The sequence below is a fragment of the Candidatus Hydrogenedentota bacterium genome (assembly GCA_012730045.1).
In the GTDB taxonomy this organism is placed as follows: domain Bacteria; phylum Hydrogenedentota; class Hydrogenedentia; order Hydrogenedentales; family CAITNO01; genus JAAYBR01.
On sequence record JAAYBR010000025.1, the window covers coordinates 1 to 51,377 of the forward strand.

Genomic DNA, 51,377 nt, shown 5'->3' on the forward strand with positions numbered 1-51,377 from the left:
GCCCGCGGACAGGAGGAATACGAACGGCAGTACCAGGAGCGGTTGCTCAAAAATCTCGCAAGACAAGCCACAAGAATGGGTTGCCAGCTCATTGTGGAAAACTCCGGAGAAGTACTTTCTTAGCAGGAGGCCCACGTCAGGCACGTCACTGCGAGGAGACCGCCGCCTGACCCGTCACTGCGAGGAGGCCGCCCCGGCCGACGCGGCAGCCTCGTTCCCGGACGCCCCCCGGCGGGCGCCATGAACACGCCCCGCTCAGCCCCCCATGTTGCGTCCCCGGCGGGCTTGGGGTATGCTGGGACGATGACCCCCGCGCATGACACCGCCGCCCCCCCGGACGCACCGCCCCGCGTGCTGCTGCTCGCGGAAAGCCCCTATTTCGGCGGCATCACCGCGCATCTGCTCACGCTGCATGCAGCGCTGGAGGCCCGCTGGCCGGGCGTTTCGGTGCTGGCCTCCCTGTCCGGCCGCCGGGAGGACCGCGCCCTCTGCGACCAGGCCGCCGCGCGCGGGCTGGAAGCTGTGGAAATCCCGATGTCCGGCCCCTGGGACATCCGCGTCCTTCCCCGCCTGCGCGCCCTGGCGCGGGCGCGCGGCGTCGCCGTGGTCCACACGCACAACTACCGCGCCTCCCTTCTTGCGGCGGCCGCCCTGCCGGGCCTGCCCCTGGTCGTGACGTGCCACGGGATCGCCGCAGGCCCCGCGCGCGTGCGCCGGTGGCAGGCCCTGGAGCGCGTGCTCGCCATGCGGCGCGCGCGCCGCGTGGTCGCCTGCGCCGCCGCCGTGCGCGACGCCCTCCTCGCGCGCGGCGTGGCCCCGGAGAAACTCCGCGTCGTGCGCAACGCCGCCCCCGCGCCCCGGGCCGTGGCGGTGGCGGAGCTGGACGCCCTCCGGGCGCGCCACGGTCTGGCGGAGTGCGGGTTGACGGCGCTCTATGCCGGGCGCCTCGTGGAAGGCAAGGGCCTGGAGACCCTGCTGGACGCCCTGCCCCGGGCGCGCGGCTGGGCCGCCGTGCTGCTCGGGGACGGCCCCCTGCGGCCCGCGCTGGAGGCGCAGGCCCGCCGGCTCAAGGTGCCCGCCGTCTTCCCCGGACAATGCGACGACACCGCCCCGTGGTACGCCCTGGCCGACGCCGTCGTGCTGCCCTCCCGGGGCGAGGCCCTGCCCATGACTCTGGTCGAGGCCGCCGCCGCAGGCCGACCCACCGTGGCCTCCAACGTGGGCGGCGTCCCCGAAATCCTCCAGGACGGCACCACGGGCCTCCTTACCCCCCCTGGCGACCCCGAGGCCCTCGCCGCCGCCCTCCGCGGCCTCGAAGACCCCGTCGCCCGCGGCCGCATGGGCACCGCCGCCCGGGACCGCTGGCGCGGGCATTTCACCCCGGAAATCCTCGCCGGCACCCTGGCCGCCGTCTACCGGGAGGCGGCGGGCGGACCGGCCTGCGGTTAACCAAAGAGGCCGGTCCGCGCAAAGAGGTGGCACGGGCTCCAGCCCGTGATTGGGGGCATGGATGCGGCCCAAAACCACGGGCTGGAAGCCCGTGCCACCTCCCTGCGCATGCCCGGCGGCTCTCAAGAGCGCCGCACCGCCCTATGAACCCCTCCAAGCCAGTGGCAAAGAAACGCGCGCGTCCGCCGGCGGGGGTCGCCGGAAGACGCGCGCGGCGTGTCTCTCCGAGAAAGGCCGTCAGGCCTTCTTGGTGTACTTCTCGAGGATGGCGGGGACCTGGTCCGGGGTCATGCCGCCGTAGACCTTGTCCTCGACCACGACCACGGGGGCGAGGCCGCAGGTGCCGACACAGCGGGTGGCGTTGAGGGAGAACAGGCCGTCCTTGGTGGTCTCGCCGAAGTGGATGCCGAGCTCCTCCTGGAGGCGGTCGGCGACGCGCTCGGCGCCCTTGACGTAGCACGCGGTGCCGAGGCAGACGCTGATCATGAACTTTCCGCGGGGCTCGAGGCGGAAGAAGTGGTAGAAGGTGGCGACGCCGGTAACCTTGGAGGCGGGCACCTGGAGGAGCTGGGCGACGGCGTCCATCTGCTCGCGGCCGAGGTGGCCGTAGTGCCCCTGGACGCGGTGCAGGACGCGGATCAGCTGGCTCTCGGGGTGCGCGTCGGCGGCGCACTCCTCGATGAAGGCGACGATCTCGGGGGTGAGGGCGGCCTTGGCGTTCTCGCGCACGGCCTCGCGGTTGTCGTTGCAGCCGCAGCAGCATTCATGGTGGCTCATCAGCGGATTCCTCTCGGCAGTCTGGGCTGGTAGTGGGTGTGGAGCAGGCGGTGGGCCGTCTCGCCCCCGGGCTCGCCCAGGAACTCGTCGTACAGCGCCTTGATGGCGGGGTTGTGGTTGGAGCTCCGCACATCCTTGTTCAGGTCGATGGTGTAGAGCGCCTTGGCCCGCTTGGCCAGGAGCTTCGGGTCGAGGATGGTGTAGCCGCGCGGCGGGTAGGGCTGGCCGCCGCCGCCGATGCAGCCGCCGGGGCAGGCCATGACCTCGATGATGTGGAAGACCTCCTCGCCCGAAACCACCTTGTCCAGGAGCTTCTTGGCGTTCTGCAGGCCGTTGGACACGCCCACGCGCAGCGTGAGGTCGTTGTTCACCTTCAGCTCGCGGACGCGCAGGCCCTCGACGGCGCGCACCTCCACGAACTCCATCTGCGCGGGCGGCTCGCCGTTGATGACCTCGGCCGCCATGCGCAGGGCGGCCTCGAGCACGCCGCCGGTGGTGCCGAAGATGTCGGCCGCGCCGGACGACGCGCCGAGGGGCGAGTCGAACTCGCCGTCCTCAAGCTCCGCCAGGTCAATGCCGTAGCTCTTGATCATGAAGATCAGCTCGCGGGTCGTGAGCGAGGCGTCGGTCTCCTGCCCGCCGTCGGGGGTGGCAAACTCGGGGCGCTGGGCCTCGAACTTCTTGGCCGTGCAGGGCATGATCGCGACGACGAAGACGTCCTTCGGGTCTATGCCCTCCTTCTTCGCGTAGTAGGACTTGATGAGGGAGGACATCATGGACATGGGGGAGCGGCAGGAGCTGGCGTTCGGGATCAGCTCGGGGTAGAAGCGCTCCATGAAGTTGACCCAGCCCGGGGAGCAGCTTGTCAGCAGGGGCAGCCGGTCGTTGTTCTTGAAGCGGTTCAGGAACTCCGTGGCCTCCTCGATGATCGTGAGGTCGGCGGTGAAGTTGGTGTCGAAGACGCGGTCGAAGCCGAGGCGGCGCAGGGCCGTCACCAGCTTGCCCGTGGCCGGGGTGCCCGGCGCCATGCCGAAGCCCTCGCCGACGGTCGCGCGGATGGCCGGGGCCGTCTGCACCACGACATGCTTGGTGGGGTCGCCCAGGGCCTTCCAGACGCGGTCGGAGTCGCTGTGGCCGACAAAGGCCGCCGTCGGGCAGGCGTTGATGCACTGGCCGCACTGGATGCACACCGAGTCGTCCATCTTGTCGCCGTGGGCCGGGGCCACGTGGGTCGTGAAGCCGCGCCCCTGCTGGCTGAGGTTGTGGACGCCCTGGACCTCGGCGCACACGCGCACGCAGCGGCCGCAGAGGATGCACTTCTCGGCGTCGCGCACGATGGACACGCTGGACTTCTCGATGGGGAAGCGCTTGCGCTCGCCGTCGAAAAGCCGCTCGCGCACGCCCAGCGTGTAGGCCAGGTTCTGCAGCTCGCAGTTGCCGTCGCGCACGCAGGTGAGGCAGGCGCGGGGGTGGTTGTCCAGCAGCAGCTCCAGGATGTCGCGCCGGGCCTGCCGGATCGCGGGGCTGTTGGTCTGGATCTCCATGCCCTCCCACACCTGCACGCTGCACGAGGCCATGTAGAAGGGCACGCCCTTCACCTCGACCACGCACACGCGGCAGGAGCCCTGGATGCTGAGCTTGGGGTGGTGGCACAGGCGGGGAATCTTCACCCCGAGCTTCTGCTCGGCCGCCTGCATGATCGTCGTCCCCTTGGGCACCGTCACCGGGACGCCGTCTATCGTCAGGTTGATCATCTGCTGCTGGCTCATACAGTCACCTTATGGGTTGTCCGCGTTGTTGGGGTCAGGCCCGCGCCACCGCGTCGAAGCGGCACACCTCGAAGCACCGCCCGCACTTGATGCAGGCGTCCTGCCCGATCACGTGCGGCTCCTTGCGCGCGCCGCTGATGCACCCGGCGGGGCAGTTTCGGGCGCACATCGTGCAGCCCACGCACTTCTCCGCGTTGATCTCGTAGCGCACCAGCGCCTTGCACTTGCGCGCGGCGCAGGTGCGGTCGTTCACATGCGCGTCGTACTCGTGGCGGAAGTGGCGCAGCGTGCTGAGCACGGGGTTCGGCGCGGCGCGCCCCAGCCCGCACAGCGACGTGCTGCGCACCAGGTTCGCCAGGCGCTCCAGCTTCTCCACGTCCTCCTGCGCCGCCTTGCCCTGCGTGATCTTCTCCAGAATCTCCAGCATGCGCTTCGTGCCCTCGCGGCACGGCGTGCACTTGCCGCACGACTCGTCCTGGCAGAACGTGATGAAGAACTTCGCCACGTCCACCATGCAGTCGTCCTCGTCGAGGACGATCATGCCGCCGCTGCCCATGATGGAGCCCATCTTGCCCAGCGTGTCGAAGTCAATCGGCGTGTCCAGGTACTCCTCGGGGATGATGCCCCCCGCCGGGCCGCCCGTCTGCACGCCCTTGAGCTTCTTGCCGTTGGGCACGCCGCCGCCGATGTCAAACACCACCTCGCGCAGCGTGGTGCCCATGGGCACCTCCACCAGGCCCGTGTGGCGCACCTTGCCCGCCAGGGCGAACACCTTGGTGCCGCCGCTCTTCTCGGAGCCGACGCGGCGGAACCACTCGCCGCCGTACACGAGGATGGCCGGCACGTTCGCGAAGGTCTCGACGTTGTTAATGACTGTCGGCTGGCCCCAGAGCCCGCTCTCGGCGGGGAACGGCGGGCGGATGCGGGGCTGGCCGCGCTCGCCCTCGATGGAGTGGATGAGCGCCGTCTCCTCGCCGCACACGAACGCGCCCGCGCCCAGCCGGATCTCCAGATCCAGGCTGAAGCCCGAGCCCAGGATGTTCTTGCCCAGCAGCCCGTGCTTCCGGCACTCCGCCAGCGCGTGCTCAATGCGCTTGATCGCCAGCGGGTACTCGGCCCGCACATAGAAGAAGCCGCGCGTCGCGCCGACCGCGTAGCCGCCGAGGATCATGCCCTCGATCACGCTGTACGGGTCCGACTCCAGCATGCTGCGGTCCATGAACGCGCCCGGGTCGCCCTCGTCCGCGTTGCAGATGATGTAGCACGTGTTCTTCACATGCTGCCGCGTCAGCTTCCACTTCTGGCCCGTCGGGAACCCGCCGCCCCCGCGGCCGCGCAGCTGCGACAGCAGCACCTCGTTGATCACCCACTCCGGGTCCTCCTTGGCCAGCGCCGTCGCCAGCGCCTGGAACCCGCTGTAGTGCATGTACTCGTCAAGGCTCTCCGGGTCCACCACGCCCGCGTTCCGCAGGGCGATCCGGTTCTGCCGGTTGAAGAACGACACGTCGCCGTACAGGTCAAAGAAGCGCTGGCTGATCGGCTTCGCGTCGCTCAGGAGCTCCGCCACGGGCTCGCCGCCCGCCAGGTGCCCCTTCACGATCCGCGCCACGTCGTCCGCCGAACGCACGTTGTAGATCGTCTCGCCGGGGCGCACCATCACGCTGGTCACGCCCTCCGGCCGCGGCGTCGAGCAGAAGCCCAGGCAGCCCACCGGGATGACCCGCACCTTGTCCGTGCCGAGGCCCGCATCCTCCAGCGCCCGCAGGAACGCCTTTTCCGTGCTGCCGCCCACGATGGCGCCGCAATGCTTGTCGTCGCACACCAGCACCTCGTAGTCCGCGCGGACCTCCGCCTTCTCCAGCAGCCGGTCCTCCAGCGGATTCCCGCCCTGCACGTGCTGCGTGAAAATCGTGTGCGCCGTGTCGCGGTCCACCTGCTGGTAGATCACCGGCATCTGGCCCGGCACGAACACCGTCACGATGGGCTCGCGGCTGCACCGGCCCGTGCAGCCCGTCTTGCGCAGAAGGATGTCCGTGCGGCCGCTCGTGAGGATGCTCCGCTCGAACTCCTGCCACACCTCCCCCGCCCCCGCCGCGTTCTCGCACGTGGCCGAGCCGACTTGGATGCGGACCGCCTTGGCCGGCACGGCTTTCGCAAGCCGCTTCTCCGCTTTTGCGTGCAGTTCCTGATAGGCTTTCGTGACTTTTTCTTTCATGGAGAACCCCGATGTGTTTGCCCGGTCCACTGCCGGAATGCGACACTCTTGGAGGCTGTGTTGAACTTCCGGCAGGAAAAAGGCATGATCTTCTCCGCCGGAAAGGTCTCAGCTGGCGACATTCTATGCGTAGGGGCTTTCCCGGCTTCAATAGATTCTTTTGGAATGCATGCCTAATATTTGGTAATGTGGCTGAATTTCTGGACTTTCCGGCCCCGTAGAGCGCCTTTTTGGGGATGGGAAAGCGGATATTTTGGCCAAAAGGGCGGGTTTTCCCCGAGATTTTGGAAAAATCCGGGGATTCAAACCGCATAAAGGAACTTTTTTGTGAGTGATCCGGAACGGGCAGATCGGGCCATCCCCCCCCGCAGGGCACCCCTTGCCCGCCGTCCCGCCGCCCCGATCCTCCACACCCTGCTGGAGGCCCACCGCATCTCCCACAAGGTCCGTATCCTGTGCTACGGGTGCGGCCAGGGCGCGGACGTGCAGTGGTTCCTGCTGCGCCGGTTCAAAGTGCATGGCTACGACCCCCACCCGCCTTTTGGCTACAGCGACAAGCCGGAGGGCCACTACGAGTTTGTGTTCTTTAATTATCTGATGACCCGGCTGAAGACGCCGGAGGCGCGGCGGCGGACCCTGGCCGAGGCTTTCCAGCATGTGAAGCCCGGGGGGGCGCTGGTGGTCACCAGCCGGATACTGGCGCAGGTGTGGGCCGCCGGGGGCGATGAGGGGGTCCGGAGTCATGCCCGGGATCTTCTGGCGGACTGCGACACGGCGGAGATGGAGGTGTTTCCCCCCGATGCGGGCGACCAGTCCATTGCGGTGCTGGTGCGGCGCAGCGGGGTCTACCGTCCCGCTTCGCCGTGGGTCTGGGTGGACGCCCGGGAGGATTTCGAGGCCCTCTGCCCCCTGTTGGAGCGGGAGCGGATCATGGGCCTGGATGTCGAGACCACGCTGGAGGAGCCGCGCACCCTGTGCACGGTGCAGATTGCGGTGCCGGGGCGCACCTATGTTCTGGACGCCTTGAAACTGGCGCCGCTGGACCCGCTGCGCCCGGTCATGGAAAACCCGGACGTCCTCAAGATCATCCACAACGCCGACTTCGAGCGGGAAATGCTCGCCAGACACGCCATCAAACTCGACGGGGTCTATGACACCCTTGCGGCCTCCCGCAAGAAGCACCGCAAGGGCGGCGTCTCGGGGCACAAACTGGGCGACGTCTGCGAGCGGGAGCTGGGCATCTATCTGGACAAGGCCCTGCAGCTCTCCGACTGGACGGTTCGCCCGCTCAGCCCGGATCAGCTAAACTATGCGGCGGTGGACGCCGAGGTCATGCTCCTCCTCCACCGCGTCTTTGAACCGCCGCTGCCGCAGAACCTGGAACTGTTCTGAGGGAGGCACATCATGCGACGCAAAGAACGACTGCCGGAGGCCGTGCTGTTGCTGGCCGCGCTGCTCCTCGCGGCGGCGGTCCCCGCCCAGATTCCCGGACTGCCCTCCCTCCCGGAGACGGCCGGCGCCGAAACGGCGCAGGAAGCCCCGCCGGAGGTTCTGGTGGAGACCCTCCAGACGCAGGCAACCGAGGCGGAGCAGCGGCTTGCCGAGGCGCTTTCCCTGGCCGAAAACCCGGAGGCCCTGCCCCCCGGCATTTCCGCCGAGCTGGCGGAGGCCCGGGTTCAGGCGGCGCGCAACGCCCTTAAAGCCCTTCAGGCCCGCCTCCAGCAGGTCCGCGACCTGGAAACGGAGCGCGCGGCGGCCGCGGCGGCCCGCGAAAGCCTGGAATCCTTTGTCAAGCTCGACGAGCCCCCGCCCTATGCCATGGCTTTCCTGGACACCCTGCGCGGGCAGGTGGACGCGAAACAGAGCGAGATAGACGCCGAGCGCCTCGGGCGCGACGTGGTCCGGGGCATGGCGGAGCGGGAGACGGCCAACCTGGAACGGCTCAAGATGCTGGCCAACCAGGCGGCCGAGGCCGCCAAAGCCGCCGCCTCCGAGGAGGACAAGGCCCGCACGCTGTTCGCCCTGGACACGGCCCGCCGCAGCCAGCGCGCGGCGGAAACGGGTGTGGAGGCCCTCCGCGCCGCCGTTGCCGTGGCCGACCAGCGGCTGGCGCGGCTGGACACGGAACTGGAACTGGGCCGGCGCCGCGCCGCAGCCGCGGCCGCGCAGACCCTGTTCACCCAAAAGGAGCTGGAGGAAATTGAGCAGGCCGCCAAACAGGCGCGGGCCGCCCTGGAGGAGGAGCTTGCCGGGGCGCAGCGGGAGCTGGACCGGCGGACCGCCCGGGACGGCGAGCTGGCCCGGCGCGCCGGGCAGGAAGGCCCCGCGGACCCGGCCCTCGCCGCCCAGCGGGAGACCGCCCGCGTCCGGGTGGAAGCCGCCCAGGGCCTGGTCAATTCCCTGGGCAGCATGCTGGAGATGGAGGCCGACACCCTCGAGGTGTGGCGTCTGCGCTTTGAGGTGGCCCACCCCGGCGCGGGGGGCGAGCGCCGCCCGGTGACGGAACTGGAACGGGAGATGGACGCCTACCGCTCCCGGTATGACGGCATCCAGGCCATTTTTGAGCAGCGGCTCAATGCGGTCCGGGCCCAGACCCTTTCCCTCGACAAGGAGGTCCAGGCGCTGCCGGAGGAGGCGCGCGCAGAGTTTCGCCTCCGGCGGGAGGCCCTGGCCGAGCGAGAGACGGGCCTGCTCCGGCTGGCGGCGCGGGGGGAGGCCCTCTCCCGCCTGATCCGGTCGGGGCGGCTGGACATTCGGGGCCGGCTTGAGGCCCTCTCCGGACTCGACCGGGCGGCCCAGGGCGTTTCGGACCTTTGGCGCAACACCCTCAACTTCTTCGACCGGGAACTGTTCACCATCGGCGACGAGTCCATCACGCCCCGCAAGCTGATCATCGCCGTGGTCATTCTGGTGTTCGGGCTCCTGTTCACCCGGCTGTTCCTGAACCGGATCACCGGATTCGCCATCACCCGCCTCAAGCTGCGCCCGGGCGGCCGCTACGTGGTGGAGACCATCACCCGGTACCTGCTCCTCATCATCGTCTTCTACGCCGTTCTCAAGTACCTCAACATCTCCCTGACCGTCTTAACCTTCATCGGCGGCGCGGCGGCCATCGGCGTCGGTTTCGGCGCCCAGACCCTCGTGAGCAACTTCCTGAGCAGCCTCATCCTCATGGGTGAGCAGCCCATCCGCGTCGGCGACATCGTCGAGGTCGGCGGGCTCACGGGCCGCATCGTCCACATGGGCGCGCGCGCCTGCATGGTCCGCACCTTCTCCGGCGTCGAGGTCCTCGTGCCCAACAGCAAGTTCCTCGAGGACAACGTGGTCAACTGGACCCTTTCGGACCAGAAGATGCGCTTCGACGTGACGGTCGGCGTCGCCTTCGGCTCCGACATTCGCCGGGTCAAGGACATCCTGGAGGATATCGCGGGCCGCCACGGGCAGATCCTCAAGGATCCCGAGCCGGTCGTGGTGTTCCAGGATTTCGGCGACAACGCCCTGGTCTTCGCCGTCTACTTCTGGCTCGACCTGGAGAAGAGCGACTCCCGCGTGGTCCGCAGCGACATCCGCTTCATGGTCGAGCGCGCCTTCGCCAAGGAAGACATCGCCATCGCCTTCCCGCAGCGGGATGTGCACATGAACATGGCCGGACCCGTCGAGGTCCGCCTCGCCCGGGAGCAGGACGCCGGGCCCGCCAAAGACTGAGGAGGCACCCATGGACATGGACCGAAGAACCTTTATCGCGGGCACCGCCGCCGCCGCCGCGGGCACCCTCGCCCGCCGCGCGCGCGCCCAAAGCCCCAACGGCCGCCTGGGTGTCGGCGTTATCGGCTGCGGCGGGCGCTCGGAAACCCATATCGCCACCCTCCTCGAAATGGAGAAAACCGACAAGACCGTGGAGATCGTCGCCCTCTGCGACGTCTACCGGCCGCGTCTGGAGAAGAAGGCCGCGATGGTCGGCCGGCCGGTCCGCCTCTACCGGGACTACCGGGAGCTGCTCGCGGACCCCGCCGTGGACCTGGTCACCATCGCCACGCCGGACCACCACCACGGGGAGCAGGCCATCGCCGCCCTGGAGGCGGGAAAGCACGTCTACTGCGAGAAGCCCCTCACCCACTGGCGGCAGTGGGACCTGACCCGCCGTTTCTTCGAGGCCGCGGCGAAGTCCCCCGCCGCCTTCCAGCTCGGCGCGCAGCGCATGTCCGACTCCGCCTTCCGCCAGATGAAACAGCTCGTGAAGGACGGGATCATCGGGAAGCCGATCCACGCGGAGTGCGGCATCTTCCGCACCGGAGACTTCGGCGAACGCGGCATGCCCATGGACGACCCGGAGGCCAAGCCCGGCCCCGACCTCGACTGGGACGCCTTCCTCGGCGACGCCCCCAAGCGGCCCTTCGACGCGAGCCGCTTCTTCCGCTGGCGCATGTACGAGGACTATGCGGGCGGCCCCGTCACGGACCTCTACCCCCATGTGCTCACGCAGGTCATAGACATCCTCGGCGTCACCCACCCGTCCCACGCCGTCGCCACGGGCGGCAAATACCGCTACCAGGAGCGCGAGGTGCCCGACACCTTTAACATGCTGGTCGAGTATCCCGGGAACATTTCCATCGCGGTGCTGGGCACCCAGGGCAGCAACTACCAGGGCACCGGCGGCCGCGACGACATCCGCATCCCCGTCATCCGCGGCTGGGACGGCGCCCTGACCATCCAGGAAAACGACATCGTGTTCATCCCCGACACCCCGGGGGGCGGGCGGAAGGAGGAGCGGTTCCCCATCGAGCGCGGGTACAACGTGCTCTACCTCATGCGCAACCTCGTCGAATGCGCCCTGACCGGCGCGCGCACCCTCGACAGCGGCCCCGCCCTCGCCTACCACACCCAGACGGCTCTCCTCATGGGCATGACCGCCTACCGCGAGAGGCGGACGGCCTTTTTCGACCCGGAGAAGCAGGAAATCACCACATGACCAAACCCGCCGCCCTCCTGCTGCTCGCTGCGACGCTCCTGCTTGGCCCGGTGACCGCCTTCGGCGCGGCGCTGGAAGACGTCGCCGCCGCGTCCGCCGGGACGTACGCGGGCATTTTCCAGAAGTTCGCCGCCTATGACACCGTGGTGGAGCCCGACAAGAACGCCCCGGAATGGTGGGCCGGCGCGCCGTCCGTGGTCCACGACCCCGACACGGGCTTCTGGATGGCCTGCCGCATGCGGGCCGGCGAGGGGCCTCGGGGCCTGCGCGGCTATGAGGTGCGCATCCTCCGCAGCGATGACGGGATCCATTTCACCCCCGTCCTGAACATCCGCCGCGAGGACGTCCCCATCCCCGGATTCGAGCGGCCCGCCCTCGTCCGCGACCCCCAAACCGGCAAATTCCGCCTCTACGGCTGCGGCCCCTGGAAGGACGGCCCCTGGTCCATTATCAAATGGGATGACGCCGGCCGGCCCGACCAGATCGTGGTCACCTCCGCCAAACCGGTCATCGTCCCGCCGGAGAAGGAATACGAGCGCGACATCGTGCCGAAGGGGTTCAAAGACCCGGTCATCCTCTTCGCGGAGGGGGCCTGGCACTGCTACGTCATCGGCTACATCCGGGAAAATGAGCGGATTTTCCACTTCAGCAGCCCCGACGGCGAGAACTGGAAGCCTGTGGGCGATTTCCGCAGCCCCGTAATGGACCTCACGGGCTGGCACGACTTCTTTGTGCGGCCCGCCAGCGTCGTGCCCGTCGGCGTGGGCTATCTCTTTGTCTACGAGGGGTCAAAGACAAGCTGGCATGACCCTGTCTACAACATCGCCACCGGCTTGGGGTTCACCTTCGACCTGCACCAAATCACCGACCTGACCCCCGACACCCCCCTCGCCCTCAGCACCACCCCCAGCGGGGATTTCGCCACCCTGCGCTACTCCCACTGGCTCAACCGCGACAACGAGTTATGGGTCTACGCCGAGGCGGCCCGCCCCAACGAAAGCCACGAAATCCGCCTGTTTCGACTGAAAAAGTAGCCCGCCCACCGGTCCGGCCACCGCCGGCTTCCGAGGGGTTCACGCAAAACACCCCATTCGCCCCTTTCCTCCCTCGCACCCTGCCGAACGCCGGGAAAAGGGGAGGAGCCCCGTCTTTTTTTGGAGAGCCGGCCCAAAAACTCTGGACATTTGGGGAAATACATGCTACCATGGGAGCCGCGTAAAGTGGCGAGGTGTATGCGTTTTGCCCGCCTTCGGGACGGTGGCGACACTGTTTTTCCGGGAGGCGGTGGAGTCTAAAGCCTTTTTTGGGAACATGTTGGCTCCGGACCCCGCTCCGGGGCAGGCACGGTCGGTGGTTGCAGAGAAAACGGCGCAATGGGGCGCACTAGGCGAGGGTAAACGCATGGCGAAACGCCCGGAAGCGGTCAAGGCCAAGAAAACAGCAGTTTCCGCGAAAAAGCCGAAAGTGGTCCAGGGAAAGCCGAAAACGCCGCCGAAGGCGGTGACGCCAAAAGGAAAGGCCAAACCAGCCCCCGCTGCGGCGAAAAAATCGCCGGTAAAGCCCGCCCGGGCCGCCGCCCCGGCGCCGAAAAAGGCCGTGCCGGCCAAAAAAGGGGCCGTGACCGCAAAAACGGCCAAGAAAACTCCGCCCGTGGCACAGAAAAAGAAGAGTATCGTTGCGGCTCCCAAGAAGGCCGCCCTCCCGGCCAAGAAGCAGAAGGCGGTCGCTGTGAAGGCCAAGACCGCCCCCCCGGCCAAGAAGCAGAAGGCGGTCGCCGTGAAGGCCAAGGCCGCCCCCCCGGCCAAGAAGCAGAAGGCGGTCGCCGTGAAGGCCAAGGCCGCCCTCCCGGCCAAGAAACAGAAGGCGGTCGCCGTGAAGGCCAAGGCCGCCCTCCCGGCCAAGAAAAAGCCGGCTGCGGTTCCCAAGAAGCCCGTCGTCCAGACGAAAGTAGTGGCCAAGATTCCCGCGAAACAGGCGGCAAAAGCCCCGATAAGACCCGAAAAAGCCCCCAAAGTCGCTGAAAAACCGGTGCCAAAGCCCGCGAAGCCCGTTTCCCCTCCCCCGAAACCGGTGACCGCCCCCGTTAAGGAAAAGGCGCCGGCCCCCGCACGAAAAGAGAAAATGGTTCCTCCCATCCCGGTCGCTTTCCTGGTGGAACTGGCGCAGACGATCAAGGAGGCCGTGGAGGAGTCGGCGCGCGCGGTACGGGGCCGCGAGGTGGTCAGCCACGCCGAAAGCGGGGATGTGACCTTCCAGTTGGACAAGATCGCCGAAAAGGCGCTGCTGAACTTCCTGAAGCGGGCCGGACAGCCCGTCGCCTACTATTCCGAGGATGCCGGGTACTCCACCTTCACCTCCGAAAAGCCCAAGCACCTGCTGGTGGTGGACCCCATAGACGGGAGCCGGGCGGCCAAGAGCGGCTTTGAGGGCTGCGTGGTGGCCGTGGCGAGCACGCGGGTCATCGAGCGGCCCACCATGGCCGACGTGGACAGTGCCGTCGTGCTGGAGCTGCTGGGGGACCGCTGCTTCCAGGCGGAGCGCGGCAAGGGGGTGAAAATCACCGCCGGAAGCCAGCCCCGCCGTCCGAAACTCTCGGTCAACACGGAACTGCGGACCATGATCTGGTCCATGACCGTGCCGGGGCGGCCCGCCGAGCTGGTCTTCCCCACCGTGGCGCGCCTGATAGACCATTCCAGTCTGGAGGGGGGCTTTTTCGCCTGCAACAGCACGGCCTACAGCCTGACGCGCCTGCTGACCAACCAGTTGGACGCCTGCGTGGACATCGCCAACCGGTACTACCGCGACATTCCGGAGAAGGTCCAGCGGCTTTTCGAGAACGCCGGGCAGGGACGGGTGATCGGCATTGCGCCCTACGACCTGGCCGCCGCCCTGCTGGTGGCCCAGGAGGCCGGCTGCGTGGTCACCGACGCCTATGGAAAGAACTTCAACGACGTCCTGCTGCTGGACAGCACGGCGTCGAACCATCTATCCCTGGTGGCGGCGGCCAGCAAGGGGCTCCACGCCAAGCTCATGGAGTTCCTGGTCCGGCGCATCGAGATGGTGGAAAGCCGGTTCCAGGCCCTCCCCTCCGCCTGACACCCGAAAACCGCACCGTCCCCCGTTTCCCGCCGGGGCATGGGGAATCCCCTGTCCAGCGCCGGGAAGGGGTGTCCGGGTGCGGCGCGGCGTCCGCATTTTTAGGGTCGCGGGGGGAGGTTCGGGGCATGTATACTCAGTCCCCGACAGGTTTTCAGGACGGCGGGCGCGGAGCGGAGGCCCCTCCCCCGGCCCCGGAAGAAGGGTGAGCAATGACTGAAGGCAAGCGAAGCGTTTCAATCGTGGTGCCCGTGTACAACGAGGAGGAGTCCCTCCGCCCGCTGCACGCGGAGATCACGGCCGCCATGGAAAAGACCCCGGCCGTGGCGGACTACGAGATTATCCTGGTGGACGACGGCAGCCGCGACCGCTCGGTGGAGGTGTGCCGGGAACTGCACGCGGCGGACCCGGCCCATGTGCGGGTGATTGTCCTGCGGCGCAATTTCGGCCAGACGGCGGCGATGGCCGCGGGCTTCGACGCCGCGCGCCACGGGGTGATCGTGCCGATGGACGCGGACCTCCAGAACGACCCGGCGGACATCGGGCTGCTGCTGGCGAAGCTGGACGAGGGCTACGACGTGGTCAGCGGCTGGCGGGCCAACCGCCAGGACAAGGCGCTGTCGCGCAAGCTCCCCTCCCTGGTCGCGAACCGGCTGATCGGGTGGATCACGGGGGTGCGCATCCACGACTACGGCTGCACGCTCAAGGCCTACACCCGCGACGTGACGGAGCACATGAACTTCTACGGCGAGCTGCACCGCTTCCTGCCCGCGCTGGCGAGCTGGGCCGGCGCGCGGGTGGCGGAAATCCCCGTGAACCACCGCAGCCGGCAGTTTGGCGCGTCGAAGTACGGCATCGGCCGCACCATCCGGGTCATCCTCGACCTGATCACCGTCAAGTTCCTCATGTCCTACTCCACCAAGCCCATGCAGGTCTTCGGCAAGTGGGGCGCGGTCTCCCTGGGGATCGGCTTCTTCGCCGGGCTCATGACGGTCTGGGACAAGCTGTTTTACCACCTCAGCGTGAACCGGAACGGCTGGGCCCTGGTCTGCCTGCTCTTCTTCCTCATGGGCATGCAGTTCATCAGCATGGGCCTCCTCGGCGAGATCAGCATCCGCACCTACTACGAGAGCCAGAAGAAGACCATCTACACGGTCCGCGAAAAAATCGGGACGGAGTGACGGCATGCGGATACTGATGCTGAACTACGAGTACCCGCCCCTGGGTGGCGGCGGCGGGGTCGCCTCGGCCAAGTTGGCGGAGGGCTTTGTCCGAGCGGGGCACGCGGTGGACGTCATCACGTCGCACTTCGCGGGCCTGCCGCGCGAGGAGACTCTGGAGGGGGTCCGCATCTTCCGCGAGCCCGTCGCCGGGCGCAAGGACTACCAAACCGCCTCGATCATCTCCATGCTGACCTATCCGCAGGCCGCCGTGCGCCGCGCCCTCGCCCTGCGGCGCGGCGGGGACTACGACGTCCTTAACACGCATTTTGCCATTCCCACCGGCCCGGCGGGCTGTATTCTGTCCGCGCTTTGGCGCAGGCCGAACGTCCTGTCGGTCCACGGCGGCGACATTTACGACCCGAGCAAGAAGTACTCCCCCCACCGGCACCCTGCGCTCAAACTGGCGGTGAAGACGGTGCTCAACCGGGCCTCGGTGATCGTCGCGCAGTCGGAGGACACGCGCGCCCGCGTTGAGGGCATCTATCACCCCAAACGCCCCGTGTCGCGCATTCCGCTCGGCTTTCGCCCCCCCGACATTGCCTCCGTCCCCCGCGCGGAGCTGGGGCTGGAGGAGAACGCCGTCTATGCGGTGGCGGTGAGCCGCCTCGTCGCGCGCAAGGCGTACCCGGATCTGCTGCGGGCCTTCGCCCGCTGCGTCACGCCGGGACTGCGGCTGCTGATTGCCGGAGACGGCCCCGAGCGCGGCGCGCTGGAGGCGCTCTGCCGCGAGCTGGGCATTGCTGAACGCGTGCGCTTCTTCGGCCAGGTGACGGAGGAGGAGAAGTACCGGCTCCTCGCCGCGGCCGACTTCTTCGCCCTGGCCTCGCAGCACGAGGGCTTCGGCATCGTGTTCCAGGAGGCCATGCACTGCGGCCTGCCCGTGGCCACCACCAACGTCGGCGGGCAGACCGACTTCCTCTTCCACGGCGACAACGCGCTCCTGAGCGCCCCCGGCGACACGGAGACCCTCGCGCGGCATCTGGACACGCTGGCGGCGGACGCGGACCTGCGCCGGAAAATGGGCGCCCTCAACCGCGAGCGCATCCGGGAACACCACATTGACCGGGTGGTGGAGCGCTACGTCGAACTCATGGAAGGGCTCCTGAAACACCCCTCCGGGAAAGACCCGCAGCAGAGTCAGACAACGTGAACCAACACACAGACACGCACGCCGCCCGTCGTTCCCACGAAAGCGGGAACCCATCCCGGGGCGGGGGGGTGCGCCCCGCGCCGAAGGCATGGACCCCCGCCTTCGCGGGGGTGACGGGGGACTTTGCGGGCCCCACACCGCCCGAGGTGGGGATTCTACCGATGAAGTCATGGATGCGATGTGGACCATGGCCAACGGTTTTTCTTCACCCCGGAGGGGTGAGGGACATTAGCCGGTGGTTGAGCGCAAGCGATACCACCGGAAAAGGGGGCCTCATCCCGTTGTCGGTACCCCGGCAGGGGTGCAGGACTCTGGATCTGGGGGAACCGACGCGTCCTGAACCCCATCCGGGGTTCGAAAGAAATGGGGGGAAGGGTCCGCTGTCCGGTGGTATCGCCTGCGCTCAACCACCGGCTAATATCCTGTATCCCTCCGGGATGCCCATCGGGAGATTGGCGTTCCCAGGCGGGGGGCCGTCCCGACACGCTCCTTGCTCACTTGGCAGCGTGGCGCTGTTGTTAGAAGGGCTTCTTCCTTCGCGCCTCCGCGCCTTTGCGTTAACTCCGCCTTCTTCCCTGACGCAAAGACGCGAACGCGGCGGGGAGTGCGCGTGATGAAGGCCGGAAAACTGACCAAGGAAACCGTGTGGGCCGCCCTGTCCAAGGGCAGCACGCTGGTCTTCTTCCTGCTCATCAACGCCGCGCTGGCGCGCATTCTGGGCCGCGAGGCCTTCGGCGCATGGTCCTACTTTTACGCCGCCTTCAGTGTGGTCTATCTTGCATCGCGTCTGGGGGTTAGTGATTCGGCCCGCGTGTTTACGGCCCGTGCCCTCGGCGGCGACATCCGCCCGCCCGTCACGGCGGGGCTGCTCCTGCAGGTAATCTCGTCTTCCCTCTTCGCGCTCGGGCTGTTGGCGCTGGCCGGGCCGCTCTGCGCGCTGATGGACCGCCCCGATTTCGTCCTGCTGTTCCGGCTTGGCGCGCTGCTGGTGTTCACCCAGAGCGCCACGGACTTCTTCAAACTGGTCTTTGAGGGGCTTCACCGCCTCCGCTTCACCTTCACCACGGGCTTCCTGGACTACGCGCTGCGCCTCGTCCTGATCGTGACCCTGGTCTGGGCCTTCCCGCAGCCCTGGGCCGCCGTCACGGCCTTCATCATCGCCACGGCGCTGTGTGCCGCCGTGTCCTTTCTTGTGCTGGACCGCCGCTTCATTCACCCGGCGGGCGGCTACACCCTGCGGGGTTTCTCGATCCTTTCCATGATTGTCTATGCCGCCCCAATGTTCCTGTCAAACCTCGGCGCCGCGGTGTCCGTCGAGCTCGACGTTCTGATGCTGGGCCGGCTTACCTCGGACGCGGAGGTGGGCCTTTTCGCCCCGGCCAAGGAAATTTCGGCGCGCATGATGCACGGCGGCGTGCTGCTGGCCATGAGCACCCTCCAGGTCTTCGCCCGGACAAAGGAAGAGGACCTGCCGTCCCTTCGCCCGCTGCTGAACCGGCTCCTCTGCATCGCCGTGGCCTTTTACTCCGTGGGCTGTGTCGCCATTCTGCTCTTTGCGGGAAAGATCATGCCGCTCATTTTCGGCGCCGAATTCGCCGGGTCAGGCATGCCCATGCAGCTTCTTGTGCCTTTCGTCTTCTACATGAGCGTGTCACGCGTGTACACGGGCATCCTGGATTACCGGGGCCAGGCATGGATCCGGGTGGGATATCTCGCTCTTTCCGTCCTCTTGAACGTCGTCCTGAACCTCGTGTTAATTCCGAACTTCGGCGCGGCGGGAGCGGCCACGGCCACATCGTTGGCCTACCTGCCTTATGTTATCCTCTGCTGGGTTCAGTTGCGGCGGGTTTTCGCCGCCGCGGAGACCGCCCAGAAGAACAACATGGAGTCCCCCAGGATTGATGCATCCACTCCTTGAAGACATCGTCCGGACGCGTCTAAAGTGCCCCGTGTGCCCCGCGCCGGAGCGGCCGACCGCCGGGTCCGACGAGGACGGCGTCTCGACCTTCCAGTGCGGCGCGTGTGGATTCCGCATGACGGTGTCCTCGAACGGACTATTGACGGCGCTTCCGCCGCATCTTGCCGGCACGGCGCAGGAGAACATCGCTTATTACGATGCCATGGCCTGCGGCGGGGGCGGCCGCCTGTCGTCCCGCTCGCGCGGCCGCAACCACCAGCACAAATGCGGGGCCGTCCTGCGCCATCTCCGCCTTGCGCCGGGGGGCGCGGCCCGGACGGTGCTGGAGTTCGGCATCGGCCTGGGCAGCCATGCCGAGGCCGTTGTTGATGCCGGAGCCGCCTGTGCCGGGCTGGATATCTCCCCCGAACTGCTCAAGTTTGTGCAGAAGAACAGCCCCAAGCTTCAGGGCAGCCTGTTCGCCGCCGCAGACGCCACATCGCTCCCCTTTCAGGAAGAGTCCTTTGACGCCGTTTTCTGCGTCGCGGCGCTGCATCATCTGGTGGAGCCGCTGGACGGGGTGCGAGAACTGCTGCGCGTGCTGAAGCCGGGCGGCCGCTTCTGTTTTCTGGAGCCAAAACGGTTCTATCCGGCGCAGCTCATGGGATACCTGCGCAACCCGAAGGTGGAGGCGGGGACAATGCGGACCACCCGGGGGCGCATCCTGCGCTGCCTGCGCGCCATGAATGTGGCTGAGGCCTCTGCGGAGCCCCTGATCTACACGCCCAACCGCCCCCGCGCGCTGGCGCCCCTGTATGACCGCGTGGACTGGCTGCTCGGCCGAATGCCCCTCGGCGGACTGCTCTCGGTGATGTTCTGCATTCACGGCGTAAAATAAGTCCCGCCTGTTGTCTGGGGAGCCCATGCCCCCTTACACTGGTGGACGCGGCGGCCCCGCGCCCCCCTGCCCGGGCGCATTGCCCGGAACAACCACGGAAAGCAGGTTAGTGCCATGGCGAGATTCTGCATCATCGGCTCCTACAGCGGCCGCAACGCGGGCGACTGCGCCATTCTTGAAAACGTGGCGCGGGGGATTGTCGAGACCTTTCCCGATGCGGTGTGCGAAGTGCCGACACTCAACCCCGCGTTCATCCGGAACACCTATTCCGATCTTCCGATGGTGCCCGTGCCCTGCATGCCCTGGAACCTGAGCGTGAAGCTGTTCGGGCTGCCGCTGGCCCTGTCCGTCCTGCGCAGCGACGCGGTGATCGTGACGGCGGCCATGCTTTTCGACATCCGGTTCTGGAACCCGCTCTACAACTTCCTGACCTCCCTGCTGATCGCCCTGCCCCTCGCAAAACTCACGGGCAAAAAGGTGTTCTTCTACGGTGTGGGCGTCGGCCCCGTCAACACGCTCAAGGGCCGCGCCGTGGTGCGCTACCTGCTCAACCTTGCCGACGGCATCACGTTGCGCGAGGAGAATTCCATCCCCATCATGCGGGATCTCGGCGCCGCCGTGACGCCCGTCATGGCCGCCGACCCGGCCCTCAACCAGCGCGTGCCGGAGGAGGCCGCCGCCCGCATGCGGGAGCGCGTGCGGCAGGACCTCGGGGAGGGCCCCTTCGCCACGGTGAACCTCAACGCCTATGTCGGCGGATGGACCCAGGACGCCGCAGGGAAGACGCTCACGCGGGAGCGGTTCGAGGCGGAGACGGCGGCCGCCGTGCGGCGGCTGGTGGACGAGTGGAACCTCGGCGCCGCCCTCATCTCCACCCACCGCATGGACGACGCCGTCATGGAGTCGGTCCTGCGGCGGATTGACCGGCCGGGCCGCGCGGTCCTCTACAAGTGCCGCGACTTCGACCACCGCGAGCTGATGGCCGTCATGGGGATGTCAGAGTTCATGGTCGGCATGCGGCTCCACTGCCAGATCCTCGCCTTCGCCGCAGGCACGCCGTGCATCGCCCTCAACTACGCCCCCAAGGTCCGGCATTTCATGCAGATGGCCGGCCTGGAGGACCTGGTGATCGAGCTGGACGGGGGATACTCCGCCGACGGGCTGCTCGGGCGCTGCGCCCACCTGCGCGACCACCGGGAAACCCTCCTCCCCGACATGCTCGCCCGCGTTGCCGCCCTGAAGCAGGCCGCGAAGAACAGCCCCGCCGAACTCGCCAAAGTCATGGGCGGATAGAGGCAGACTCAACGCAGAGGCGCGGAGAGCGCAAAGGGCGCAGAGTATCCGGGAAGAGTCCGATGCGCGGGCCGCCGCACGGCCTGTTCTTAGAGCAGGCCGAGTTCTTTGAGGCCGTCTATGCCCGTGCGGACCTCGCCCGCGGAGCGGTGCAGGGACGCGCGGTCGGCGTTGGAAATGTCCAGCTCCAGCACCTTCTCCACGCCGTTCATCCCCAGGAAGCAGGGGACGCCCATGTAGATGTCGCTGAGGCCGTACTCGCCGCTGAGGAGGGCGGCGCAGGGCAGGAGCTGGCGCTCGTCGCGGAGGATGGACTGGACCATGCGCACGGCGCTGGCGGCGGGGGCGTAGTAGGCGCTGCCGGTCTTGAGCAGCGCCACGATCTCGCCGCCGCCCTTGCGGGTGCGCTCGACGATGGCGTCAATGCGGTCCTGCGGCAGGAGCTTCGTGATGGGGATGCCGGACACGGTGGTGTACTGCGGCAGGGGAACCATGTCGTCGCCGTGGGAGCCGAGGACCATGGTGTCCACGTTCTTCATGCTGACGCCGAGCTCCATGGCGACAAACGAGCGCATGCGCGCGCTGTCGAGGCAGCCCGCCATGCCCAGGACGCGGCTGGCCGGGAAGCCCAGGCGCTTCCACGCCAGGTACACCATCACGTCCAGCGGGTTGGTCACGATGATCACCACGGAGTCCGGCGCGTGGGTCTTGATGCTGTCGCAGACCGCGTTGAGGATGCGGGCGTTCTTCTCCAGCAGGTCGAGGCGGGTCATGCCCGGCTTGCGCGGCAGCCCCGCCGTCACCACCACCACGTCGGACCCGGCGATGTCGGCGTAGTCGTTCGTGCCGGTGCACACGCCGCTGTACCCGCGGATCGGGCCGGCCTCGGTCAGGTCGAGGGCCTTGCCCTGCGGCAGCCCCTCCACGATGTCCGTGAGCACGACGTCGCCGAGCTCCAGTTCCAGGCAGTACTGCGCCGCCGAGGCGCCCACGTTGCCCGCGCCGATGACCGCGATCTTGAACCGTTTTCCAGCCGCCATGGTGCAACCTCCTTGTGTTATAGAGAAAAATTTCTCTAATTGTACCGCCCCGTGCCCGTCTTTGTCAACATGCCCGCGCCGGGGCGCATTCCCGCCCTAGCAGCGCTTCTCCGGGAAGTAGTGCGCCTCGATGAGGCAGCAGACCGTGTGCCACAGCGTCGCGTGGGCCTCCTGTATGGCCTTGGTCGAGTCGCCCGGGGCTTTGACCGCGATGTCCGCCTCCGCCGCCAGATAGCCGCCCTTGGGCCCCGTCATGGCCACCGAGACGCCGCCCTTCGCCTTCGCCACACTGACGGCCATGCGGCAGTTCGGCGCGTTGCCGCTGGTGGAGAGCACCAGCAGGACATCGCCGGGGCGCATGAGGGCGTTGAGCTCCTGGGCGAAGGCCACATCGCGCAGGGGCGAGTCGTTTTCCACGGCGGTCTTGAGGGCCGAGTTCAGGCCGAGGGTCACGCCGCGCAGGCCCGCCTCGAGATGGGCGCGCAGCTCCTCCCCGAAAGGCAGGCCGTCCAGCGCCGCCGCAAAGGCGGGGTCCAGCGTGCGCCTCCGCTCGAAGCTCTTGCAGAGTTCGCCGACAATGTGGACCGCGTCCGCGTGGGACCCGCCGTTGCCCGCAGTGTAGAGCGTGCCGCCGCCGTCATAGCAGCGCACGAGGGCGTCGTGGACCGATTCCAGCGCGCCCGTCATCGGGGCGAGGTCCGGCCGCCGCGCCAGCATCTCCGCCACGATCTCCTGTTCCAATGCGTTGAAAGGCATGAGCGTCTCCTGTGTCCGGCGCGGAAAAGCCCTCCCCGCGCGCCGGGAAAAGTATAGCAGGGCTGCCGCGCGGGGAACCAGAGAGGGGCGCCAACACCGGACGGACATGGACAATATGGACTGGATGGACGGAATGGACACAAGCCCACGGAAGGCCCGCCACCGTCTTCGTCCATGCTGTCCATGTCGTCCATATCGTCCCTCTTCCCGCGTTTCCCCGTTGCGCTCTTTTGGCCCCCGGTGTATGATGGAGCCCATCCAAGGAGGGCGTCCCATGCGGACAACGGGTGTGTGGGGCGGCGTGCTGTGCGCCGCCGTGATGGCGGGGATGCTTTTCCCCGCAACCGCGGACGCGCAGAAACCCAAGCCCCCGGACCATCTGGTCTATCCCGGCCTGCCCGGGGGGCAGATGCGCGCGGACCTGGCCGCGGGCGTGTTCCTCTGCATGAAGTACGGCAATCTCTACGCCGATGACCTGGAGACGGGAACCACGCGGTGGACCGCCCCCGTCTCTCTCAGCCAGGACGATCAGGGCCGGCAACGGGGGGGCGTCCTGTTCGGCGAGCGAATCTCGCTGGTCTATTCAGCGGACGGCACCGTTTCCCTGCTGGACAACGGGACGGGCGGGGAGGTCTGGCGCCAGCGCGCGGGGTTCTTCGGGGGAGGGCTCTCCCACGCGCAGTTGGACGCCGGGAACCGGTGGGTGACGCTGCACTACAAGACCTCGGCGGAGCTGTGCGAGGTGGCCTCGGGGCGGTGCTTCAAGGTGTCGCTTCCGTCCGGGAAGTCCTTTGGCGTCTTTTGGATGCAGGACGGGAAGGCCGTTGTCCTCTCGGAACTGCTCACGGAGGAGAACAAGGCCCCCACCAGCATCCAGCTCTGGCTCTGGGAGCCCGGCACCGCCGACCCCGTCAAGGGCTGCGTGTTTGACTCGCCGAAGCATGCCCACGTCTCCGGCACCTTTCCCGGCGGGGGCGCGGTCGTCACGGAATACACGCCGGGGAGCGCCGGGGAGATGATCCAAACCGTGATCAACCCCCGCACAGGCGAAAAGCTGCGCAATCTGGGCGACCTGCGGGAACCGGCCGCCACCACACGTCGCACAGAGGACGGCACGCGGCTGGTGAAGATAGACAACGTCTCCTCCGCCGTGGAGGTGCTGGAGGCGGCCACGGGGGCGGCGCTGTTCCAGATCACCCCGCCGGAGGGCCTGAAGCTCTACCCCTATGTCTGCTTCCGGTCGGTGGAAAAGGACTGGCTTATGGGTCTGGACCGGCAAAACGCCCTGTGGCTCGTGCCGGTGGAGGAAAACGGCGCGCCCCGGCGCATTCTGGGGGACAGACGCTTTCTCCCCGGCCGAGTGGCCAACATCCGCCCCCCTCATCTGCTGTGCCAGGAATTCCGGGGCAACAACAGCGAGACCAACACCCTTGTGTCCATTGACACCCTGGAGGAGCGCGCCCGCTGGAACGCCACCATGCCGCTCAACGCGGGGGGCTGGCCGCCCATGCTCAGCGAAACGAGCGGACGCCTGCTGGTGGGAACGATGGGACAGGAGGGCAACCAGCGCAAACACGCGCTCACCCTGATGGCCTCCGGCGCGGAGGTGCCGCTGCTGGAGAAGCCGTACCGCCCCATCGCGCTCTCGCGGGACGGCAACTACCTGGTGGCGGCGGTGGGGGACGAGGGCCCCGTCTTCCTGCTGGACGACACGGGCAAGAGCCTGGCCAAATACAATTCGGAGCAGCGCTATTCCACCGGGCCGGCGGCCTTCTCGCCCGACGGCCGCCGCGTGGCGGTGTTCCACATGCCCCGCATCACCGTGACCGACCTCGCCGAGGGCTTCCCCGCGCGGGAGCTGACAGGCCAGCCCGGCACCGCGAACCTCTACATGTACCGGGAAAACGCGCTGTGCTTCTCCCCCGACGGCAACCTGCTGCTGGCGGGCACCACCCATGGCAAGGCCCTCCTGTTCGACGCGAACACCGGGAAGCTGCTGCACACGTTCGTGGAGGAGCGGCGTTTCCGAGACCGGTATGTGCAACAGCAGCGCTTCCTCTCCTCGCTGGAGGGCATGGCCAAGGACCTCCTGGGCGGGGTGACGGACCGGGCCAAGCGCGCGCCCATGATCACCTGCGCCTTCGCAAACAATGGCACGCTTGCCCTCACGATTGCCGACGGCCAGATACTCCGCGCCTGGAGCGTCCGCGACAGGCGGCTCGTCCGCAGCGTGGACCCGAAACTCCCCGAGGAGCGCGACAAGCACGGCAGCATCAACAACCAGATCCTTCTCAGCCCCAACGGGGACTACTGCCTCGCCTACAACCGGAACGGTTTCGGCATCGCCTCCCTCTGGAACACCGTGGGCGGCCAGCGGCTCGAGGAATACCGCTTTCCCGAAGGCGCGCGCCTCGGCGCGGTCGCCGTCGCCGATGACGGCAAGACGGTCTACGCCATGATTGACGGCGACCTGCATTTCCTGCCGGGAAGGAAGTGAGTCTGGAGGTGGGAGTCTGGAGTCTGGAGGAAGAGAAGAGGAAAAAGAGGAACGGATGATGGGCGGATTTCCGCCTCGTTCCCAAGTTTCACTTGGGAACGCACTTGGCGGCGAAGCTCCGCTTCGCGATTGCTTCGTATGGGGCCGGCGACTCGAGGGAAAGGAACGAATGCAAAGCAAAGCTTTGCCCACAAGACCGTTCCCAAGTAAAACTTGGGAACGAGGGCAAATGAGGGAGGAGTCTGGAGTCTGGAGTCTTCTTCCTGACGCCTGAAGTCTGAAGCCTGGGGGAAAGGGAGGAATGGATCATGGACGGGTTTAGGAACAAGGATGCGGTTGGACGGATGGCAGTTGTCTTCGCGGTTGTCTCGCTGGCATTGGCGGGCGCGGCGGAGGTGCAGAACCCCGCAGACCCGGACCATCTGGTCTACCCGGGGGTGCGTTCACGGCGGATCCGGGCGGATCTGGAGGGGGGAGTGGCGCTCTGGGCGGGCATCTCCCAAATCACGGCCGAAGACCTGGACACGGGCGCCGCCCGGTGGACGGTTCCCGTGCGGCGCGGGGTGGATGACCAGAAGCTTCCCCTGGGCGGGTCGGAGGTGGGCCGACGCCGCACGCTGGTCTGGTCGGCCGAGGGGGAGGTTTCCCTGCGGGACAACGGAAACGGGAAGGAGGTCTGGGGGCGGCGGCCCGGATTCTTCGGGGGAGCGCGGCTCGTCCATGCGGCCCTCTCCCCGGATGGGGAGTGGGTGACGCTCCACTATCTGGACAAGACGGTGGAACTGTGGCGGGTCGCGTCTGGAAAACGGTTCCGGGTGACCCTTCCCTCCGGGAAATCCTTCTGGTTCCGGTGGATGGGCGACGGCAAGACCGCCGTGCTGGCGGAGTCCCTCCTGGAGGGGAACCCGCCGAACTCCAAGCTCCGCCTGTGGCTGTGGGAGCCGGGCGGTGCGGACCCGGTGCAGGGGGGGGTGTACGAGACGGAACGGAGCGCGTGGGTCGAGGGGGGGCTTCCCGACGGAAACCTCCTCGTGACGGAATTTGAGCGGGACAGCCCGGAGCAGGACTTCTACCAGGTCATCGTTAACCCCCGCACGGGCGAAAGGGTGCGCGAAATCGCCGTGCCCCGGGAGACCAGCCGCCAGCTCCTGACCACCGAGGACAACGCGCGCCTTGTGGCGTTCCAGGAGGGGTCCCCCACCGCCCGGGTGACGGACCTGCCTGCGGGGACCCTCCTGTTCGAGATGAGTCTCCCCGGGGGCGCCCGCATTCCGTCGCACTGCTTCCATTCCGCCGGCAAAGACTGGGTCGTCTGCCAGGACGGGCGGAACGCCCTGTGGCTCGTGCCGGTGGAGGAGGGCGGCGCCCCCCGGCGGATTCTGCGGGACAAGCGGTTTCTCCCCAGCCATGTGGCCGGCATCCGCCCGCCCCACCTGCTGTGCAGCGAGAGATCCGACGACGGAAGACGGGTCCACACGCTCCTGGACATGGACAGCCTGGAGGAGCGGGCGCGCTGGCAATGCGGCGTGTCCGCGCAGTTCTGGGGAACCTGGACGCTGCTCAGCGCGGAGAGCGGGCGCCTGCTGCTCGGCGCGGTGGGGCGTGAGGGCGAGCAGAACAGGAACGCGCTTGTCCTGATGGCCTCGGGCGCGGAGACGCCGCTGCTGGAAAAGCCTTACAGCCCCGTGGCGCTGTCGCCGGACGGCAAATGGCTGGTGGCATCGGGCGACGATGGATCCCTCTTTCTGCTGGACGAGACGGGCGGGACCGCGGCCAGCTATGTCCCGCAGGAGCGCCAAGGTACCGGACCGGCGGTCTTCTCGCCCGACAGCCGCCGCGTGGCGGTGTTCCACATGCCCCACCTCACGGTGACCGACCTCGCCGGGGGGTTCGCCGCGCGGGAGCTGGCCGGCCAGCCCGGGGTCGAAAGAATGTACCTGTACAAGGAGGACGCCCTGTGCTTCTCCCCCGATGGCCGCCTGCTGCTGGCGGGCGCCACCCGGGGCCGGGCCTACCTGTTCGACGCGGACAGCGGCAGGCTGCTGCACACCTTTGCCGAGGAGCGCCGCTTCCTCCACCGGAACATGCAGCATCAGGGGGGATTCCTCACCTCGCTCGGGGTGGTGGCGATGGACCTCCTGGGCAGTGTGACAGACCGCAGAAAGCCGACCCCCGACCTCACCTGCGGATTCGCGAACAACGGAACCCTCGCCCTCACCATCGCCGACGACCAGCTCCTCCGCGCCTGGAGCGTTCACGACGGGCGGCTCGTCCGCACCGTGGACCCGAAACTCCCGGAGGAGCGCGACACCAACGGCAGGATCAACAACCAGATCGTGCTCAGCCCCAACGGGAACTACTGCCTCGCCCGCAACTGGAACGGTTTTGGCACGGCCTCCCTCTGGGACACCGTGGGGGGGCAGCGGCTGGCGGAATACCGCTTCCGGGAGGACAGCCGTCTCAGCGCGGTCGCCGTCGCCGACGACGGCAAGACGGTCTATGCCATGATTGACGGCGACCTGCATTTCCTGCCGGGAAGGAAGTGAGTCTGGAGGTGGGAGTCTGGAGTCTGGAGGTGGGAGTCTGGAGTCTGGAGGTGGGAGTCTGGAGTCTGGAGGTGGGAGTCTGGAGTCTGGAGTCTTCTTCTTGGAGCCTGAAGCCTGGAGCCTGAGGAAAGAGAGGAGCTCATGATGGGCACGTTTCGATTGCGCGGCGCGGGCATGGTCCTGGTCATGCTGCTGGCGGGGGCGGCGGTTGGCGAGATTGATGTGGCGACGCATGAGCACCCGGTGTACCGGGGCTCCATGTGGATCCCCCGGGTGGACCTCGTTTCGGGGGTGGTGACGCATTGGCGGGGCACGTATCTGCGGGCGGACGACCTGGAAACCGGCGCCGCGCGGTGGACCTATGCGCTGCCGACGGGGCGCGACGGCGGCGGGTACATGACGGGCGAGCGGCGCACGGTGGTCTATTATCCCGAGGGCCGCCTGGTGGTGCTCGACAACCGCACGGGGGAGGAGGTCTGGCGGCAGCGGGGCTCCTATTTCGGCGGCGGGCTGAGCGAGGCCCGGATCGCGGGCGGCGACCGGTGGCTGGTGGCCGACTACGTGACAAGCGCCGTCGTCCATGATTTGGAGGCCGACCGGTCCTACAAGATATCGCTTCCCGGAGACAAGATCCTCTCCCTCGTCCTGATGCCGGACCGGCGTCGCTTTGTGATCGTGGAGCGCCTCAGCGGGGACAAGCCGCCGACCACCCTGCGGTTCTGGCTGTGGGAGCCGGGGGTCTCCGAGCCCGAGCAGGGCTGCACGGTGGATTCGCCGATCCGCATCGAGGTGCGGGCGGTCCTGCCCGGCGGCGGCGTGCTCCTGCGGGAGCACACCTCCCTTGATCCCGTGAAGAACCAGTTCAAGATCGTGGACCCGAAAACGGGCGCCGTGCTGCGCGCGCAGCCGGAGCCCGAGGAAGAGACGGTCCACCGCGACCCCTCGGGCGACGGCACGCGCGAGTTTGTCTTCCGCGAGGGGACCGCCGTTGTGGAGGTCGCGCGGCTGGAGGACGGCGCGCCGCTCTTCTCCGTGCCCCTGCCCTGGGCGCGGCCCCGCGCTGCGGCGGTCCCGTGGGTCTCCGACGGCAAAGACTGGGGGATGTTCTGGGATGACGGGAACGCCCTGTGGCTTGTGCCGCTGGTGGAGGGCGGCGCGCCCCGCCGCATCCTGGGCGACACGCGGCTCCTCCCCGGCCGTCCCGCCCGGATAGATCCGCCCTACCTTCCCTGCTTCGAAACCGGGACGATGCAGAAGACGCTGCGGCGCACGCTGTTCATCCTGCCGGACCTGGCGCTGAAGGCGGAATGGGACTTTCCGCCGGGGCGGGGCGGCGGGTGGATCCAGTACAGCGCCGACAGCGGGCGGGGGGTGCAGGGTTATTACAACTACGACTACGACAACCAGCGGATGCTGGGGCGGACGCTCATCGTCAAGGAAAACGGCAACGACGCGCCCCTGCTGGAAATGCCCTGCCAGCCTCTGGCGTTCTCCCAAGACGGGCGCCACCTTGTCGCCCAAGAGGGGGAAAACCGAAAACTCCTTGTCGAGGTGGACACCAAGAAGATTCCCGTGCGGCTCACGGCGGACCGGGAGTATGACTACAGCCCGGCGGGGTTTTCCCCTGACAGCCGCCGTGCCGCCTTCTTCAGCCATCCCCGGCTGGTCGTCGTGGAGCTTGCCGAGGGGTACCCCATGCGGGAGATGGACCTTTCCACGGTGGACAAGGACCGTTTCTGGAACAGCGGCCTCTGTTTCTCCCAGGACGGGACGCGGCTGCTTGCGGGGGGGAGCGGCCAGGCGATGCTGTTCGACGCGGACACGGGCAAGCTCCTCCAGACCTTCACGGAGGAGCAGCGCTTCCAGGAGCGGTGGCAGTCGCGCGGGTACAGCTTCCTCAGCACCCTGGAGGGCATGGCGCTGGACATCGCCGGCAATGTCACGGACCGCTTCAAGAGGAAGCCGGAAGTGCAGGCGGTGTTCTCATCGAACGACACCCGCGTGGTCACCCTTTCCGACGGCCAGCTTGTCCGCGTGTGGGACGCGCGCACCGGGAAACGCCTCCACACCATAGACCCCGAACTCCCCGAAACCCGCAACCGCTGGGGCGGGATCACCAATCGCGGCGTCTGCGACAAGAGCGGCCAGTTCTGCCTCACATTCAACGAGAATGCCTTCGCCCCGGCCGTCCTGTGGGACCTGGCCACGGGCCGGAAACTGGAGACCTACCTCTTCCCGGAGGGCACCGACTACATGGCCGCGGCGATTTCAGAGGACGGAAAGACCGTCTACGTCACGGTGGACGGCGACCTGCACCTGCTCCCGGGGAGGAAGTGAGGGGGCGAGTCCGAAGATCCGACCGATCCGACGGATCCGACCGATCGGTCTGATGTTCTTCTTTTTTACTCCCCCAGCGTCCCGCGCAGGTAGGTGAGCACTTCCATGATGGACTGTTCCTGTTCCGGGGTGAGGCAGCTGGGGATGTTGATGCCGACGGTGGACACGAGGCCGTCGTCGAGGCGGGGCAGGGTGCCGCGGGCGTAGCCGTGCGCCGTGTGGAAGGCGTTGCGCGGGCATTCCCACGGGCAGCCGTTGTTCATGGGCCACTTCTCGACCAGCGGTTGGATGTTGTAGTAGACGTGCACCTCGAAGTCGTGCATGAACCACGCGCGGAGGCCCCACTCGTTGAGCAGGGCGGCGGCGGCGCGGCCCCGGGCGACGCGCGCCGCGTCGTCCGCGTCCGTGTCCGGCAGGCGGAAACAGCAGTAGTACCCCGTGTCGCCGGGGTGTTCCGCGTCGGCGCGGGCGCGCGGCGCGAGGCCCAGCCCCCGCGCGTGCGCCTCGATGCGGTCGTGGCTGGCGCGCATGGCGGCGAGGATCGTGTCCGCGCGGCCGAGCTGCGCGCGCGCGAGGGCGCCCTGCAGCTCCGTCATGCGGCGGCCCTGCCCCCAGCCCAGCGGGTCGTCTCCGTACCAGTTCTGCGCGGGGACGGCGTCCTTGGCGTAGCCGACGTTGTGCAGCGCCTCAACGCGCCGGGCGAGGTCCGGGTCGCGCGTGACCACCATGCCGCCCTCGCCCGCCGTGATGTTCTTGTTGATCTGGAGGCTGAAGATGCCGATGTCGCCGAAGGTGCCGACGCGGTGGATGCCGTCGGCCCCCGCCGGGGCGGTCGAGCCGGGCACACCGCGCGCGTGGGCGCCGAGGGCCTGGGCGCAGTCCTCGAGCACGCGCACGGGGGGCAGGCCCGCCGCCGCGCGCTCCGCGTTGACCCCCCGCACGACCTCCATGATCCGGCCGATGCGGGCGCAGCCGCCGAGCATGGGTACGGGCATGACGACCTTCGTGCGCGGCGTGATCTTCGCGCGCAGGGCCTCCGGGTCCAAGTTCAGCGTGTCGTCGGAGTCCGCCAGCACGGGGATGGCGCGGTTGCGGATGATGGCGGAAATGGAAGCGATCCATAGGAAGCCCTGGACGACGACCTCGTCCCCGCAGCCGACGCCGAGCGCGTCCAGCGCCACCTCCAGCGCGCCGGTGCCCGAGTTCACCGCCGTCACCCGCAGGTCCGTCTCCTCGGGCCAGGGCCCGCCGAACGGGCTGGCGAGGAACCGGGCGAACTCCCCCTCGAAGGCCGCCACCTCGCCGCCGAACGCGGGGCCGTAATACCGGAACGGGGACCGGTTCAGGATCACCCGCCGCGCCGCATCCAGCTCCTCTTCCCCATACCAGGCCGCGCCGGGGAACTCCGGCGGCAGTTCAAACTTCGGGGGGCGCAGAAAGGCGGCGTCGGGGGTCATGGCGGGGACTCCTAGCATGCGGGTTTCAGGAAGGGTCCATGATAAACAAGGGCGCGGCGCGGATGCACCCCGGGGCGCGGCAAGCAGCGCCCCTACAGGAGGATTCGCCGGTGTTATCGCGCATGCCCAAGGCAAGTGCAGGTAGGGGCGCTGCTTGCCGCGCCCTCTTCCTTTACGGCCCCCCGTCTTTGAGCGCGGCGGGCGCATTCTGCTAAACTCCGGCCGCGCGCGTGGCGCGTCCCCCCGGTCCCCTTCCCTTCAGGCTTCGGGGGCGGATATAACCCCAAGGAGTCCCCGGCATGGCGGCAGACGGCGGTAGTGAAACCCTTTTCGAGGAACTGCGCTGGCGCGGGTTTGTGCACGCGGTGACGCACCCGGAGCTGGAGACGGTGCTGGCGAAGGAGAAGATCACGCTGTACTGCGGGTTTGACCCGACGGCGGACAGCCTGCACATCGGCAGCCTGCTCCCGATCATGGGGCTGGCCCATTTTCAGCGGGCGGGGCACCGGCCCATCCCGCTGGTGGGCGGCGGCACGGGCCTCATCGGCGACCCGAGCTTCAAGGCGCAGGAGCGCGCCATGCTGACGCGGGAGCAGGTGGACCTGAACGCGGAGGGCATCCGCCGCCAGCTGGCGCATTTCCTGTCCTTCGAGGGGGACAACGCGGCCGCGATGATGAACAACGCGGACTGGCTGTGCGCCCTGCCGCTGATTGACTTCCTGCGGGACGTGGGCAAGCACTTCTCGGTGAACGTGATGCTCAACCGGGACAGCGTGAAGAACCGCCTGACCGACCGGGACCACGGCATCTCCTTCACGGAGTTCTCGTACAGCCTGCTCCAGGCCTACGACTTCATGCACCTGTACCGCACGCGGGAGTGCCGCCTCCAGATCGGCGGCAGCGACCAGTGGGGCAACATCGTGGCGGGCATGGACCTCAGCCGCCGCCTCTGCGGCGCCGAGACCTTCGGCATGACCTTCCCCCTGGTCACCAAGGCCGACGGCACGAAGTTCGGCAAGTCCGAGGGCGGCAACATCTGGCTTGATCCGGAGCGCACCTCCCCCTACGCCTTCTACCAGTTCTGGATCAACCAGGCGGACGCAGACGCGGGGGCCTACCTGCGCTATTTCACCTTCCTGACGCGGGGGGAGATTGAGGACCTGGACCGCCTCACGCGCGAGGAGCCCCACAAGCGCGCCGCCCAGCGCCGCCTGGCCGAGGAGGTCACGCGTCTGGTCCACGGGGAGGAGGCCCTGCAGGGCGCCCAGCGCGCCGCAGAGGCCATGTTTGGCGGCGACCTCTCCGGGCTGGACGAGCGCACCCTGCTGGAGATCTTCCACGATGTGCCGAGCACCACGCTGCCGAAGGACCTCCTGGGGGCGGGCAGGACGCTGCTGGACATGCTCGCGGAGGCGGGCGTCTTCCCGAGCAAGGGCGAGGGGCGGCGCATGATCCGCAACGGCGGGCTCTACCTCAACAGCCGCCGCGTGGACGCCGAGGACGCGAAACTGGACGCGGACAGCCTGCTCACGCCGGCGCTCGCCGTCGTCCGCACGGGCAAGAAGAACTACCACCTCCTCCGCTTCGGGTGATCCGGACACGCCCCGGCGGTCAGTTCAGATAGCCCAGGGCCTGCATGTTCTCCTGGAATTCCTCCATGGACAAAGACGCCCCGTCCTTCAGGACGCCGCCGTCCACGCGGAAAAACTTCACCCCGCCCACGGCGGACCAGCGGTCTTTCCCGCCCGGAGAAAGCACGACCGAACAGCCGGCATCGCCCACCGCCACCTCCCCCACAGGGAAATAGTGGTCCAGCAAGGGTTCCCTCGGCAGGGGCTCCCAATGCGCCTCCACGGGCGCGGCCCCCGGAAGCTGCACCGTGACAGAGACAGGCGACGGTGCCTTGTCCTTCTCCGGGGCCGACAGGATAACCCAGGCACTGTACTTTCCCGATTCCAGCGGAAAGGTCATGGTCAGGGGCGGGGCTTCCTCTGTGGGATTCGCGGACCACAGCACTCCCTTTGAGAGGGACCAGCGGTTGTCCGTAAGGTCTGCGGGGTCCCCGGCATCGCCCTCCCGAACCAGCAGCGCGTCCCGTGGGGAAACACTGTCCGGGTCGAAGGCTTTCTGGAAGTCGTGCAACTGAAAGGTCCGGGGATGGGAAAGATACCGTTCCCACAGGGGAAGAAGCGTTCCGGTGATGGTTTCCCGGTATCCCCCAACGACCTCAGGGGGAACCCCCTCCAGTTCCCGGCGTTCGGCGTCCGGCGCGGGAAAGACCCGCTCCTGTCCCGTGTCCAGGGCGTATTCATAGCGGTGCTCGCGGTTCACCAGGACAAAGACGACATCCTTCTCATAACCATTGGCCCTTGCGAGAACGGGCTCCCCGGTCTCTCCCTTCTCGCCCCGCACGAGGGGCATCAGGCTCACCCCATGCATGGTGGCGTCCGTGCGCAGGCCCAGGAGGTCCAGCAGGGTGGGCAGGATGTCCATATTCCGGGTCAGGCCGGGCACCCGCATGCCTGCGGGAAGCCCCGGGCCCGAGAGAATCAGCGGCGCGCGGAGCACCGGGTCCGCGATGTGCGCCGCATGCCCCCAGCGTGTCCCGTCCTCCCCCAGCAACTCGCCATGGTCAGCAGTGATGACAAAAATGGTGTTTTCCGCGTCGCCCCGGCTCTCCAGGAACGCCACCAGCTCGCCGAAAGCCCGGTCCGCGCTCCTGATGGAGGCGTCGTGCAGGTTTCGCATGCACTCCCTTTCCTCCTCGTCAAAAGAGCAGCCAAGAAGTCCAACAGGCATGCCGTCCCGGATGTCGTCGCTCACATAGGTGTCCGCGGACCATTTCCCCTCGCCGCGGTGCGGAAAATGCGTCTCCATGCAGTGGATGTGGAGGAAGTACGGCGCGCCGGGCCGAACACCCGTTGTCAGCAGATCCTTGACCGCCGGAAGCATCTCCGACAGCGGCGGGGCGGGAAAGCGGTCCCGGCTGGGCACGAACGCCGCCTTGTCGAAGGACTGGTACATGGGGCTGTTCTGCGTCATGATGGGATGGGACGCGGCGAAGAGGGTTGTGTACCCGTTCTCCCGAAGAATTTCGGACACATACTTCTCGTCCGCAGGCCGCACCCGCGGCACGATGCGTCCATTGACGTCGGTCGTGCACATCGTGGGAAGAAGCTGTCCGGTCAGATAGGACGGCACGGAGATCGTCGTCATCAGGCCCTGAGCGTAGTTGTTCTCGAAGACGACCCCGGCCCGCGCGATCCGGTCCATGGACGGCGACGTTTCGACAGGGTACCCGTAGCACGAAAGATGGTCAGACCGGCAGGCGTCCAGCACCAGCCAGACCACGTTCGGGGGGCTGGGGGGGGCCGGTGCCGCAAGGACGGGAAGTGCGGCCGGGGCTTCGGCCGGCGCGGAGGAAAGAAACCGCCCCAAGATGAAGGAAGCCGCGCACAGCATGACCGCCCCCGCCACAAGAACAACTGTCTTCTTCATCGGCAATCCTCTTCGTTCTCAGAGGGGGCAACGCACAGCGCCTCCGAATCCGGCAACGAAAAACCTCCTAAACGTCGAAAAAGACCTTATCAGGACCGGATCAAACCGCGCAAGCCCCGCCGGTTGCGGCGGAGAACACCGGGGGCGACCCCGCAGTCAGTTCAGATAGCCCAGCGCCTGCATCTTCTCCTGAATCTCCTCCATCGACAGAGAAGCCCCGTCGTTCAGGACGCCGCCGTCCAGGCGGAAGAACTTCACACCGCGCAAGGCGGACCAGTGATCCTCCCTCCCCGGAGAAAGCGCGACCGCGCAGCCGCCGTCGCCCACCTGCACCTCCCCCACGTGGAAGTAGTTGTCAGGCAGGTGGTCCCGGGGCGGGGGGGTCCAGGTCGCGTCTATGAGTGCGGACCCCGGCAGCTGCACCGTGAGGGAGCTGCCCGGCTGGGCGTCGTCCGGCCTCATGACCTTCAGAATGATCCAGACGCTGTATTTGCCCGGGTCCAGGGGGAACGTCATCGTGATCGGCGGGGCCTTCTCCGTCGGATTCGCCGCCCACAGCGCGCCCTCCGAGAAGGTCCAGCGGCTGTCCGAACGGTCCGCGGGGTCGGCATTGCCGCCCTCCCGCACCACCAGTAAGTCGCGCGGGGAGACGATGTCCGCATTAAACTCCTTCCGGAAGTCATACAGCTGGAAACTCCGCAGATAGGTCAAATACCTCTCCCACAGGGGGATAAAGGTTGCCGTGAGCGTGGCGCGGTAGCCCTGCACCACTTCGGAGGGGACCCCATCCAGGAGCCGGCCCTCGGCGTCTGCGGCGGCGAAGACCCGACCCTCCCCCGTGTCCAGAACATACTCGTAGCGGTGCTCCCGGTTGACAAGAATGAAGGTGACGTCCTCCTCGTAGCCGCCCGCCCGCGACAGGACGGGCTCGCCGGTTTCCGCCTTTTCGCCGCGCACCAGAGGCATCAGGCTGACCCCGTGCAGGGTGGCGTCCGTGCGCAGGCCCAAGAGGTCCAGCAGGGTGGGCAGAATGTCCAGGCTGCGGGTCAGGCCGGACACCCGCGCGCCTGCGGGAAGCCCCGGACCCGCGAGAATCAGCGGGGTGCGCAGCACGGGGTCCGCAATGTGGATTTCATGCCCCCAGCGCGTCCCGTCCTCCCCGAGCAGCTCGCCGTGGTCCGAGGTGATGACGAAAAGGGTGTTGTCCGCGTCGCCCCGTTTTTCCAGAAGGGCCAGCAGCTCGCCGAAAGCCCGGTCCGCGCTGCGAATGGAGGCGTCGTGCAGGTTGCGCATGCACTCCTTCTCCTCCTCGTCGAACGTGCAGCCGATGAGCCCCAGGGGCATGCCGTCCCGGATGTCGTCGCTCACATACGTGTCGGCGGACCACTTCCCCTCGCCCCGGTGCGGAAAATGCGTCTCCATGCAGTGGATGTGGAGAAAGTACGGCGCGCCGGACTTGGCGCCCGCGGCCAGGAGTTCCCTGACCGCCGGAAGCATCTCAGACAGCGTCGGCGCGGGAAAACGGTCCCGGCTGGGCACAAACGCCGCCTGGTCGAAGGACTGGTACAGGGGGCTTTCCCGCGTCATGCCGGGATGGGACGTGGCGAAGAGGGTGGCGTACCCGTTCTCCCGCAGGATTTCCGACACGCATTTCTCGTCCGGCGGCCCGACCCGCGGCACCCCGCGGCCATAGGCGTTGAACAGGCAGTTCGCGGGAAGATACTGGCCGGTGATGTAGGAGGGCACGGAAAGCGGCGTCATCAACCCCTGCGCGTAGTTGTTCTCGAAAAGCACCCCCGCCTTCGCCATCCGGTCAATGAATGGGGAGGTCTCGACCGGATACCCGTAACTCGAAAGATGGTCGTACCGGCAGGCGTCCAGCACCAGCCAGACCACGTTCGGGCGGCTGGGGGGGGCGGGTGCCACCGGATCGGGAAGGGCTGCCGGAGGCGCGGCCGGGGTGAGCGCCCGGCCCAGAAAAAAGGACACTGCGCACAACAGGACTGCCCCCGCAGCGAGTATAACCGTTTTTTTCATCGGGAAGACCTTCCGTTGTCGGGGCCGGGACACCAGGGAACACCTTAGCAATGCGGAACCCAGCCGCGCAAGGCCCGCCGGACGTGTCTACCGGTCTGCCGGGGTGTCGGTGCCCTCTTCCGGGGGTGCTGGCGCGGCGGCCTGCCGCAGTTCGGCGGGGAGCATGCCGCGGGCGAGGAGGGGCGGCATGGCGTGGGGCTCCGTCAGCGTGAACAGCATCGCGCCATCCGCGCTAAAGGCGACCCGGTGGGGGCCGTCGCGGCGGTTGGTGAGGCTCTGCGACGCGGGCTGGAGGGTGAGGATTTCGCGGCCGTCGGCGCTGTCCCACAGTTTGAAGAAGCCGTCGCGCCCGGCGGTGGCGAAGCGCGCGCCGTCGGGGCTGAAGGCGGCGCTGCGGATCTCCTCGGTGTGGGCGGCGGCGCGGAAGGCGCGCGCGCCCTCCGGGAACCGCCACACCACCAGCTCGCCGTCCTTGCCGCCCGTGACCACCAGATCCTCGCGGGGGCTGAAGGCGGCGCAGGCCACAATGGCGTTGTGGCCGCCGAGCCACACGGGCTCGGCCTCGGGGCGGGCGGTGTCCCACACAAAGGCCCCGCAGTTCCAGCCCTCATCGGCGAGGAGCTGCGCGCCCAGGGCGAGCCATTTGCCCGAGGGCGAGAAGGCCAGCCCGGCGGTGTATTCCGTCTTCACGGGGAGCATGGCCTCGGTCTTCCAGGTGGCCGTCTCAAGGAGCGCCACCTGGAGCCCCTTGTCCTGCCCCGCGCCGTTCTTTGGCAGGGCGCACACCGCGAGACGGCCGCCGTCGGCGGTGCAGGCGGCCTCCACCGCGCCCGACTGCTCCCACACCAGAGCGCCCTCCGGCAGGGCATGGACGGCGGCCCGGTTGCCCTGGCGCAGGGCGACCAGGCGGTCGTCCTTCCCGCAGAAGGTCATCCAGTCCACGGCGGACGACAGGGGAATCTCCGCCTCCAGCGCGTCCGCCTCCAGGTTCCACACCGCAAGCCGCAGGTCCGGGCCGGGCGCGTTCGCGCCGGGCCGTTTCCGCAGCACCGCGGCCACCCGCGCCGCGCCCCGGTCGAAGGCCAGCGACTCGGCCTCGCACCCCGGCGTTTCCAGCGTGGCGCGGCGGCGCAGGGTCGCGCCGTCCCACACCGCCACCTCGTCCGGCAGCGCCCCGGCCACCAGCCCCGCGCCGGGGTGGAAGGCCGCCGTGCGCGGGGCGGCGTAGCGCAGCTCCTCGGTGAGGTCCCACAGCAGCGCGGCGCCGTCGAAGGAGCCGGTGGCCAGGGTCTTGCCGTCGGGGCTGAAGGCCGCGGCCAGCAGGGAGCGGTCGTGGCCCTTGAAGGTGTGCAGGCGCTGGGACGTCGCCGCGTCCCACAGGTGGGCGGCGCGGTCAAAGCCCGCCGTGACCACGCGCCGCCCGTCGGGCGACCAGGCCACGGCGCGGATGCTGTCCAGATGCGCCTTGGCCACCCGCGTCTCGGCGCCGGTCGCCGTGTTCCAGAGGATCAGGTCGCCCACGCCGTCGCCCGCCGCCAGCCAGGCCCCGTCGGGGCTGAAGGCGGCGCAGTCGGGCAGGGAGAAGGCGCCGGAGAGGACCGCGAGGCTTTTCCAGTCCGCGGTGGCGCGGACCTCGCAGCCCGTGTCGGAGGCGAGGCAGACCATCGCGCCGTCGGGGCTGAAGGCCGACGCCCGCGCCGACGCCACGTCGCCCAGGGTGAACACCCCCGCCGCCGCGCCGTCGGGCATCCGCAGCACCTCCACGGCGCGCGGCCCCGCGCCTTCGCCGGCGGCGGAGCAGAGGAGCAGATCGCCCCGGGGCGAGAGCTGCATGTGAAACCCCATCTGGGAGGGGGTCGGCCGCTCGAAAACAATCTCCCCCGTGTCCACATGCCAGACGCGCAGCACCTTGTCCGTGTTGAGCGCCGCCACGGTGGACCCGTCGGCGGACAGGCTGACGAAATACCGGCTCCGCGCCGCCCCGGCCTCGTTGAACTCGAAGACCTTTTCGTTCCGGGCCCAGTCCCACACAAAGACCGATTTCGGCGAGGCGACGGCAAAGCGGTTCCCCGCCGCGTCCGCCGCGCCCGCCACGCCAAAGCCCGCCTTGTCCAGCGGCACGCCCAGGGCCGCGCCGTCGGCCGCGTTGTTCAGGGTGAGGGTGCCGTTGGGCCGCAGGGTGGCGAGGCGCGCGCCGTCGGCGGACCAGGCAAGGAAGATGCCGCCCGTGTTCAGCGCGAGGCGCTCGCCCGCCGCCTGGCGCATGAGGAAACCCCACTCCCAGTCGCGGAACGCCGCCGGGGCGCTTTCCAGCAGCCTGCGCCCCTGGCCCACGCGCGTCTCGTCGAAAGCGCGCCGCGCCAGGGCGATGTTGGCGAAATACAGCTCCCGCTCCGCGCGGGCGCGCTCGGTGTCGGCGGCGCTCCGGGCGGACTCCGCCTCGTCCCGCGCCTCCTGCGCGCGCGCGCGCTCCTCCTCCGCCGTCCGCTGCTGCGCCAGCGCGAAGTCGCGCTCGGACCGCACCCGGACGTAGGAGTACACGCCCAGCGCCAGCAGGAGCACGGCGGCGGCCGCGGCGGTGGAGAGCACGGTGCGGTAGCGGCGGACGAAGCGCCGCGCCAGCTCGTGGAAGGCGTAGGTGTGGGCGCTGACCAGCCCGCCGGAAAGGTACTGCCCGATCTCTTCCGCCAACTCGCGGGCCGTGGCGTAGCGCTCCTCCGGGGCGCGGGCCATGGCCCGCGCGCACACCGCCGCCAGCTCCTTCGGCGCGTTCTTTTCGAGCTGCCCCGCGGGCTTCGGGGGAAACGCGGCCACGCGCTCCAGGAACTCGCGGAGCGACAGCCCGTGATAGGGCGGGCGGCCCGTGAGGATCGCGTAGAGCACCGCCCCCAGCCCGTAGACGTCCGACCGCTCGTCTATCGCGTCCAGCGCGCCCGCGGCCTGCTCCGGCGACATGTACATGGGCGAGCCGATGGTCTGGCCGTAGGCCGTCTGCATCGTGTCGCCCGTCTCCACCTCGCGCAGGATCTGCGCCGCCGCGCGGAGGTCCCCCGCGTTCATGTCGTTCGTGTCTTTCGCCTTGGCGATGCCCCAGTCAATCACCACCGTCTCGCCGAACTCCCCGACCAGCACGTTCAGCGGCTTGAGGTCGCGGTGGATCACGCCCCGGCTGTGGGCGTAGGCGACCGCGTGGCAGAGGTCCAGGAAATGCGGCAGCAGCCGCAGGCGGTCCTCCAGCCGGGGCCGCGCCTCGATCTCCGCCTCCAGCGACTTCCCGCGCACGAAGCGCATGGTGTAGTACAGCGACCCGTCCTCCCGGTAGCCCATTTCGTGGACCGGGATGATGGACGGATGCTCGAGCTGGCCCGTGATCCGCGCCTCCTGCACGAAGCGCGCCGCGAGGCCCGGCGCCGTCGGCCCGCCGGAAAGGCCGGCTATCTGGCCGCTCAACTCCGGCAGCAGCTGCTTGAACGCCACATCGCGGCCAAGGTGCGTGTCGTGGACCAGCACGATGCGGCCCATGCCGCCCTTCGCGAAGGTGCGCAGCTCCCTGTAGCGGCCCGGGTGCTCCTCCACGGCGGGCACGGAGCGCGGCGCTCCGCCCGCTCCGGCGGAGACCCGCGTGGGCGCGGCGGGTTTCGCGGACACGGGGGAGGCGAAGGTCCCGCCGCCCCCCACGGTTTCAAACACGGACGCCCCGCCTGCCGCCGTCGCGGCCGCGCTGGTGTCCCCGACGGGGAAGTCGCCCGTGCCGTCTTTGGCGGGGAAATCCGTCGCCGTGTCCGGCAGGGTTTGCGCCCGGACAGACACCTGGGCCGGCACGGCGCGCCAGAGGGCCGAGATGGCTGCGGCCACTTTGCCGCCATGCTCCTCCAGGGCCTTCGCCGCCTTCTCCACCAGTTCCCCGCGCTCGGCCTCCGTAACCAGGCCCTGCGCCACCAGGCTCTCGCCCAGATCCTTCCCGTGCAGCTGGCAGTCATAGGCGAAACTCGCCATCTCCTGCGCGGAAATCTTGCCCTCATGGACGGCAATCAGTCCGAGCAGCAGATTCTGGTTCCGGTTTGCCGCCAATAGATTGCTCCCACCTGATGCAGATCACCTTGGGGGTGATTGTCGCCGCACCCGCCCCGCAATGTCAAGAACCCGAAGGATCCCGGATCGCCGGATAGGCGACGGTCTACGCGTCCGCTCCAGGGCGCGGCAAGCGGCGCCCCCACAAGGGGATTGCCCGGTGTCTTCGTCTGCGCCCGAGACATGGCCAAGCAGGGGCGCCGTTTGCTGCGCCCTCTTCCCGGGGAACACGGGACCGCGTGGTACAATTCAGCGGGTTTCGGGCCCTGCCTTGCACGGGGGAGGAACCCGGCGGGAACGGTCATGAAAGGGAGTCTCATGGGTCACGCGGCCGGGCGGGTTATTTTTCTGGCGGTTGGGGCGGCGCTGCTGCTGGGCGGCGGATGCAAGGACCGGACGGCGCCGGGCAATCCGACGGAATTCGCCGCGATGGCGGGGGAGGCGCGGGTGGACCTGGCGTGGACGAACCCGGCGGACGGCGACCTCCAGTCCGTGCGGGTGAGGCGGGCGACGACCGGCTATCCCGCGGGCCCTGAGGAGGGGGACCTGGTGTATGAGGGGCTGGACGGCGCGGTGGCGGACACGGGGCTGGCCAACGGAACGCTGTACTACTATGCGGCGTTCGCCGTGGACCACACAGGCAACTGGTCGAGCGGGGTGCAGGCGTCGGCGACGCCCGCGGCGGTGCTCACGGGCGATTTCACCGCCCTGGGGGACGCGGTGCGGACGGCGGGCGTTTTCGACGCCGACCAGCAGCAGCGGCTGCTGCAGCTGCTGGACGACGCCAACGCGCTGGCCGACGGCGGCGACGCGTGCGGCGCGGGGGGGAAACTGGCCGAATTCGGCGGCGCGGTGCAGGAACTGCGGTCGGGCGCGGCCGCGCCGGTCTGCGAGCAGCTTTTCAACGAGGGGCGCATGCTCCGCCGCGCCGTGGCCCTGGGCTCTCCGGCCAAGGACGACTGTCCGGGCTTCGCCCGCGTGGACCTTCCCGTCTCGCTGGAGACGGATCCGGGGGTCACGGACACGGCGGGAGTCGCCCTCAAGGCGGCCTTCGGCGAGCCGCTGCTCGCCACGGCGAGGGTGGGGGAGTTTGCCTTCACCAAGTCGGCTCTTCCCGGGCTGCCGCCCCTGTCGGGCGCGCCGGGCCGTCCCCTGGTGCCGGGCGCGACGGCGCTCATCGCGGTGCCCGAGGGCGCCGGGGTGACGGTGGCCTGGGAGACGGAGCCCGCCGAGACCATCCGGATGAACCTGTGGCCCGGCCAGCCGGAGACCATGGATGCCGTGGACTTCTACGCGACGCCGCCCTTCACCCTGGACGCGGCGGCCTATGCCTCCGCGGACCCCTACCCGGCGGAGGTGGTGTCCGTGCGGGACGCCGGACGGGTCAAGGGGCTCCGCGTGTTCCAGGTGGAGGTGGCCGGGGGGCAGTATGCGCCCGCGTCGGAGTCCCTCGAACTGTTTGCCGCCGTCAACGTGCATCTCGGATTCACGGGCGGTTCGGGGCAGTTCGGGATCCGCGATCTGGCGGACCTGCTGGAGGCCCAGGAGGACCCCGTGCTGGGCAGCCTCGCCAACTGGGGCGTGGTGGAGGGCGGCCTGCAGCACCTTCCCATCGTGGCGGGCATCCAGGGCGAGGAGCTGATGATTCTGGCGCCCCCGGAGCTTCGCGAGGCGGCCGACCGGCTGGCGGAGCACAAAAACGGCATCGGCGTGGTCACCCGCGTGTTTGCCGCGGGCGACGGCGTGGGGCCCGGCCCCGACACCCCGGCGGAGATTGACGAGCTCATCGAGGCGGAATACGCGTCGGCCGCGCCGCGGCCCGGCTATGTCCTGCTGTTCGGCGACGCGGAGTACCTCCCCCCGGCGTACTACGCGCCGTGGCAGGATGAGGAGAGCATCGGCAGCCCCACCATCGGCACGGACTGGATCTACGCGGTGGTGGACCAGGACCCCGCGACCGCGCTCCTGCCAGACCTGGCGGTGGGGCGTCTGCCGCTGGACACCCTGGATGAGGCCGACCGGATGGTGGACCGGATTATCGCCTATGAGACGGCGCCGCCGGACAGCGCGGACTACTACTCCCGCGCGTCCATCGCGTCGCAGTTCCAGTGCTGCAACAAGGAGACCACGACGGCGGGGGTGGACCAGCGCACCTTCATCTGGGTGAGCGAGCGCATCCGCAACGTCATGAACGGCCGCGGCAAGACCGTGGACCGTTTATACACCAAGACGGTGGACGCGGAGTACACGCTGCCCGCGACACCGAGGTACTACTTCGACGGCGACAGCCTGCCGGACGACCTGCGGAGCAACTTCTCCTGGAACGCCACCACGACAAACGTCGTCAACGCGTTCAACGCGGGCCGGTTCATGGTCGTCCACCGCGACCACGGCTCCCCGGGCGCATGGGAGCACCCGTGGTTCCGCTGGTCCAACGTCTACGGCGACGACCCCGGCGCGTCGGACCTCAAGACCGCCAACGCGCCGCTGTTCCCCGTGGTGTTCAGCGTGAACTGCGCCAGCAGCATGTTCGACGATGAGACGTCGGGCGGCCATTTCGGGATTCCGGCGGACTTTGAGCTGCTGACGGAGCGCCTGCTCCGGGACGACGACGGCGGCGCCATCGCCGTTTTCGGCGACGTGCGCAACAGCCCCAGCAACGCGAACAGCGTCCTGCTGCTGGGCTTCCTCGACGCGGTCTGGCCCGAACTTGTCCCGAACTTCGTCAATCTTTCCCCCACCCCCCGCATGGGCGACATGCTCCGCCACGGCAAGGCGTACCTGGCCAGCATGCAGGGCAAGATGGACTATGTCGGGGCGAACGAGGTGCGCGACGAGGCGCTGATGTGGCACCTCTTCGGCGACCCCACGCTGCCCCTCTGGACGGAGAACCCGCACACCCGCGCCCTGCCCCAGCCGACCGCCATGGCCTGGACGGGGCTCGACACGGTGCGCGTCGTGCTGCCGGCGAACGGCGTCGCGGTCACGGTGACCCAGGAGAATGCCTTCGGGAACCTGGGCGCCCACGGCCGGGGCGTCACGGTGAACGGCGTCGTGGACATCACGCTGAACGGCCTGCCCGACCGGAGCCGCAACGCCGGGGTCCACTTCCGCAGGAACAACTCCATCCCCCTGACCACAACGCTCACGGAGATCGTGCCGCCCGGCCCGGTCACCGGGTTCACCGCCGTGCCGCACAAGGACATCATCATGCTCGGCTGGACGAATCCGGGGGGCGACTTCAGCTACGTCCGGATCATGCGCCGCAACGACCGGTTCCCCGCCTCCCCGACGGACGGGACCATGGTGGTGAACGGAAACGGCACCTCGCACTACGACGGCGTCTTCCCCGCCTCCACCCCGTGCTACTACACCGCCTTTACCTTTGACGGCAACGGCAACCACGACGCGGGCACGCAGGCCTTCGCGTCCACCTGGTCCGACATTACCGCGCCGCCCAACGCAACCGGGCTGACGGCGGTGCCCGGCGACGGCGCGGTGCTCGTGTTCTGGACCAATCCGGAGTCTCCCGACTTCGCCGGGGTGGTCATCGTGCGCAAGGAGGGCTCCGCGCCCTTCTCCAACACCGACGGCGCCGCGGCCTACCAGGGAACGGGCGCCTCCTTCCTCGACACGGGCCTGGCAAACGGCACAACATACTACTACCGCGCCTTCACCTACGACCTGATGCCCAACTACGCCAGCGGCACCGGGGCTGTGTCCGCCATCCCCGAAGCCACCGGCGACACCACGCCCCCCGGGGACGTCTCGGGGTTCGACGCGGCGCTCGCCGGGGCGGCCGCCCCCTACGTGCAGCTCTCGTGGACCAACCCCGTAGACGCGGACTTCGCGGGCGTCGTGATCCGCCGAAGCACCGACGGCTACCCGGCCACCCCGACCGACGGCGACGCGGTCTACAGCGGGGCCGAAAGCCCCCAAAACGACCCCAACCCGCTCACGCAGGGAAACACCTATTACTACACCTGCTTCGCGTACGACACGTCGCAGAACCATTCCGCGGGCGTGACGGCGGACGTGCCCTACCCCGTGGTCAAATAACGGCGGGGCCTACTCGCGCAACAGCACGTCGCAGGCGAGGCGGGCTTTGGTGAGGAGGCGGCGGAAGAGGGTGTTGCCGCGCGCGAGGGCGCGCAGGCGCAGGATGGCCTTGCGCTCGAGGCGGTAGCGGTCGAGTTTGGGCGGGGTGGGCGCGGGCACGCCGTCCCCCGCCTCGAGCAGGGGTTTCCACAGGCCCGCCAACGGATAACCGAGGGTCTCCAGGTCCGCCGGGTCGAGGGAGGCGATGATGCCCTCCATGAGCCGCCGCTTGGCCGGGTCGTGGACCAGTTCGGCCACCCATTTCTTCACCGACGCCGTGGTGGGCCGGGTGTGCTGTTTCACGCCGATGGGGTCGCCGAGGCCCTTGCCGCGCGCGGGGCCGTCGTCGCCCGCCTTGCCGTACTCGATGGCCTCGGGCTCGTAGGGCACGCCGATGTGGGCGCAGATTTTCTCGAACCACGCCTCGGGGGCCTTCACGAGGTCCTCGTAGCGGACGTGGAAGCAGGGGGTCTTCTGCTGGCGCAGGAAGGCGGCCAGCGCGGGCACGTAGCGCTCCACGACGGGGTTGTAGGCGTGGGCCGCCGCGTAGTCGCCGTCGAAGAAGGAGTTGGCATAGGAAGAGAACATGGCGACCGGGTGGCGCGTCAGCACGATGTATTTCGCGTCCGGGAAGACCCGCTGCATGAACGGCAGGATGAGCCCGTAGGCGGGCGTCTTGTCGAGGCAGACCGTCTTTCCCGCGCCGTTGGCCGCCAGGTGCCGCCCGTAGAGCGTGTCGCAGTAGGCGCGGCAGGCGTCCCAGTAGTCCTGCTCCCCGCCGGGCAGCCCGGCGACGAAGAGCTTCTGCGACTCCGCGGCGAGCACGTGGTCGTAGGGGGCCTTGTCCACCTTGTCCCACACGCCGAGATGGGCGAGGGGCGTGAGCAGGTGGGGCTCCGGCCCGCCGAGGATCATGGAATGCGCCGACAGCATGCGCTCAAGCATGGTGGTGCCCGAGCGCGGCGCGCCGATGACGAACAGCATGGACGGTTTCATGGCGGTGTGCGGGTCTCCCGGCCTGGGGGCCATTTGCCGGGACATGATAGCACGCCCGGGGGCGGGCGGCGGTTCCTGCTTCATCGGACCGATCGGTCGGATCGGACCGATCGGTCGGATGGGTGGTCGGACCTGTCGGACCTGTCGGACCTGTCCGACCCGTCCGACCGACACACCGCCCTCCCCGCCGTGTCCGGCCTTGGCGCTGGGTTTCGGACGCGGCGGAAAGGGCCGCCGGTCACTGCCTGGCCGCCTGCCAGGGTTCCGGCTGAAGAATCAGGCGCGGACTTGTCGTGAAGTAGCTCCAGTCGCGCCAGCCCCGCGAGTAGTCCCACACGTTGCCGGAACTGGTGCTGTATTCCAGCAGGCAGCCGCCCCCGATGGGGACATACCGGAGCCGGTCGGTCAGGGTTGCCTGCCTGTACCAGGGGTCCTTGCGTTTCTTCTCGGGCATGACCTCCTTCAGGCTCTCGGGAAACCGCCCGGTCTGGGTCTGGTGGAGGCGCAGCGCGATGGCCGTCCGCGCCAGCACCGTCCTGGCGGCGATGTTCTGATACCCCGACCCCTGGAAGCGGAAACTGTCCATGTCCAGCATGATCCACTGCTGGTGGTCCGGGCTTAACGTCAGCCAGGACGGGGCCTCCACATCCAGCCGCTCCCAGTCCTCGGGGGTGCGGGTGAGGTGCGCCCATGCGTTCGCCTCGCCGGCCACGGCCAGCCGCTGCTGTGCCGCCAGGCCGGTCAGGGAGTACCACGGGGCGGCGCACCGCTCCATCAGGTCCGGGCGGTAGCCCTCCACGGGGTCTTGCACGACGAATCCGGGATCGCCATAATGGCTGTACCACCGGGGCCATTCATAGCACCTGTCCTCGTAGAGGAAACGGAACAGGCGTCCGGACCGGTGCGGCGCAGTGTAAGCCCTTTCCCAGGCGGCGTCCAGCCGGCTCAGGGTCTCCGAGTCCAGCACGTTCCCCGCCAGCAGTCGGTCCAGCAGGTCAAGCGCCATCCCAAAGAAGGAGGCTCTAAGTCTGGTCTGTCCCCAGGCGAAGTTTTCCGGATTCTGCCGGGCCAGCCCCAGCAGCCCCTCCAGCATGCGGGCCGCCCGCTGCGCGTCCCCCCGCTCGCAGGCGAGCAGCCCCTCCGCGGCGAAGAGCGTGGCGGCCAGTTGCTCGATGTGCGTCTCGAAGTGCCGCACCGGCCCATAGTAGCCCTCCTGGGGGGACGACCATTGTCCGGTGGCCTTGGGAAGCGTGGAGGCCGCCAGCAGCGTGTCCAGGACAGGCCCCAGACCGGCCATCGCGTTGCGAACCCACACCAGATTCTCCGGGGACAGGTCTTCCTTCCGGGGGTTGCCCTTGTCGAGAAGCAGGAGGTTGCAGACGTTGAACAAGGTGTCCTCCGTCACAGACCGGCCCCCTTCCCTCGGAAACTGGGTTTGCACCAGGGCGACGGCGGCGCGCACGGCCTCCCGGTAGCGCGGCGTGGCGTTCTCTTCGGCGGGCACCCGGGACGCCTCGGCCATCAGCGACTCCAGGCTTCTGCGCTCGCCGGAAACCCGGGGCAGATAGTCGTCCCGGTGGGCGTGATACCACGCCCCGGCCACCCACAGGACCGCCAAGACCCCCGCCAGCCCCAGGGGCGCGGGCAGGAAACGCCGCAGGAACTCCGCGGTGCCTTCCCCGCCCGCAGGGGACAGGGACCCCGCCGCGTCCTTCCCGGCGCCGTGACGCCAGCGGCGCCACTGGAGGGGGCCGGCGGCGAAGGGCAGCGCCGCCAGCCCGGCCAGACCCGCCATGAACAGGGCGTTGGCCAGCCAGGGGTTCACCGCCGTCTTCGTACTGCTCCAGAGACGCCAGTGCTGGTCGTCTGTGTCCAGGACGGACGCGCCGTTCAGGAGTTCCGCCACGTCCAGATAGTAGAACCCCGCGAGGGCCAGCGCCGCGGCCGCCGCCAGCCCGGCCACCCAGCGGTTAATCAGCCCGAGACGGAGCGCGGACCAGAACGTGCGCAGAAAGAGGAGGATCAGCAGCGTGCCGACCACGCACATGGTTATCAGCCAGACATTGTCCTCCTCCGCCCGCTCAAGAAGGCTGTACACCGCGAGCAGCGCGACGACGATGACGGGGCCGAAGAAGGCCGCGACTGCCTTCGCGGCCGCGTCGGGCGGCAGCGCGCGGAGAACCCACGCGGCCAGCACCAGCAGCCCGGCCGCCCGCAGGGCGCTCATGCCGAACTGGCTGTGAAACCCCGCCAGCGCCAGGGGCCAGGCCGCGGGATACAGGATCGTGGGCAGGGGCGGCACCATCCACATCACCAGCAGCGGCAGCCCCGCCGCGACGCAGAGGTCCCACAGCACCTGCCGCGACGCGACCAGGAGCCGCGCCCGGGCGCAGTCCGTGCTGGAGAAGGGCCGGACCAGTTGGAAGGTCATGCCCCCGGACCGGCCCAAATAGGCGTCGGCCACCTGCCAGTACAGGGCGAGCAGGAAGACGCAGCCCGCGGGGATCAGGACCAGCGGCAGGGCCACCTCCTGGAGGTAGACGCCCTCGACGTGGGTGATCAGTTTGCAGTACACCGCGCCCAGCGCCGCGAAGGCGAAGACCCATTTCCGGCCCTGATGGTAGCGCCGCCGCAGGAACCACGCCTGCGCGTCGAGGGGGTTCTCAAAGACGAGGGCCCCCTGCGCGCGGCGCAGGCGGTGCTGCGGCCGGAGGACGTCGCGGAAGCCGACCTTCTCCTCGTCGAGGCTGCGGCACCGGTGGAAGCGCACGGCCCGGATGGCCTGGAGCGCCAGAAGGCCCAGCACGGCGACCAGAATCCCGCAGAACTCCGGCGCGTCGAAATGCCCGCCCCGGATGCTCCGGTTCTCGAGGATCATGACCGCCACGGCCCCCAGGGGCACCACCCACGCGCCCCAGAGCCACACGTTGCGCCCGGCGGCGAACCAGGTGCCCGACTGGAAGCCCGTGTACCAGGCCAGCCCCAGGCACAGGTGGAACCCCTCGATCCCAAAGCGGTCGGGCGCCTCCATCAGCACGATGCGGAAGAGCAGCAGCGCGGCCCACAGGGCGGACAGCAGCAGCAGGCGGCTGCCCAGCACCAGCGCGGCCAGGGTCTCCGTGGGCAGGGGCAGGCGGAACAGCCGCAGGGGAAAGGCCATCCGCGCGTTGTCCGGATTGTGGCTGATGGACAGCAGCAGCGCCATGGCGACGAACACCAGGACGCGGTAGCCGTCGTAGATGGTGAGCACGTCGCGGAAACTGACGGACCCCAGCCGGTAATTGACCAGCAGCGCCAGCGCGCCCACGAGGCCCACGACGACCATGGTCACCGTGAAGGCCCCGTAACTTCGGAGCTGCTCCCACACCACCGCCGTCTGCGGCGGGATGCGGCGGGTTGCCATGACGCCCATGGTCAGACCCTCCCCGCGCGGGCGGCGTCCGCCCACGTTTCCGCGCCGCGGCGCCCGTGGACCCGCGCCACGAAAATCTCCTCCAGCGACGGCGAGCGCTGGCCCGTGATTTCGCCGCCCAGCGCGGCGGCCTGGGCGCGCACGGACTCCGGGTCGCCCTCGCAGACCAGCGTCCAGTCGCGGCCGAGGCCGTTCGCCTCGATCACCCCCGCCATCTCGGGCAGCTCGGTGCGGTTTTCCACAAAGCGGACGGTGAGGCGCGTGTGCGCCGCCTTCACCGTGTCCAGCGGGCCGTGGAGCACCACCCGCCCGTGGTGGATCATGGCGACCACGTCGGCCACCCGCTCAATCTCGTCCAGCAGGTGCGACGAGAACAGCACCGTGCGCCCCTCGCTCACCACGTCCCGCAGGATCGCCTCCAGGATGTCCTGCCGCACCGCCGGGTCCAGCCCCGACGACGGCTCGTCCAGCAGCAGCAGCTCGGGACGGTAGGCCAGCGCGGCCAGCAGCCCCGCCTTCGCCTTCTCGCCCCGGCTCAGCGTGCGGATCCGCGACGCCGGGTCCAGGCCGAACAGCTTGCGCAGGCGCTCCGCGTAGGCGTCGTCCCACGCCGGGTAGAAGGCCCGCGAGTAGCCGATCAGCTCGTCCACCCGCATCCACGGCGGCAGGTCGCGGTCCTCCGACAGATAGCCCAGCCGCGACAGCACCCCCACGGGGTCCTCCACCGGGTCGCGGCCGAACACCCGCACCGTCCCCGCCGCCGCCCGCATCAGGCCGAGCAGATGGCGGATCAGCGTGGTTTTGCCCGCGCCGTTCTCGCCCACCAGCCCGAAGACCACCCCCGGCGGCACGTCCAGACTGACGCCGTCCAGGGCGATTTTCTGCTTGAAGTGCCGGACCAGTCCCCGCACCTCGACCACCGGTCCCGTCGTGTTTTCAGGCGTTGTCGTCATGGTGACCTTCCTTTCGTCCCCGCAGCGCCTCCGAGCGCGCGCGCATCAGTTCGACCACTTCTTCCAGCGTGAAATTAAGATGGTCCGCCTCCACCAGCAGGCCGTCCACCCGGTCCGAAAGCAGGCGCAGCCGTTCCCGGTGCGCCAGGGGCGAGCCCCCCTCCGCCACATAGGTCCCCGCGCCGATCCGCGTGGTGACCACCCCCGCCGACTCCAGCTCCCGGTAGGCGCGCGCAACCGTGTTCGGGTTGATCAGCAGTTGCGCGGCCAGCACCCTCACCGGGGGGAGTTCCTCATGGGGCCGCAGCTGGCCCGTGGCGACCAGCCGCTTGATCTGGTTGACGATCTGCACGTAGATCGGCGTGCCGTCCTTTGGAGCGATGTGCAGGATCATAAGTTTTTCTCCGGCGCCAAGATTGTACTAAGACTTTACTACAATCTCGGTCGGTTGTCAAGTCCCTTTTTTTGGGGCTGGGGAATTATGGGAATCATGGCGGGGAGGGGAGGGAAGACAAGGCCGGCGGGACGCCGGCGCTACGGGGAAGACCGGCGGGTCGTGGCACCGTAGCGCCGGCGTCCCGCCGGCCTTGTCTTTGGTTTTGCCCTCGTTCCCACCTTTTGCCAGGAAACGAGGGAAAAAAAGATTGCCGCGCCGGCCGGGGCGTTGGCGGGAACGAGATTGCCGCGCTTCGCTGCTAATGAAGTGGACGTATTCTTCCGCGCTCCAAGCCGCTGGTTTTTCTCTGCCAAACGTGGAAATGGCCGAAAGCGAAAGTCTTGGGCATCCCGGAGGGATGCAGGACATTAGCCGGTGGGTGAGCGCAGCGATACCACCGGACAGCAGCCCCCCCATTTCTTCAAGAACCCCGGCAGGGGTTCAGGACGCGTCGGTTCCCGCTGGCCCCGGAGTCCCGCACCCCTGCCGGGGTGCCAGAAAGGAAGA

The 51,377-nt window shown here is 68.6% G+C and carries 30 protein-coding genes; 16 read left to right on the forward strand and 14 right to left on the reverse strand.

Annotated features, from left to right (window positions below):
• Positions 1-303: 303 nt before the first annotated feature.
• Positions 304-1,449: a glycosyltransferase family 4 protein gene (locus GXY15_02060; protein ID NLV39996.1), complete on the forward strand. Its 1,146-nt coding sequence runs from the start codon at positions 304-306 to the stop codon at positions 1,447-1,449.
• A 237-nt stretch (positions 1,450-1,686) separates the two neighbouring features.
• On the opposite strand, the gene nuoE is transcribed toward GXY15_02060, so the two are convergent.
• From nuoE to nuoF, 3 genes are read right to left on the reverse strand one after another with little or no spacing between them, the layout of a single operon-like run.
• A complete protein-coding gene (nuoE, locus tag GXY15_02065) occupies positions 1,687-2,226 on the reverse strand; it encodes an NADH-quinone oxidoreductase subunit NuoE (GenBank protein ID NLV39997.1) in 540 nt (179 codons plus the stop codon).
• Positions 2,226-3,995: a 2Fe-2S iron-sulfur cluster binding domain-containing protein gene (locus GXY15_02070; GenBank protein ID NLV39998.1), complete on the reverse strand. Its 1,770-nt coding sequence runs from the start codon at positions 3,993-3,995 to the stop codon at positions 2,226-2,228. The genes nuoE and GXY15_02070 overlap by 1 nt, the downstream gene beginning before the upstream one ends.
• Positions 3,996-4,029: 34 nt before the next feature.
• Complete coding sequence (gene nuoF, locus GXY15_02075) at positions 4,030-6,210, reverse strand: NADH-quinone oxidoreductase subunit NuoF (protein NLV39999.1); 2,181 nt, start codon at positions 6,208-6,210, stop codon at positions 4,030-4,032.
• 327 nt (positions 6,211-6,537) lie between these two features.
• Here nuoF and GXY15_02080 point away from each other — a divergent pair, with 327 nt between their 5' ends.
• From GXY15_02080 to GXY15_02095, 4 genes are read left to right on the forward strand one after another with little or no spacing between them, the layout of a single operon-like run.
• The gene (locus GXY15_02080) at positions 6,538-7,602 is read left to right on the forward strand and encodes a methyltransferase domain-containing protein (protein ID NLV40000.1); all 1,065 of its coding nucleotides are present in this window, start codon (positions 6,538-6,540) and stop codon (positions 7,600-7,602) included.
• 12 nt (positions 7,603-7,614) lie between these two features.
• The gene (locus tag GXY15_02085) at positions 7,615-9,915 is read left to right on the forward strand and encodes a mechanosensitive ion channel (GenBank protein NLV40001.1); all 2,301 of its coding nucleotides are present in this window, start codon (positions 7,615-7,617) and stop codon (positions 9,913-9,915) included.
• Between the two features lie 16 nt (positions 9,916-9,931).
• A complete protein-coding gene (locus GXY15_02090; protein NLV40002.1) occupies positions 9,932-11,179 on the forward strand; it encodes a Gfo/Idh/MocA family oxidoreductase in 1,248 nt (415 codons plus the stop codon).
• Positions 11,176-12,213, forward strand: coding sequence for a hypothetical protein (locus GXY15_02095; GenBank protein NLV40003.1), 1,038 nt, complete (start codon positions 11,176-11,178; stop codon positions 12,211-12,213). The genes GXY15_02090 and GXY15_02095 overlap by 4 nt, the downstream gene beginning before the upstream one ends.
• 165 nt (positions 12,214-12,378) lie before the next feature.
• On the opposite strand, the gene GXY15_02100 is transcribed toward GXY15_02095, so the two are convergent.
• The gene (locus GXY15_02100) at positions 12,379-12,816 is read right to left on the reverse strand and encodes a hypothetical protein (GenBank protein ID NLV40004.1); all 438 of its coding nucleotides are present in this window, start codon (positions 12,814-12,816) and stop codon (positions 12,379-12,381) included.
• 13 nt (positions 12,817-12,829) lie between these two features.
• Between GXY15_02100 and GXY15_02105 the strand changes: the two genes are divergently transcribed.
• The 6 genes from GXY15_02105 to GXY15_02130 all read left to right on the forward strand — a co-directional run bounded on the left by GXY15_02105 (position 12,830) and on the right by GXY15_02130 (position 20,736).
• The gene (locus GXY15_02105) at positions 12,830-14,275 is read left to right on the forward strand and encodes a hypothetical protein (GenBank protein ID NLV40005.1); all 1,446 of its coding nucleotides are present in this window, start codon (positions 12,830-12,832) and stop codon (positions 14,273-14,275) included.
• A 212-nt stretch (positions 14,276-14,487) separates the two neighbouring features.
• Positions 14,488-15,456 carry a glycosyltransferase family 2 protein gene (locus tag GXY15_02110; GenBank protein ID NLV40006.1) on the forward strand — a complete coding sequence of 323 codons (969 nt, stop codon included), beginning with the start codon at positions 14,488-14,490 and terminating at the stop codon, positions 15,454-15,456.
• Between the two features lie 4 nt (positions 15,457-15,460).
• On the forward strand, positions 15,461-16,648 hold the full coding sequence (locus GXY15_02115) for a glycosyltransferase family 4 protein (protein NLV40007.1): 1,188 nt from the start codon (positions 15,461-15,463) through the stop codon (positions 16,646-16,648).
• Positions 16,649-17,261: 613 nt separating this feature from the next.
• On the forward strand, positions 17,262-18,566 hold the full coding sequence (locus GXY15_02120; GenBank protein NLV40008.1) for an oligosaccharide flippase family protein: 1,305 nt from the start codon (positions 17,262-17,264) through the stop codon (positions 18,564-18,566).
• Positions 18,547-19,443 (forward strand): class I SAM-dependent methyltransferase, encoded by an 897-nt coding sequence (locus GXY15_02125; protein NLV40009.1) that lies wholly within the window; start codon positions 18,547-18,549, stop codon positions 19,441-19,443. Before GXY15_02120 ends, GXY15_02125 begins: the two co-directional genes overlap by 20 nt.
• A 114-nt stretch (positions 19,444-19,557) precedes the next feature.
• Positions 19,558-20,736, forward strand: coding sequence for a hypothetical protein (locus tag GXY15_02130; GenBank protein NLV40010.1), 1,179 nt, complete (start codon positions 19,558-19,560; stop codon positions 20,734-20,736).
• Positions 20,737-20,825: 89 nt separating this feature from the next.
• Here the strand turns inward: GXY15_02130 and mdh are convergent, their stop codons facing one another.
• Positions 20,826-21,776, reverse strand: coding sequence for a malate dehydrogenase (gene mdh / locus GXY15_02135; GenBank protein ID NLV40011.1), 951 nt, complete (start codon positions 21,774-21,776; stop codon positions 20,826-20,828).
• Positions 21,777-21,872: 96 nt separating this feature from the next.
• Positions 21,873-22,532, reverse strand: coding sequence for an SIS domain-containing protein (locus GXY15_02140; protein ID NLV40012.1), 660 nt, complete (start codon positions 22,530-22,532; stop codon positions 21,873-21,875).
• A gap of 274 nt (positions 22,533-22,806) precedes the next feature.
• On the opposite strand from GXY15_02140, the gene GXY15_02145 reads away from it, so the two are divergent.
• The 3 genes from GXY15_02145 to GXY15_02155 all read left to right on the forward strand — a co-directional run bounded on the left by GXY15_02145 (position 22,807) and on the right by GXY15_02155 (position 29,912).
• Positions 22,807-25,029 (forward strand): PQQ-binding-like beta-propeller repeat protein, encoded by a 2,223-nt coding sequence (locus GXY15_02145; protein ID NLV40013.1) that lies wholly within the window; start codon positions 22,807-22,809, stop codon positions 25,027-25,029.
• A 344-nt stretch (positions 25,030-25,373) separates the two neighbouring features.
• Positions 25,374-27,575 carry a WD40 repeat domain-containing protein gene (locus GXY15_02150; protein ID NLV40014.1) on the forward strand — a complete coding sequence of 734 codons (2,202 nt, stop codon included), beginning with the start codon at positions 25,374-25,376 and terminating at the stop codon, positions 27,573-27,575.
• 141 nt (positions 27,576-27,716) lie between these two features.
• Complete coding sequence (locus GXY15_02155) at positions 27,717-29,912, forward strand: PQQ-binding-like beta-propeller repeat protein (protein NLV40015.1); 2,196 nt, start codon at positions 27,717-27,719, stop codon at positions 29,910-29,912.
• A 65-nt stretch (positions 29,913-29,977) separates the two neighbouring features.
• Here the strand turns inward: GXY15_02155 and GXY15_02160 are convergent, their stop codons facing one another.
• Positions 29,978-31,369, reverse strand: coding sequence for a hypothetical protein (locus GXY15_02160; protein NLV40016.1), 1,392 nt, complete (start codon positions 31,367-31,369; stop codon positions 29,978-29,980).
• 299 nt (positions 31,370-31,668) lie between these two features.
• On the opposite strand from GXY15_02160, the gene GXY15_02165 reads away from it, so the two are divergent.
• The gene (locus GXY15_02165) at positions 31,669-32,961 is read left to right on the forward strand and encodes a tyrosine--tRNA ligase (protein NLV40017.1); all 1,293 of its coding nucleotides are present in this window, start codon (positions 31,669-31,671) and stop codon (positions 32,959-32,961) included.
• Between the two features lie 19 nt (positions 32,962-32,980).
• On the opposite strand, the gene GXY15_02170 is transcribed toward GXY15_02165, so the two are convergent.
• The 3 genes from GXY15_02170 to GXY15_02180 form a co-directional block, all read right to left on the reverse strand.
• Positions 32,981-34,867, reverse strand: a complete 1,887-nt coding sequence (locus tag GXY15_02170; GenBank protein ID NLV40018.1) for a sulfatase — start codon at positions 34,865-34,867, stop codon at positions 32,981-32,983.
• Positions 34,868-35,023: 156 nt separating this feature from the next.
• Entirely contained in the window at positions 35,024-36,904 is a 1,881-nt protein-coding gene (locus GXY15_02175) for a sulfatase (protein ID NLV40019.1), read from the reverse strand.
• Positions 36,905-36,991: 87 nt separating this feature from the next.
• Positions 36,992-40,975, reverse strand: coding sequence for a protein kinase (locus GXY15_02180; GenBank protein NLV40020.1), 3,984 nt, complete (start codon positions 40,973-40,975; stop codon positions 36,992-36,994).
• Between the two features lie 318 nt (positions 40,976-41,293).
• On the opposite strand from GXY15_02180, the gene GXY15_02185 reads away from it, so the two are divergent.
• Positions 41,294-45,034, forward strand: coding sequence for a hypothetical protein (locus tag GXY15_02185; protein NLV40021.1), 3,741 nt, complete (start codon positions 41,294-41,296; stop codon positions 45,032-45,034).
• Between the two features lie 9 nt (positions 45,035-45,043).
• On the opposite strand, the gene GXY15_02190 is transcribed toward GXY15_02185, so the two are convergent.
• From GXY15_02190 to GXY15_02205, 4 genes are all read right to left on the reverse strand, one after another.
• Positions 45,044-46,069 carry a sulfotransferase gene (locus GXY15_02190; protein NLV40022.1) on the reverse strand — a complete coding sequence of 342 codons (1,026 nt, stop codon included), beginning with the start codon at positions 46,067-46,069 and terminating at the stop codon, positions 45,044-45,046.
• 238 nt (positions 46,070-46,307) lie between these two features.
• Complete coding sequence (locus tag GXY15_02195; protein NLV40023.1) at positions 46,308-49,481, reverse strand: hypothetical protein; 3,174 nt, start codon at positions 49,479-49,481, stop codon at positions 46,308-46,310.
• A gap of 2 nt (positions 49,482-49,483) precedes the next feature.
• Complete coding sequence (locus GXY15_02200; protein NLV40024.1) at positions 49,484-50,434, reverse strand: ABC transporter ATP-binding protein; 951 nt, start codon at positions 50,432-50,434, stop codon at positions 49,484-49,486.
• Entirely contained in the window at positions 50,418-50,828 is a 411-nt protein-coding gene (locus GXY15_02205; GenBank protein NLV40025.1) for a GntR family transcriptional regulator, read from the reverse strand. The genes GXY15_02200 and GXY15_02205 overlap by 17 nt, the downstream gene beginning before the upstream one ends.
• Positions 50,829-51,377 lie beyond the last annotated feature (549 nt).

Bases quoted from the DNA above. Each gene is read 5' to 3' on its own strand.
- GXY15_02060 (NLV39996.1), top strand. From the start codon at position 304: ATGACCCCCGCGCATGACACCGCCGCCCCCCCGGACGCACCGCCCCGC.
- nuoE (NLV39997.1), bottom strand. From the start codon at position 2,226: ATGAGCCACCATGAATGCTGCTGCGGCTGCAACGACAACCGCGAGGCC.
- GXY15_02070 (NLV39998.1), bottom strand. From the start codon at position 3,995: ATGAGCCAGCAGCAGATGATCAACCTGACGATAGACGGCGTCCCGGTG.
- nuoF (NLV39999.1), bottom strand. From the start codon at position 6,210: ATGAAAGAAAAAGTCACGAAAGCCTATCAGGAACTGCACGCAAAAGCG.
- GXY15_02085 (NLV40001.1), top strand. From the start codon at position 7,615: ATGCGACGCAAAGAACGACTGCCGGAGGCCGTGCTGTTGCTGGCCGCG.
- GXY15_02090 (NLV40002.1), top strand. From the start codon at position 9,932: ATGGACCGAAGAACCTTTATCGCGGGCACCGCCGCCGCCGCCGCGGGC.
- GXY15_02095 (NLV40003.1), top strand. From the start codon at position 11,176: ATGACCAAACCCGCCGCCCTCCTGCTGCTCGCTGCGACGCTCCTGCTT.
- GXY15_02110 (NLV40006.1), top strand. From the start codon at position 14,488: ATGACTGAAGGCAAGCGAAGCGTTTCAATCGTGGTGCCCGTGTACAAC.
- GXY15_02115 (NLV40007.1), top strand. From the start codon at position 15,461: ATGCGGATACTGATGCTGAACTACGAGTACCCGCCCCTGGGTGGCGGC.
- GXY15_02120 (NLV40008.1), top strand. From the start codon at position 17,262: ATGAAGGCCGGAAAACTGACCAAGGAAACCGTGTGGGCCGCCCTGTCC.
- GXY15_02130 (NLV40010.1), top strand. From the start codon at position 19,558: ATGGCGAGATTCTGCATCATCGGCTCCTACAGCGGCCGCAACGCGGGC.
- mdh (NLV40011.1), bottom strand. From the start codon at position 21,776: ATGGCGGCTGGAAAACGGTTCAAGATCGCGGTCATCGGCGCGGGCAAC.
- GXY15_02140 (NLV40012.1), bottom strand. From the start codon at position 22,532: ATGCCTTTCAACGCATTGGAACAGGAGATCGTGGCGGAGATGCTGGCG.
- GXY15_02145 (NLV40013.1), top strand. From the start codon at position 22,807: ATGCGGACAACGGGTGTGTGGGGCGGCGTGCTGTGCGCCGCCGTGATG.
- GXY15_02150 (NLV40014.1), top strand. From the start codon at position 25,374: ATGGCAGTTGTCTTCGCGGTTGTCTCGCTGGCATTGGCGGGCGCGGCG.
- GXY15_02155 (NLV40015.1), top strand. From the start codon at position 27,717: ATGATGGGCACGTTTCGATTGCGCGGCGCGGGCATGGTCCTGGTCATG.
- GXY15_02160 (NLV40016.1), bottom strand. From the start codon at position 31,369: ATGACCCCCGACGCCGCCTTTCTGCGCCCCCCGAAGTTTGAACTGCCG.
- GXY15_02165 (NLV40017.1), top strand. From the start codon at position 31,669: ATGGCGGCAGACGGCGGTAGTGAAACCCTTTTCGAGGAACTGCGCTGG.
- GXY15_02170 (NLV40018.1), bottom strand. From the start codon at position 34,867: ATGAAGAAGACAGTTGTTCTTGTGGCGGGGGCGGTCATGCTGTGCGCG.
- GXY15_02175 (NLV40019.1), bottom strand. From the start codon at position 36,904: ATGAAAAAAACGGTTATACTCGCTGCGGGGGCAGTCCTGTTGTGCGCA.
- GXY15_02185 (NLV40021.1), top strand. From the start codon at position 41,294: ATGGGTCACGCGGCCGGGCGGGTTATTTTTCTGGCGGTTGGGGCGGCG.
- GXY15_02190 (NLV40022.1), bottom strand. From the start codon at position 46,069: ATGAAACCGTCCATGCTGTTCGTCATCGGCGCGCCGCGCTCGGGCACC.
- GXY15_02195 (NLV40023.1), bottom strand. From the start codon at position 49,481: ATGGGCGTCATGGCAACCCGCCGCATCCCGCCGCAGACGGCGGTGGTG.
- GXY15_02200 (NLV40024.1), bottom strand. From the start codon at position 50,434: ATGACGACAACGCCTGAAAACACGACGGGACCGGTGGTCGAGGTGCGG.
- GXY15_02205 (NLV40025.1), bottom strand. From the start codon at position 50,828: ATGATCCTGCACATCGCTCCAAAGGACGGCACGCCGATCTACGTGCAG.